The organism is Pseudomonadota bacterium (genome assembly GCA_036141575.1).
In the GTDB taxonomy this organism is placed as follows: domain Bacteria; phylum Pseudomonadota; class Alphaproteobacteria; order UBA2136; family JAPKEQ01; genus JAPKEQ01.
In genome coordinates this window covers 105,142-161,290 of sequence record JAYZXF010000017.1, presented here as the reverse complement: position 1 = coordinate 161,290, position 56,149 = coordinate 105,142, and the positions used below count along the sequence as shown (strand labels likewise).

Annotated in this window: 64 protein-coding genes; 32 read left to right on the top strand and 32 right to left on the bottom strand. The window is 45.5% G+C overall.

Translation table 11 applies throughout. The features are described 5' to 3' along the window. Nucleotides 1–195 precede the first annotated feature (195 nt). The 4 genes from VX730_08335 (at nt 196) to VX730_08320 (ending at nt 3,482) form a co-directional block, all read left to right on the top strand. Nucleotides 196–708: a hypothetical protein gene (locus tag VX730_08335; GenBank protein MEC9292394.1), complete on the top strand. Its 513-nt coding sequence runs from the start codon at nt 196–198 to the stop codon at nt 706–708. Nucleotides 709–805: 97 nt separating this feature from the next. Next, on the top strand, nt 806–1,033 hold the full coding sequence (locus tag VX730_08330) for a hypothetical protein (GenBank protein ID MEC9292393.1): 228 nt from the start codon (nt 806–808) through the stop codon (nt 1,031–1,033). 117 nt (nt 1,034–1,150) lie between these two features. Further along, on the top strand, nt 1,151–1,594 hold the full coding sequence (locus VX730_08325; GenBank protein ID MEC9292392.1) for a hypothetical protein: 444 nt from the start codon (nt 1,151–1,153) through the stop codon (nt 1,592–1,594). A gap of 127 nt (nt 1,595–1,721) precedes the next feature. After that, nucleotides 1,722–3,482 (top strand): hypothetical protein, encoded by a 1,761-nt coding sequence (locus VX730_08320; GenBank protein MEC9292391.1) that lies wholly within the window; start codon nt 1,722–1,724, stop codon nt 3,480–3,482. 125 nt (nt 3,483–3,607) lie between these two features. Here VX730_08320 and VX730_08315 read toward each other — a convergent pair whose 3' ends face one another. Together VX730_08315 and VX730_08310 are read right to left on the bottom strand one after the other, a co-directional pair. After that, nucleotides 3,608–4,741: a glutamine synthetase beta-grasp domain-containing protein gene (locus tag VX730_08315; GenBank protein ID MEC9292390.1), complete on the bottom strand. Its 1,134-nt coding sequence runs from the start codon at nt 4,739–4,741 to the stop codon at nt 3,608–3,610. Nucleotides 4,742–4,924: 183 nt separating this feature from the next. Further along, on the bottom strand, nt 4,925–5,770 hold the full coding sequence (locus tag VX730_08310) for a hypothetical protein (protein ID MEC9292389.1): 846 nt from the start codon (nt 5,768–5,770) through the stop codon (nt 4,925–4,927). A gap of 259 nt (nt 5,771–6,029) precedes the next feature. Between VX730_08310 and VX730_08305 the strand changes: the two genes are divergently transcribed. From VX730_08305 to VX730_08280, 6 genes are all read left to right on the top strand, one after another. Then, entirely contained in the window at nt 6,030–6,485 is a 456-nt protein-coding gene (locus tag VX730_08305) for a hypothetical protein (protein ID MEC9292388.1), read from the top strand. Nucleotides 6,486–6,610: 125 nt separating this feature from the next. Beyond that, a complete protein-coding gene (locus VX730_08300; GenBank protein ID MEC9292387.1) occupies nt 6,611–7,189 on the top strand; it encodes a hypothetical protein in 579 nt (192 codons plus the stop codon). Between the two features lie 109 nt (nt 7,190–7,298). Then, entirely contained in the window at nt 7,299–7,913 is a 615-nt protein-coding gene (locus VX730_08295; GenBank protein ID MEC9292386.1) for a hypothetical protein, read from the top strand. A gap of 119 nt (nt 7,914–8,032) precedes the next feature. Then, nucleotides 8,033–8,611, top strand: coding sequence for a hypothetical protein (locus VX730_08290; protein MEC9292385.1), 579 nt, complete (start codon nt 8,033–8,035; stop codon nt 8,609–8,611). 90 nt (nt 8,612–8,701) lie between these two features. Continuing rightward, nucleotides 8,702–9,115 (top strand): hypothetical protein, encoded by a 414-nt coding sequence (locus tag VX730_08285; protein MEC9292384.1) that lies wholly within the window; start codon nt 8,702–8,704, stop codon nt 9,113–9,115. After that, the gene (locus tag VX730_08280) at nt 9,115–9,471 is read left to right on the top strand and encodes a hypothetical protein (GenBank protein ID MEC9292383.1); all 357 of its coding nucleotides are present in this window, start codon (nt 9,115–9,117) and stop codon (nt 9,469–9,471) included. Before VX730_08285 ends, VX730_08280 begins: the two co-directional genes overlap by 1 nt. On the opposite strand, the gene VX730_08275 is transcribed toward VX730_08280, so the two are convergent. From VX730_08275 to VX730_08240, 8 genes are all read right to left on the bottom strand, one after another. Further along, the gene (locus VX730_08275; GenBank protein ID MEC9292382.1) at nt 9,468–9,848 is read right to left on the bottom strand and encodes a hypothetical protein; all 381 of its coding nucleotides are present in this window, start codon (nt 9,846–9,848) and stop codon (nt 9,468–9,470) included. The genes VX730_08280 and VX730_08275 overlap by 4 nt on opposite strands. 313 nt (nt 9,849–10,161) lie before the next feature. Further along, on the bottom strand, nt 10,162–11,055 hold the full coding sequence (locus VX730_08270) for a hypothetical protein (protein MEC9292381.1): 894 nt from the start codon (nt 11,053–11,055) through the stop codon (nt 10,162–10,164). Between the two features lie 211 nt (nt 11,056–11,266). Further along, a complete protein-coding gene (locus VX730_08265) occupies nt 11,267–11,728 on the bottom strand; it encodes a CBS domain-containing protein (protein ID MEC9292380.1) in 462 nt (153 codons plus the stop codon). Between the two features lie 34 nt (nt 11,729–11,762). Next, nucleotides 11,763–12,077: a hypothetical protein gene (locus VX730_08260; GenBank protein MEC9292379.1), complete on the bottom strand. Its 315-nt coding sequence runs from the start codon at nt 12,075–12,077 to the stop codon at nt 11,763–11,765. Nucleotides 12,078–12,186: 109 nt separating this feature from the next. Further along, complete coding sequence (locus tag VX730_08255) at nt 12,187–12,831, bottom strand: ATP-binding protein (protein ID MEC9292378.1); 645 nt, start codon at nt 12,829–12,831, stop codon at nt 12,187–12,189. Nucleotides 12,832–12,838: 7 nt separating this feature from the next. Beyond that, nucleotides 12,839–13,615: a peroxide stress protein YaaA gene (gene yaaA, locus VX730_08250; protein ID MEC9292377.1), complete on the bottom strand. Its 777-nt coding sequence runs from the start codon at nt 13,613–13,615 to the stop codon at nt 12,839–12,841. A 17-nt stretch (nt 13,616–13,632) separates the two neighbouring features. Next, nucleotides 13,633–14,157 carry a hypothetical protein gene (locus tag VX730_08245; protein MEC9292376.1) on the bottom strand — a complete coding sequence of 175 codons (525 nt, stop codon included), beginning with the start codon at nt 14,155–14,157 and terminating at the stop codon, nt 13,633–13,635. After that, the gene (locus VX730_08240; GenBank protein MEC9292375.1) at nt 14,147–14,566 is read right to left on the bottom strand and encodes a hypothetical protein; all 420 of its coding nucleotides are present in this window, start codon (nt 14,564–14,566) and stop codon (nt 14,147–14,149) included. Before VX730_08240 ends, VX730_08245 begins: the two co-directional genes overlap by 11 nt. Before the next feature lie 569 nt (nt 14,567–15,135). Between VX730_08240 and VX730_08235 the strand changes: the two genes are divergently transcribed. After that, nucleotides 15,136–15,537, top strand: a complete 402-nt coding sequence (locus VX730_08235; GenBank protein ID MEC9292374.1) for a hypothetical protein — start codon at nt 15,136–15,138, stop codon at nt 15,535–15,537. A gap of 946 nt (nt 15,538–16,483) precedes the next feature. Here the strand turns inward: VX730_08235 and VX730_08230 are convergent. From VX730_08230 to VX730_08220, 3 genes are all read right to left on the bottom strand, one after another. Then, a complete protein-coding gene (locus VX730_08230; GenBank protein MEC9292373.1) occupies nt 16,484–16,825 on the bottom strand; it encodes a hypothetical protein in 342 nt (113 codons plus the stop codon). A 121-nt stretch (nt 16,826–16,946) separates the two neighbouring features. After that, the gene (locus VX730_08225; GenBank protein MEC9292372.1) at nt 16,947–17,255 is read right to left on the bottom strand and encodes a hypothetical protein; all 309 of its coding nucleotides are present in this window, start codon (nt 17,253–17,255) and stop codon (nt 16,947–16,949) included. A gap of 73 nt (nt 17,256–17,328) precedes the next feature. After that, nucleotides 17,329–20,193, bottom strand: coding sequence for a hypothetical protein (locus tag VX730_08220; protein MEC9292371.1), 2,865 nt, complete (start codon nt 20,191–20,193; stop codon nt 17,329–17,331). Nucleotides 20,194–20,355: 162 nt separating this feature from the next. Here VX730_08220 and VX730_08215 point away from each other — a divergent pair, with 162 nt between their 5' ends. From VX730_08215 to VX730_08190, 6 genes are all read left to right on the top strand, one after another. Continuing rightward, entirely contained in the window at nt 20,356–21,063 is a 708-nt protein-coding gene (locus VX730_08215; GenBank protein ID MEC9292370.1) for a hypothetical protein, read from the top strand. A 180-nt stretch (nt 21,064–21,243) separates the two neighbouring features. Further along, nucleotides 21,244–21,549, top strand: coding sequence for a hypothetical protein (locus tag VX730_08210; GenBank protein ID MEC9292369.1), 306 nt, complete (start codon nt 21,244–21,246; stop codon nt 21,547–21,549). 8 nt (nt 21,550–21,557) lie between these two features. Next, nucleotides 21,558–21,953 (top strand): CBS domain-containing protein, encoded by a 396-nt coding sequence (locus tag VX730_08205; protein MEC9292368.1) that lies wholly within the window; start codon nt 21,558–21,560, stop codon nt 21,951–21,953. Between the two features lie 185 nt (nt 21,954–22,138). Next, nucleotides 22,139–22,345, top strand: coding sequence for a cold-shock protein (locus VX730_08200; protein MEC9292367.1), 207 nt, complete (start codon nt 22,139–22,141; stop codon nt 22,343–22,345). Between the two features lie 193 nt (nt 22,346–22,538). Then, on the top strand, nt 22,539–24,569 hold the full coding sequence (locus VX730_08195) for a DEAD/DEAH box helicase (protein ID MEC9292366.1): 2,031 nt from the start codon (nt 22,539–22,541) through the stop codon (nt 24,567–24,569). A 583-nt stretch (nt 24,570–25,152) separates the two neighbouring features. Beyond that, nucleotides 25,153–25,872 (top strand): hypothetical protein, encoded by a 720-nt coding sequence (locus tag VX730_08190; protein MEC9292365.1) that lies wholly within the window; start codon nt 25,153–25,155, stop codon nt 25,870–25,872. Between the two features lie 51 nt (nt 25,873–25,923). Here the strand turns inward: VX730_08190 and VX730_08185 are convergent, their stop codons facing one another. Both VX730_08185 and VX730_08180 read right to left on the bottom strand, forming a co-directional pair. After that, the gene (locus tag VX730_08185) at nt 25,924–30,198 is read right to left on the bottom strand and encodes a filamentous hemagglutinin N-terminal domain-containing protein (protein ID MEC9292364.1); all 4,275 of its coding nucleotides are present in this window, start codon (nt 30,196–30,198) and stop codon (nt 25,924–25,926) included. Between the two features lie 65 nt (nt 30,199–30,263). Further along, entirely contained in the window at nt 30,264–32,363 is a 2,100-nt protein-coding gene (locus tag VX730_08180) for a ShlB/FhaC/HecB family hemolysin secretion/activation protein (GenBank protein MEC9292363.1), read from the bottom strand. 99 nt (nt 32,364–32,462) lie between these two features. On the opposite strand from VX730_08180, the gene VX730_08175 reads away from it, so the two are divergent. Further along, complete coding sequence (locus VX730_08175; protein ID MEC9292362.1) at nt 32,463–33,029, top strand: hypothetical protein; 567 nt, start codon at nt 32,463–32,465, stop codon at nt 33,027–33,029. 10 nt (nt 33,030–33,039) lie between these two features. Here VX730_08175 and VX730_08170 read toward each other — a convergent pair whose 3' ends face one another. The 4 genes from VX730_08170 to tpiA form a co-directional block, all read right to left on the bottom strand. Beyond that, nucleotides 33,040–33,594, bottom strand: coding sequence for a hypothetical protein (locus tag VX730_08170; protein MEC9292361.1), 555 nt, complete (start codon nt 33,592–33,594; stop codon nt 33,040–33,042). Beyond that, complete coding sequence (locus VX730_08165; GenBank protein ID MEC9292360.1) at nt 33,569–34,369, bottom strand: class I SAM-dependent methyltransferase; 801 nt, start codon at nt 34,367–34,369, stop codon at nt 33,569–33,571. Before VX730_08165 ends, VX730_08170 begins: the two co-directional genes overlap by 26 nt. 27 nt (nt 34,370–34,396) lie before the next feature. Next, on the bottom strand, nt 34,397–34,801 hold the full coding sequence (secG, locus tag VX730_08160) for a preprotein translocase subunit SecG (protein MEC9292359.1): 405 nt from the start codon (nt 34,799–34,801) through the stop codon (nt 34,397–34,399). A 76-nt stretch (nt 34,802–34,877) separates the two neighbouring features. Next, complete coding sequence (gene tpiA, locus VX730_08155; protein ID MEC9292358.1) at nt 34,878–35,648, bottom strand: triose-phosphate isomerase; 771 nt, start codon at nt 35,646–35,648, stop codon at nt 34,878–34,880. Nucleotides 35,649–35,762: 114 nt separating this feature from the next. Here tpiA and VX730_08150 point away from each other — a divergent pair, with 114 nt between their 5' ends. The 4 genes from VX730_08150 (at nt 35,763) to VX730_08135 (ending at nt 39,780) form a co-directional block, all read left to right on the top strand. Then, entirely contained in the window at nt 35,763–37,649 is a 1,887-nt protein-coding gene (locus VX730_08150; protein MEC9292357.1) for a peptidyl-prolyl cis-trans isomerase, read from the top strand. A gap of 38 nt (nt 37,650–37,687) precedes the next feature. Continuing rightward, on the top strand, nt 37,688–38,017 hold the full coding sequence (locus tag VX730_08145) for a hypothetical protein (GenBank protein MEC9292356.1): 330 nt from the start codon (nt 37,688–37,690) through the stop codon (nt 38,015–38,017). Between the two features lie 103 nt (nt 38,018–38,120). Further along, complete coding sequence (locus tag VX730_08140; GenBank protein ID MEC9292355.1) at nt 38,121–39,110, top strand: Hint domain-containing protein; 990 nt, start codon at nt 38,121–38,123, stop codon at nt 39,108–39,110. Between the two features lie 112 nt (nt 39,111–39,222). Next, nucleotides 39,223–39,780, top strand: coding sequence for a hypothetical protein (locus VX730_08135; GenBank protein MEC9292354.1), 558 nt, complete (start codon nt 39,223–39,225; stop codon nt 39,778–39,780). A gap of 60 nt (nt 39,781–39,840) precedes the next feature. Here VX730_08135 and VX730_08130 read toward each other — a convergent pair whose 3' ends face one another. The 4 genes from VX730_08130 to VX730_08115 form a co-directional block, all read right to left on the bottom strand. Further along, complete coding sequence (locus tag VX730_08130; protein MEC9292353.1) at nt 39,841–40,821, bottom strand: hypothetical protein; 981 nt, start codon at nt 40,819–40,821, stop codon at nt 39,841–39,843. A 285-nt stretch (nt 40,822–41,106) separates the two neighbouring features. After that, nucleotides 41,107–41,946 carry a hypothetical protein gene (locus tag VX730_08125; protein ID MEC9292352.1) on the bottom strand — a complete coding sequence of 280 codons (840 nt, stop codon included), beginning with the start codon at nt 41,944–41,946 and terminating at the stop codon, nt 41,107–41,109. A gap of 125 nt (nt 41,947–42,071) precedes the next feature. Next, complete coding sequence (locus VX730_08120) at nt 42,072–42,590, bottom strand: hypothetical protein (GenBank protein ID MEC9292351.1); 519 nt, start codon at nt 42,588–42,590, stop codon at nt 42,072–42,074. Nucleotides 42,591–42,687: 97 nt separating this feature from the next. Next, nucleotides 42,688–43,026 (bottom strand): hypothetical protein, encoded by a 339-nt coding sequence (locus VX730_08115; protein MEC9292350.1) that lies wholly within the window; start codon nt 43,024–43,026, stop codon nt 42,688–42,690. A gap of 24 nt (nt 43,027–43,050) precedes the next feature. Here VX730_08115 and VX730_08110 point away from each other — a divergent pair, with 24 nt between their 5' ends. Further along, a complete protein-coding gene (locus tag VX730_08110; protein MEC9292349.1) occupies nt 43,051–44,319 on the top strand; it encodes an Hsp70 family protein in 1,269 nt (422 codons plus the stop codon). 239 nt (nt 44,320–44,558) lie between these two features. Here the strand turns inward: VX730_08110 and VX730_08105 are convergent, their stop codons facing one another. Beyond that, nucleotides 44,559–45,026, bottom strand: coding sequence for a hypothetical protein (locus tag VX730_08105; GenBank protein ID MEC9292348.1), 468 nt, complete (start codon nt 45,024–45,026; stop codon nt 44,559–44,561). 147 nt (nt 45,027–45,173) lie between these two features. Between VX730_08105 and VX730_08100 the strand changes: the two genes are divergently transcribed. Further along, a complete protein-coding gene (locus VX730_08100) occupies nt 45,174–46,685 on the top strand; it encodes a hypothetical protein (protein MEC9292347.1) in 1,512 nt (503 codons plus the stop codon). Between the two features lie 64 nt (nt 46,686–46,749). On the opposite strand, the gene VX730_08095 is transcribed toward VX730_08100, so the two are convergent. Next, the gene (locus VX730_08095) at nt 46,750–47,313 is read right to left on the bottom strand and encodes a NifU family protein (GenBank protein ID MEC9292346.1); all 564 of its coding nucleotides are present in this window, start codon (nt 47,311–47,313) and stop codon (nt 46,750–46,752) included. Nucleotides 47,314–47,538: 225 nt separating this feature from the next. Here VX730_08095 and VX730_08090 point away from each other — a divergent pair, with 225 nt between their 5' ends. Further along, complete coding sequence (locus VX730_08090) at nt 47,539–48,129, top strand: cyclic nucleotide-binding domain-containing protein (GenBank protein ID MEC9292345.1); 591 nt, start codon at nt 47,539–47,541, stop codon at nt 48,127–48,129. Between the two features lie 26 nt (nt 48,130–48,155). Here VX730_08090 and VX730_08085 read toward each other — a convergent pair whose 3' ends face one another. Then, nucleotides 48,156–48,641, bottom strand: coding sequence for a potassium channel family protein (locus VX730_08085; protein ID MEC9292344.1), 486 nt, complete (start codon nt 48,639–48,641; stop codon nt 48,156–48,158). After that, on the bottom strand, nt 48,614–48,928 hold the full coding sequence (cutA, locus tag VX730_08080; protein ID MEC9292343.1) for a divalent-cation tolerance protein CutA: 315 nt from the start codon (nt 48,926–48,928) through the stop codon (nt 48,614–48,616). The genes VX730_08085 and cutA overlap by 28 nt, the downstream gene beginning before the upstream one ends. 128 nt (nt 48,929–49,056) lie before the next feature. Here cutA and VX730_08075 point away from each other — a divergent pair, with 128 nt between their 5' ends. The 5 genes from VX730_08075 to VX730_08055 all read left to right on the top strand — a co-directional run bounded on the left by VX730_08075 (nt 49,057) and on the right by VX730_08055 (nt 50,934). After that, a complete protein-coding gene (locus VX730_08075) occupies nt 49,057–49,341 on the top strand; it encodes a hypothetical protein (GenBank protein MEC9292342.1) in 285 nt (94 codons plus the stop codon). A 122-nt stretch (nt 49,342–49,463) separates the two neighbouring features. Then, nucleotides 49,464–49,772 (top strand): hypothetical protein, encoded by a 309-nt coding sequence (locus VX730_08070; GenBank protein MEC9292341.1) that lies wholly within the window; start codon nt 49,464–49,466, stop codon nt 49,770–49,772. Nucleotides 49,773–49,784: 12 nt separating this feature from the next. After that, a complete protein-coding gene (locus VX730_08065; protein ID MEC9292340.1) occupies nt 49,785–50,063 on the top strand; it encodes a hypothetical protein in 279 nt (92 codons plus the stop codon). Nucleotides 50,064–50,192: 129 nt separating this feature from the next. After that, complete coding sequence (locus VX730_08060) at nt 50,193–50,471, top strand: hypothetical protein (protein MEC9292339.1); 279 nt, start codon at nt 50,193–50,195, stop codon at nt 50,469–50,471. A 130-nt stretch (nt 50,472–50,601) separates the two neighbouring features. After that, nucleotides 50,602–50,934, top strand: coding sequence for a hypothetical protein (locus tag VX730_08055; GenBank protein MEC9292338.1), 333 nt, complete (start codon nt 50,602–50,604; stop codon nt 50,932–50,934). Nucleotides 50,935–50,974: 40 nt separating this feature from the next. On the opposite strand, the gene VX730_08050 is transcribed toward VX730_08055, so the two are convergent. The 4 genes from VX730_08050 to VX730_08035 all read right to left on the bottom strand — a co-directional run bounded on the left by VX730_08050 (nt 50,975) and on the right by VX730_08035 (nt 54,413). Continuing rightward, nucleotides 50,975–52,390: an NAD(P)(+) transhydrogenase (Re/Si-specific) subunit beta gene (locus VX730_08050; protein MEC9292337.1), complete on the bottom strand. Its 1,416-nt coding sequence runs from the start codon at nt 52,388–52,390 to the stop codon at nt 50,975–50,977. Between the two features lie 147 nt (nt 52,391–52,537). Beyond that, nucleotides 52,538–52,858 carry a proton-translocating transhydrogenase family protein gene (locus tag VX730_08045; protein MEC9292336.1) on the bottom strand — a complete coding sequence of 107 codons (321 nt, stop codon included), beginning with the start codon at nt 52,856–52,858 and terminating at the stop codon, nt 52,538–52,540. Nucleotides 52,859–52,863: 5 nt separating this feature from the next. Then, nucleotides 52,864–53,301, bottom strand: coding sequence for a hypothetical protein (locus VX730_08040; protein ID MEC9292335.1), 438 nt, complete (start codon nt 53,299–53,301; stop codon nt 52,864–52,866). Continuing rightward, nucleotides 53,298–54,413, bottom strand: coding sequence for a Re/Si-specific NAD(P)(+) transhydrogenase subunit alpha (locus tag VX730_08035; GenBank protein ID MEC9292334.1), 1,116 nt, complete (start codon nt 54,411–54,413; stop codon nt 53,298–53,300). The genes VX730_08040 and VX730_08035 overlap by 4 nt, the downstream gene beginning before the upstream one ends. 222 nt (nt 54,414–54,635) lie before the next feature. Between VX730_08035 and VX730_08030 the strand changes: the two genes are divergently transcribed. Both VX730_08030 and VX730_08025 read left to right on the top strand, forming a co-directional pair. After that, nucleotides 54,636–55,298, top strand: coding sequence for a hypothetical protein (locus VX730_08030; GenBank protein ID MEC9292333.1), 663 nt, complete (start codon nt 54,636–54,638; stop codon nt 55,296–55,298). 14 nt (nt 55,299–55,312) lie between these two features. Continuing rightward, nucleotides 55,313–55,606, top strand: coding sequence for a hypothetical protein (locus tag VX730_08025; protein MEC9292332.1), 294 nt, complete (start codon nt 55,313–55,315; stop codon nt 55,604–55,606). Nucleotides 55,607–55,670: 64 nt separating this feature from the next. Here VX730_08025 and VX730_08020 read toward each other — a convergent pair whose 3' ends face one another. Continuing rightward, entirely contained in the window at nt 55,671–55,919 is a 249-nt protein-coding gene (locus VX730_08020; GenBank protein MEC9292331.1) for a hypothetical protein, read from the bottom strand. Nucleotides 55,920–56,149: the final 230 nt, after the last annotated feature.

Here is a 56,149-nt window from a genome sequence, read left to right as displayed (position 1 = left end):
AATGAGCTAGGGCTTGCCAGCTCAAATGTGAAAGCATGTTAAATGAATTCGCCCCCCTTGCAAAGCAAAAGAAACTCCCCCATATATATCTTTATGCAAGATCATCTTGCGTTCCGTTCCCCCCCCCTTTTAAAGGAGGACTATATGTCCGTACAAGGCTCTTCCAACATTCTGAAGATCAATCCGGCAACTGGCTTGGCTGGCGAACTTGGCCGCACCAAAATGCGCTATGACGCCCATGCCACCACACGTCGCGATGAGGAGAGAGACCGTCGTCGTACAACCAAAACCAAAACTCTGCGCAGCCACCGCAACAACATTGAAGCTGCCCCAGAAACCCGCCGCGTGCTTGACCAACAAGCCAAGGCAGGCCGCCTTCCCGTCATTGACTTGATCTACAAGGATCATGACATGGACTGGGTGGCTGATATGGGAGAAACACCTTCCATGGACCAGATGGTCTTTGAGGAGGACATCCCCCGCTCGCGTCCGATCATCTGCCCTGAGGTAGAAGAAGCCGCTGCCGAGTGGAATGCCAAACATGGCGTTTGGGATGAAGCCTATGAAGCACGGCTCGCCCAAATGGAGGAGCAAGACCGCATTGATGCCATGGAAGCTTGGCATTGGGGCACAATGTATGACAACCCTGTACTCCATGACCCTGTGGGCGAGTGGCTGGCAGGCACTGACAAATCGTACTTCATCTAACCACAGAAGGACACTCCAATGACACACTTCGATCTCCGCGGCCGCATGACTTTCCGATTACGTGCAATGTTGCACGGTCATCAGAAGGAAACATGCAATGTCCGCACAAGGCTCTCAAAACCAGCGTAAGATTAACCCTCACACTGGTACCTTGAATGACTTTGGCAACGCTGAAGTGGAATACGGCGGCTGGATGGATGCACGCGCCTGGACCTGGAAGGTGAAAACCAACCACAAAGGCAAAACGCTCCGTACCCACCGTGACCACACCCGCTGCGCCAAGCGTGAACGCAAAGCACTTCGCATGATCGCATATCGACTCTGAAAAAGAACACTCTTGCTTGACGGCAAGAGTGTTTTTTCGTTTGACGGACAGTCATCCAGTGTATACAAATAGAGGTAATATTTCATCTTTTTCACTTTTCCCCCTAGGAGTCCCCTCATGGAAATATTTGAAGGATCTTATTCCCTTGGCCCCACCACCCCAAAGAAAAAGGCAGCCCCTGAAATGACTCAGAAACCTGAACTGCAAACGTACAGCGAACTGATGGACGGCATGATTATCTGCCAAAGCGATGAACAGTTTACCGCCCTCACCGAAGGCAAAAGCAAAGTGCCGCTTGGCAGCGAATCACACGACGGATATGGTGGCGGAAACTATTCTTCAACCAACTTGAAAAAGCTTGGATGCGACCCAGAAGCCTCCCAAAAGCAGGAAAACTTTCTCTACCCTTCCAAGTACCACGTGTCGATGCTCTACCTCGTCCTTGAAGGCAAGAAAAGAAAAGCAAACCTGATGCGCATTGTCACAGAACAATTCCGCGACCATGACAAGTTCCTCATCCGTGTGGAATACTGGCAAGTAGGCCCTAAAAAGGGCACCTAAACCATTCAACCGAAAAGCAAAAGCTCTCTCCATGTGGGAGGGCTTTTCTTTTTGTCAGATTTTTGAGTCTCAGCCTTGCCTTACCCTTCATAAAACAATATGGGTTTTAGGGAGGATTCATACACACATGAGTATTTTTAGCCGGTCATCAGCAAGCTCAGCCTTAAGAGGTACGCTTATGGCGCTACCTGTTATGGCAGGTTTAAGTGCAGGCCAAGCCATGGCTCATGCACCTGAAACGAGCCTCCGACCAGAGCCTCGTCCTTCTGACTTAATGGAAAAACATGATATAGCGCAAGAGCAAGCCACTCAGGATGCTTTAGCTGCAATACGTCCACAAATGCGCCCCCCTACCCTAGGTGCAAGTGAAGCATTTATGAGCATTTACGATGCTGAGGGCACAGCAACACTTCAAGCCAATATGGATGCGACACTCGGAGGTACAAACCATGCCCTTGTTGTAAATTTTGATAAATTTGACAATAAACTTTTGTCAACTGAAGAGCTTTATAGGCTTTCCTATGAACTTGATAATTATGCGTCTGCCAAAATGAATGGCAGAACATCCTTTACGGATTATCACCGTGACAGGAATGCCTTCATGCCTGAGGTGCACGACACGCCTGAAGGGCGATTAAAGGTGATTGAAGGTTTAAAAGAAAATTGGGAAAAGTCTTACTTGCACCCCAGGGCTAATGATTCAAACGAAAGAGTGGCTATTGCTGGTTATGGTAATCTCTCTACTGCTGATGAACTTGCAAACTTTTCAACACCTGTTACATACTTTACAGACGAGCAACTCCAAAAAGAAAATGCCATGTTCGATGACTATGTGAAACGTCATGAAATGTGCCATGGTTTTGACCCTTCTATCTATGAAGGATTACCCGATAAATATGCAAATGCAAACTTTGACCTTGTTGCCCCAACAGGCGAAGTCACATCTCTAAGAGACAGCTACAAAACCTATTTTAAAGAGCAATTTGCTGATGGTTGTGCCACGTTAGAGTACGCCCTTGAGGAGGATTATGAATCACTAGAGATGATGGCTGATATTTCTCAATTCAGAGACAGTGCCTCTTTAAACAATACCAGTATCGATTTCCAGATTGCCAAGACAGATGCCATAAAAGAGCAAGTGGCCTCAGATACAAAAGTCACATCAAGAATGGAAAAGTACTTCCTTGGACATGATACAGGCCCGACGATTCGCCAAATCAGTGTTCTATCTGAGCGTTTGCAACCAACAGATAAAGCAATTCTAGCAGCAGACCCACAAGCCTTTGAACAATTTGTGAAAGAGGTGATTGAGAATTCAGCTTATTCCCCAGAAGAATATATGCAAATTGCACATGATTCTCTTGCTATGTCTCAAAACGTTGATGCCCCTATTTCTGACGTTACACGAGAATTTTTAGGCAGAGGTTATGACGGACGTACACACACCATTGAATATAACCTTCAACTGCCAGAAGGCTCTATTAGAGCACTCCAAGACGCAGCGCCAACAGCAGTTCAAGATCAAGCAAGAGAAGCTGTTCTTCTGTATGCTGATAATATGGATAACCCTACAAAAATAAACATGCTCAACTTCCCAACTGAAGAGCTCAGCAATATGCCACTAGAAGATCGTCTTCTATTTGGAAGCAGCTACGACCTCATTAGTGGAACAGACACGTGGAAAGGTTTACACCAGCTTAGCCCTGAGCTTAAAGATATGGGTACACGTGAAGTAACGCCACACATGGCATCATTCCACTTTAGAAATGCTGGACTTGTCGCCCAAGAAGCTGGTGATAAACTTTATGAAATTGCTGACCCTGAGTTTGATAAAGATTTGTACGAAATGGAACAAGAGGCTTTAAAAGGCTTTGAAATTAAATTCTAAAAAAAACGCCCGCGATTGCGGGCGTTTTTAGTTACTTTTTTGGCTACACTTCGTTCTACACTCTACAAGGCCAACACATCGGTGCAACCTCATACTTCGCGAGCGTATAGCAAGCCTATGCTTAATTAAGCAACTTTCAGCTTAACTTTGCCTTCACCTGGCGCCTTAAGTGTGACTTTACCGTTCTTAATCCATGTTTCGATCGTCTCTTTGCCTTCAAAGCCCATCACTGTTGTTTCCAGCAGGCGGTTAGAGATCGTGTAAGGGTCAGCGTTTGCACCCGGACGACGGTCTTCCATGTAGCCGTAGCCTTTTGTTGCCACAGGGCGAGGAATACGGATAGACGTTGTACGGTTAGCCGTGCCCCAGTTGAACTTTGTCATAGAGCTTGTTTCAAGCGCACCAATTAGACGCTCAGCAAGGCCTTCACCGTAGTGGTCCGTATGCAGCTTGTGACGCTTCTTAAGAGCTTCACATGCTGTTTCAATTGTCTTCCAGCCCTTCTTAGGGTCGCGCATATCTTTTGTTGAGTAGTTTGTGTGCAGACCAGCACCGTTCCACTCACCTTTTTCTGGCTTGTTATCAAATGTCACAACAACACCTTCAAGTTCAGCAAGACGATACAGCATCCAGCGGCCTAGCCATAGGTGGTCACTCATTGTGAGTGGATCCGCGCTTTCGCTATCTACACCACGGTAACCAATTTGGAACTCCCACTGTCCCGGCATAACTTCGGCGTTAATACCGTAAAAGCAAAGGCCAGCTTCCATACAAGCCACCATGTGGTCTTCTGCAAGCTCACGGCCAAATACGTTATCGGAACCCACACCACAGTAGTACTGACCTTGTGGTGCTGGGTAGCCGTTTTCAGGCCAACCAAGTGGACGACCACCTTTATAAAGGGTGTACTCTTGCTCAAAACCAACCCAAGCGTCTTGCGCGTCACCGCCCATATCCATAAGGGCACGTAGGCGTGCACGCTGGTTTGTTGCGTGCGGTGTACCATCTGGGTTTAACACTTCACAAAGCGCAAGGTAGTTCCCTGGGCCACGGATTGGGTCTTCAACCATACATACAGGCTCAAGAAGACAGTCAGAATCTGTCCCTTCTGCTTGCAGTGTTGATGAGCCATCAAAGCTCCACTGATCTAAATCTTTAAGAGTCAGCTCTGTTTCTGTTGCAATGATTTTAGTTTTTGAGCGCGGCTCTTGTGTTTTGCCACCATCTAGCCAGATGTATTCTACTTTTGCGAAATGCATAAGACATGTTCCATTTTTATTGGTTATTGTTGCCGTGAGAGGCTGCTTTGAGCGCAGAGCCGCTAAAATAAAAAAGTCCGTTGACGGCTGCCTCTAAAAATAGGTCTCTCAACGGAATTTAATTCTACGCCTTCCCTCTGCTCTTTGCACGAAAAAAAATAAGAGCAAGTTTCCTTGCTCTTATCAATATCGCTTATGCCGGTTAATAATCCGGCGTGCTTCCGTGTACTCATAGCCTGATCCTAGCAGATAGATCAGCGCTTCTCTGTTACGGCGGTTCTGCAAGGCTCTCACCTTTTGGCTACCGCTATTGCGCACAATTTGACGTACAACTTGCTCATGGTCTTCTTCGACAAGATGTTCCCACAGTAGCGTGGAGTTACTCACAAACACAGGATTATTATAATCCAATGAAATAAGAGCCTGAAGCTGCTGGGCTGTAAACGTGAGCCCATCTGCTTCTGCACGCTTAAGAATACGGCGCTTTGCTTTGTAAACCTGCTGATCCAGAAGGTTAAACGCTTGGACACAGTTCAGTGTACAAATGTCATCTTCATGGTTCAATGGGCAATAATTCAAAGCTTTCTTGCTCCGTTTTGCATGCCAGCTTTCCAAAGGGCTTGTACTATACCTTTGAGAACAGATCAGCGCCTTACGGGCTGGCATTATTGTTTGCAAATCACGATAGGTACGAGGCTGCCGCCGAACGCCCATATCGTAACCAAAACCCTGTGTGCATCCACTTTTATACCCGGGGTAATGTGGATCTACGCGCGTTCCTACAAGATCAACCGAACATTGCTTCAACAGCTCACGGTGCTCAAAACCAGCAACAAAGTCACGTTCTTCATCCGTGACACCATAGCTTGGGAGCAAATGACGCCCAAAGCGCTCTAACTGGTAAGCAGAGTAGCCGGGCATATGTTGCTGGAGCCAAAGTTGGTCAAAATAGTAGTAAAGCGGTGTTGCTTTAGCAGGAATTGCAAAGAGGGAGAACATCAGGAAGAGTGCAGTAAAGGCAGCTTTCATTGCCTACTCCTGATAAAAAGAGAATCACAGATTTAATTGTGCAAAGATTGTATTCATACACCCCACTCTCAGCAAGTCATTTTTTTGTTCAGGAAAAACTTCCCCTCTTCTCTATAAGAAAGTATGAGCCTTCGGTAGTACTTAATAATGCCCGAAAGGCAAACCTACCGTACCGCTTTATCCTGTTCTATGAGGCAGGCTTCGTTGCACTGTTCTGGTGCATTTTTGAATTTCATCGAGCTTAAAGGAAAACCTAGAGATGAAAACTGTACGTATCTTCGCAATCGCCGCAATTGTTTCCGCCGCTGGCTGGGGACAAATTGGTAACTTTATCAGCAAGGGGGAACCTCTTGCCATTCAGGACTACCCAGCATACTACGCTGGCATTGTTCAAGACTTTGATGACGCAACCGGCGTAAGCGATCGTGTGTCCACATGGTGGAAGCATGAATGGAGGGGCTTGCGCATGACCGTGACCAACAACATCAACCACTATGTTGAGGTTGCATTCACTGCCCGCGCTGGCGACACTGCTGAAGACATTCAGCCAGCTGTTATCACCAATGCAAGCGGTGCTGTCACAAGGTCTCTGCGCCCTGTAATGCGCCCTGCTGTAAGCAGCGCGCCTGCAATCTCCAAACGTCCTATGGCTCGTCCTGAAGGACTTGCACAAAAATTTGCTATTCAGCAAGCTCTGCAAGAAGCTCAAGGCTGAGGAAAACGAAACATTTGAGTAGGCCCCTTCGGGCCTGCTCTTTTTTTATATTGCCATGAGGGAGCCTTACCGCTATAACAGCCCTTCGCTTTTACCCACCTTTCCGTTTTCTGGAGGAATACCCTTTGACAAACCTATCCACCAAACTGGCTGTAGAAGGCTTGCTCGCCAACCCTGCCGTCACCGTTTATGTTGATGCAAATGGTTTTGGCTACATGATGTACCGCGGTTTGGAGAAACCTGCGCTCATTGGCGCCCAAGAAAGCATGTATCTGCAAGACGCCCTTGCCATTGGCACTGCCGTTAAGGTGCTTGAGCCGATTTTTGAATCGGAACAGTTTCCGCTCGGTACTCTTGTGGCTGTGGTTTCAGCTCAGTATATGCCCACAGCAAACAAGCTGTATTGCAAAGACCTCAGCGCCAAAGGCTATAGCCTCAATGCGCAGGCTTTCCTGAAAGCTTTGGATTACCACAAGGAAGATTACACACCGCCAACCAAGGTGTTTGCCACTGAAAATAATGCCCAAACAGCAGACTTTTTGTGGGCAGCCTTTGGCATTGAAGGTGATGTAAGCCTCAGAGAACTTTCTGATGCAGAGTCTCAAGGCTTGAAAGAGCTCATTGGCAGCGGAAAGCTCTCTATCCAGTTTGAAAAACCAACGGGTATCGAAACACCGTGCTATCTCGCACAAATCGAAAGATAATCAAAAAAGGCAGAGTTCAACTCTGCCTTTTTTGTTGCCAGCACATAAGCCTCGCTCTATAAAAAAGAATCCTTTATTTTTCTTTCCTTTTTTACGTGAGGTTTGACTCATGAAAATGACAACCAAGCTGCTTGTGGATAGCTTACTATCTAACCCAAACATTCAGCTCTACATCAGTACCAATGGCGTTGGTATTTTTTATACGGGTCTTGCTGGAGAAGTGCCCCAGTTTTTGGGAGATGAAGAGTCCAAATATTTGCAAAAAGCCATTATGAGTGGCACTGCGATTAAGGTTCTCTCCCCGATTATGAATGTTGGTCACATCCCAGAAAACACCTGCATTGCTGTTGTTGCAAGCCATAGAAATCCGCCAGCAGAGCTCCGCTATTGCCATAAACTGGCAAAGGATGGTTTTACGCTTTGCGAGCAACTCATCATCCAAAAGCACCGCAATATTCCAAAATGGAATTTCGGCCCTCTTGGTATTGACCGCGTGGATTCCCTGCATAAAGGTAATCTGACCCAATATGTATGGGTCACAAACTCTGGCGCTGGGCATGTAGACTTGCATCCCATGACAGAAGACGAGCTGAAAGGCATGGACACTCTGGTGCAGAAAAAAGTCTTTATTCCAGCAGAGTACCCCTCTCCTTTTTATAGTCTGCTGCTCACAACAATGACCCCTGACAGAACCAAGCTGCCGAGTTATATTTACTCCAGCTAAAGCGATTTAAAAAGGCTGGTCATTCCAGCCTTTTTTGTTGCGTGAGAATTTTGACAGGCGTATATTTTTGCCCATCAAACACCTTCTATTCCTTTCCCCTTCTCTAACAGGAGAGACATATGTTCACTGAAGATGAACGCGCCTTCATGATTATGTACCAACGTCGTGTGACCCAACCTTCGCCCAGCTATGCTCGTGCGATTCCTCAGGATGAAAACCCGCATGGTTTTGCTGAATTTGTTTGGGAGTACTACGCCGGCATGGGCAATCAAGATTTTATGGATATGCCCAAAGCCCAGCGCCGCGGCCTAAAAAGCCTGATTGAAAAAGGCTACGCAAGTCTTGGCGAAGAGCATTACTACATGAACTTCCCCTACCTTGAAGTGAATGTGCATCTGGATAAGATCCTTGCCAACTGCCCGAAAGGTCGCCGTGATGTGCCTGCGCATGTCATGATTTTGAATGGCCTGCAAAGTGAGACCTTAAGTATCTACCAAAACAGCCGCCGTGCGACGTTTGTAGATACCTTCCTCGGCAAAAAGCTGGCTTACCGCCTGTCCCAAGGTGAGGAAAAGGCCCTCGCTTTTTTGCTGGCAACAGGCCTTCTCGTTGAAACCATTCATGAATCTCATGTGATGGGATCAAAAATGAAACAGGTGATTCTGTCGGCTAAGTCTATGCCCGCAGATCTGAAATAAATAAACTGGAAACGATTTAAAGCCCGCCCTTGAATGGGGCGGGCTTTTGTGTAACTCTATAAGAAAATGATAAAGATAAAAGGTCAATTTATGCGCATCCTTCTGGCTTCTTTCCTGCTCTTTATGAGCGCTTCTGCAACTGCTGAGGACTCTCTGATTCAAGAAGAAAGACTCGCCTTTCTATCGATGCCTAGCCTCAAAGGCTTTGACCCATGCTACCGTCTTTACCATCAAGCTGAAAAAAACTGGTCAGATGCAATAGAAAACAAAACAGAAATCCAAAACCACTGTAAAATGGCGAAGTACAACTGTACCCTTGCCAAACTCAGCTTTGATAATATTCTAGAGCCTTACAAAAAGATGTCTAAACGTTGCGCACGTGAGGATAACAATATCAAAATGCGTGAAGTGAAGAACCTACCAAAGTTTAAGCCGATTGGTAATGGTTACTACTGCTGCTTTGGCTTTGACCTGCCTAAAATTAAAGAAGAAACATCTAAATAATGAAATACCTGCTTTCAGCTCTACTTTTACTGCCAAGCCTTGCTACGGCTGAAAGCCCTCTTCCTATGCCGGTATGCTCTCAGCTCTCTCACCTGATGAAGTACCAATGGGATACAGCTGTACATATGGCTGAAACAGATAGTGTTCGAAGAACCCCTACGGACTGTGAAAAGCACACTGCCGAATTTAATGAAATTTTAGAGACCTATCACACACTGCTTCTTGAATGTGAAAGTGGCTTAGAAGTGTCGATGTCTGCAATGGATATTCCTGCTTTCTCACCTTCTGTGAAATACTTTGCCTGCAACAGCAAAGAATTGCCTGACCTTGTTAAGCCTTTTCTAGAAACAAACTAAAGCTTACCGCAGGCGTTACCGCGCCACGTTACAGATTCAATAATATCATTTGGTAGAACAATAAAGCGATATTCACAACGCTCATTTCTCATCCTTGCAGGTGTGTACCCTCGTCTCACAGGCACAATATGCCCGTCGACATTATCAAACGTACTATACGGGTGTATTGCCTCTGTTTTAATCGTACGGCTGTACTGGTACATGTAAATCTCTTTATCTTTTGCGTATGGCTGCACCATCACAGGCTGGCCCCATACACGTAAAAGCTCATCACGATGTTTGCCATGCCAGTTATGCAGGCGTTTTTCATAAAGCGTTTGCTGCCAGGCACAAGCAGAGAGGGAAAATAGAAGAATGAGGCTTAAAATATATTTCATGCAGATGATAATGCTGAATTTTGAAGTGTTTCACAAGGAGAAATACAACGGCAGCCGCCTACCCGAGCGCGAGGCGGGTAGCCGAGCCGCAGGCCTCAGGGCCTGCGAGCGGTTTAAAGCAGCTAAAAATAAGACGGAGTATTATTTTTGAATAAAATATGCTTTAAACCAAGACAAAAGCTTGCGATGGATTTTATTTTGCAAAATCTATGATTTTCAAAATGAAAGACAGGCAGCAAGCAAGAATAGAAAAAACAAAAAAAACACCCCCCAATTTCTTGGGGGGTGTCATGTTTCTTTATCGTTTTCACGCTCAATAACTGTCAGGATCACAAGGGTGAACCGTTGACGCTGCAGCAATGGCGATGTCGTCATGGAAAGGTTTTGAATCAAGCTCATCAAGAAGCTCACCCAAGTACGCTTCCACGCCTTCTTCAATAACCGTGGTCGCCAGTGAATCAACTTCCAGAGGATCAAAATGGGGCCAGTTGGCACCATCTGTGTAAGCAATAAAGCCGGCCACATTCTCCATGGAGTCACGCCCAGACCATTGAGGCCGCTGGATGATGTCGTCAAAGATTGCCTCCCCATTAAGAATGGGATAAACGGCATTGTGATATCTAACACGATCTTCATACAACTTTTTCAGCACTGGGTGATTCATATCAACAGAGCGGCCTTCGGCTTGCTCTATTTCTTTGCGCTTGGCGTGGCGTTCCGCTTCATGCGGCTCACCAGCATACTGCTTACGCAATTGCGTGTAGTTGCCATCATGGTCATAGACGACAATTTGGCAATCACCTGCAATGGCCCAGCTGTAGGTGCCATCATCATGAATCCGAACAAGGGCCGCTGCCGTTACCGGGCGGTGGTGCTTTGGCGGATCAATTAGGCCCTGCTTCATAAATTCGTCTGTAATTTGCGTAGCAAGCAGACGATTGGCTTCAGCAAGCAAATCTGCAGCTGTGCCTTCAGGGCTTGCCAGCAGGGAGATTTGCAAAGAAGCTTCGGTAACCTTGGCAGCATATTCCCCAGCAGACATACGTCCACCAAGAAAGCGAGGTGCATCATCAAGGCTCGAGGCCCCATCAAACACCATAACCAATTCATCGGTCGCATCAGCACGATCTTCACAGGTCGCTTTTGGACGCCCTGCGTTGGAGCCGCGAATAACGTGGGCCCCAGTATCAACAAGAAAATGTCTCATGTTGATATCCTTTTCCTAACTCGGGAAACTCCCAACTCCTTGAGTGGTTTGGGGAACTTCGTTGGCAGTTGTAAATGAAACCACGGTAGCAGACCCGTGGGCTAAAGGTTAACGGTTCAGAGATTGTTTAACCAACTTCATATGGGGTAAAACAAAGCCCCCGTCAAGGGGACTTTCAATCTTTTATAAAAGTTCTATCTGTTACAGAATGTTATGAAGCTTTTGTTGTATCTTTTTTAGCTTGCCAGCTATCAATAATTGTCTTCATTTGGCCGCGCACAACATCGTTGATGTTTACAAATCCTTCTAGGTTTCCACTCTCACTCACAACAGGCAGACAGCGAATTTTATGAAGGTTCATGGCACGTAGCGCCTCTTCCAAAGTATCGTCAGGGCGGCAGCACACAAGGTCAACAGCCATAACGTCACCAGCTTTCATGCTCATAATGTCTTCGCCATGCTTACGAATGGCGTGAATCACGTCATACTCTGTAATAATACCCATGGCTTTGTTAGAGTTCGCACGGACAAGAACCGCACTTGCATGTTTATTGAAGATCAGGTTTGCCACATCAAATACGCTATCAGCGGTATTTGCAACCTCAATAAGGTCTGTCCCCTTACCGAGAACAGATTTAATCAAATTTAAATTTTTTGCAGTTGGTGCTGGCATTGTTTCTTCTTATTCTTTCTGCCTTAAGTATAGCTTAAAATCTCGAAACTGTACGAATCAGTTGTGCATTCGCAAGTTTTTCGATGTCGCTATAGTTAATGCGGTTTACTTTTTTACGTAAACGGCGCTCTAAGTATTCTACTGTGTGGTAAAACACTTCACGTTTAAAGGCTTCAATAATGCGCGGGTTACCATGCATATTAATTTTCCATCCCACATTGTTTTCTTTCGTTTCACAAATTGTGACACGAATTTCACAACGCAGTGAGTGCGCAAAACGAATCTCCTCTTCACGGCTTTGAGGATCCGTATAATAAATTAGCTCATCACTAAAGGTTGCAGTTTGCATAGCACTCTTTTCAATTCTTTTATTTTGTCATACCTATTATCTTATGATGGATCGTATAAGGTTTTCGAGAAAAATCTGACAATTATATAGGGCTCTAAACCCTGTTTTATCAGACCTCTGTGGCAAAATGAGCCTTAATGTAGGCTTTTTCCTGCACAGTTGTAAGGGTTTGCGATGTGTTTGAAAATCGGACATAGAGCTTAGGTCTCTCGCTGCCCCACACCATAAATACTGGGTTTGGGCTCGGTCTGACTGCAACAATACAAACAGATTTACCTTCAACTTTTACAAATTTAATCTTTAATAAACGCGGATCAAACGTATCTAGGCAGTCTCCACAGAGCTTAAGAAGCTCCGCTTTAAATTCTGCTTCACCACCTTTAAGCAGGCCGTAATCATTCTCAAGGCCATAAATCTGCTTATCATCCTCAACACCAATCAGGAGAACACCACCATCTGCGTTCATAAGGGACGCAATGGCACGTGGTGGCGCCTTACGAATATGCTTGTTCGGCTTATTTTCATTCACCCCCCAAGCAAGTGAGCTTTTAAACTCTAGGACTTGAGACTCACGCTGTTTAAGTAGCTCTTTGATAGGGAGAGCCTGCCATTTGTCATCTACAACACGTGGCCAGCCAGGAATAATCGGAATAAAGCTCGGCATACGGACACTACGGATGCACTTGCGGCCATCCATGTAGTGAATTTTACGCTCAGTATAGTCAAACAGACGACGAGGAATTTTTAGCGCCATGTAAAGTTTATGCGTCCATATCTAGAATAAATGTAAGGTTTGTGTCATCAGAAAGGTCTGGCATGTAAACATAGCCCTGCTCTTTAAAGGATGTGAGCGCCCCTTCTCTCTTAATTTCGTTTTTGATTGCCCAGTCCGCAAAGGCACCGCGTGCACGTTTTGCCATAAGGCCGATTGTTTTCAAGTCACCGTTCTTCACTTGTTTGAAGTTCACGTTCACCAGTGGACGACGCAACTTTTTAGCATTTACAGCCTTAAAGTACTCACCTGAAGCCAAGTTCAGTACAAAGCCGCCATCTAATGCCATTGTTTCTTGGTTAATCTTCTCAGTCAGTGTGTTGCCCCAAAAGTCATACAGATTTTCACCATGTGGATTTTTAAGCTTCGTGCCCATTTCTAGGCGGTACGGCTGCATCAAATCCAGTGGACGTAGAAGTCCGTATAGACCACTTAAAATACGGAGGTGCTTTTGTGCAAAGTCTAGGTTTGCAGGTGTGTAATTCACCGAGTCCATGTTGTCATACACATCCCCTTTAAAGGCAAACAGTGCAGCACGGGCGTTATCGTTCGTAAAGATGCTCTCAAACCCTTGGTAGCGGGCATGATTAAGTTCAGCTAGCTTGTCAGAAAGTTTCATTAACTCTTTGATATCAGAAACACTCATTTTCTTCATCACATCCACAATTTCGAGCGTCTGATCTCTAAATTCAGGACGTGTTGCCGTGTGTGCCGGCAGTGCGCGATCGTAATCTAGTGTTTTAGATGGCGATAGAAGCATCAGCATGATGGGCGTCCCTTTTCTTAATATCCGGTGTTAATTTGTGTTTCGCGCGTATCTACATTAAAGGCGTTCTCAACTTGAGTAATCACCTTATATGTACGCTGAGTGAGTTCTTTTTTGTTTTCGGCAGTTCCGCTTACAAAGCCACCAATACCACGGCAGTAACCGCTACGGAAATCTGGGTGTAGAAGTGCGGCATAAACAAGAGAGCGCTCTTCCCCTTGCTTAAAGCGAGAACGATAGACCTTTACAAGAAAACCATTGTTAAAGTCTGCACGCTCAAGCTTTTCATCCACCTGGCGCAGCAGTTTATCAAAGTCGCGCAGCTCATGGCTTTTACAAAGGTTAAGCTTTTGGCGATATGTACCAAGGTCCATAGCAAGCTCTTCAAGCTGGTCTAAACGGCGAATATGCGTTGGTGTAATGGTAAATGTCTTACCGCGCATTGTGTCAGATACAGCAGGAAGGTGCACAGGCATATCAGCCGCCTGTACGTTTAGGCAGGCAAAAGTAAGTGCAGCTGTGGTAAAAAGCTTAGTGTGCATCGATCACCACCGAACCTGTATCTGCAAGCCAGCCTTTCATTGCGCCTTCGGCAATAATCGCTTCAATCTGTTCACGGCTGAGGCTGTATTTAGCAGCAACTTCTGCTTCACGGGCAAGAATACGGTTTTCCTCTTCAATCATCATCGCACGGAACTTATCTGCGTAAGCTTTGTGAGACTTCACACCAAAGTTTGAACCCACACCTGTGTAGGTCTCAATGCCCTCTTCCAGCTGAATGGCCATAAGTTCATCAAAAATCTTTCTTGTATCGAGAGGCCCTGCAGAGACATGTTCTGCATTCGGGTCGCTTGCGTAAGCATCATGGTATTTATCAGTTGGCTGCATATACCAAGCAATTGCTGGGATACCTGCAAGAATAAGGAGTGTAAAAACGTGCTGTAATTTCATGAATCTTATCATCTTGTTTTTCTTTTGCCACATGATACGACAGGGCAGGTTTTTCTTCAAGGGGAGTTTACGGTATTCATACTTAGATCATACCCCTGCTTATTTTTAGATGCTTTAAACCGCTCGCAGCCCCTAAGGTCTGCGACTCCGCTTCGCTGCGCACGTGTGTAGGCAAGCACCTCGATGCATCCCCATGCAGCGTGAAGCGATAGCGTCAGCGCCCCACCAAGATATGAATACAGTGTATATGGCTGAAACAGCGCCTATGAACAAGGCACACAAGCAACCCAAACAACTGGTAAAACCATTATATATCAATCACCTTTACAGCCTCACTTGATATTAACCTATACAATTTGGCACACCTTATGCATTGTATACAACACCTAAACAAAACGTACCTTTTAGAAGGGAAACAAACTGAAACTGAAAAAGCTTTAGGTTCGTCGAAAATGGGATTTTTGATGAAGAGGCGAGCGAAGTGAATATGAAATTCATGAGAAAGCCCCTGCAAGATAAAAATACATGTGCAGACCTACATAGAAGCTTTTTGAATGGGGAAGAAAACAATGAAACCATTAGAATATAACGAAAGCAGACCGAACATTTGGGCAAAAACAGTCACAATTTCTCGTCCTGCAACACACCAAACGATTTTCTTGAGCGAGAACTTCGACAAGATTAAGCTTGGCTTTGATCCTGATAGTGCCTCTCTCTACTTTGACGGCTACACACTGCACATCTGCTTTGATGATGGTGCCATCCTTACGCTTGAAGGCTTTCTAATGGCCGCTCACCTGATGGGCTACGATGGCATTGAACTCATTGATGGTCGTACAATTAGCGCAGGCCACCTGCTGAGCAGCGCCAAGCGCTCAGGCCTCCCACAAGACAGACAAACGAAACTGCGCGAACCAAAGCTCGAAGAGATTATGGTCAGCCCAGACGATTTTGTGACTCATCGCGACTAGCCCAACCTCTAGCTCCAGTCTCACACACAAACCTCACAGGAGTCACAAAGTTCAAACACCCGTCAAGTAGACGGGTGTTTGTTTTGAGTTATTCCTGCTCTCAACCTTGGCATATTATTGTATGTGCCCTGCATACTGATGCTGCGCCTGCCACATGCGTTGTCTTTATATTTAGCTTGGATGCCACACGCTCCCTCGTGCTCTTGCAGTAAACACTCCATCCAAGCATCGCAGCCCTGAGCTCTGCGGCTCGCTATTCACTCGCAGTGTAGAGGGAAACGCCCGAGATGCCTCCTTATGAGAACATGGAGCACGGACGTGCGACCAAAAGCCCTGAGGCTTTTGAGCGGTTTAAAGCATCTAAAAATAAGAGGGAGGATTATTTTTGAAGAGAGAAGCTTTAAACCAAGATGGTACTTTGCGGGCTATCGCCTTTTTTAAGCAGCGAAGCGGATGAAAAAGCGAGAGAGTAAAGCAAAGAGAAAAAAATATATTTTCTCAACACGAGACTAAGAGCAAACATAAAAACAATTCAAAACACAACTTGGCACACCCTTTGCAATTTTATTTTTGGAAGTTAGATGACAATTGAATATGACAAGTTTTACAGTTTCACGCATCCCCGCGTGAAGGGTCGCGCCCCCGAAACCTCACACCCCTGACATCCCCTAACCTCCCCTTGAGGTTTGCGTGACCCACCTTTTTACCCAAACCATGAGCCAGTCCGGCAAACAAAAAATCCCCGCTAGAAATAGCGGGGATTTTTTAGTTTCGATTCAGCGAGTCAGTCCACAAAAAGTGGAGCCAGCAAAAACAAGATGCCAACAACAATGGCAGCCCATATGCCAACAAATGTCAGGCCGAACAAAAGGGCCGCGCCAATAACAGTGAAAACAGCGCTGCCCAGTATTGTAACGGGCCAGTTTGCAGTTATAAGGGCTTTCCTTTAGCTATTTTGCTGCTTTACAAGCACAGAAGGTGCTGCAAGGAAGGCAACGCCCAGCAAAAACGCCAGAAAATTGCCAACAAAGCTGACAGCAAACAGAATGACGGCCGCAATAACAGAGATGATAATCATGACCCAAACGGCATCACCATCAATGTATTCACCCATGCTGTTCATAGCAACACCAATCATCGCAGCTTGCATAACGATGTAAATGACAAGCGATGCCAGCGGGGCTGTAAAAATTCCTACAAAGGCAATCACGCCAAGCAGAGCAAATACACCCCACCAAAAAAGTTCAGGTACTGATTTTACAGACCCTTGATTGTGTTGATCAGCCATAGAAACCTCCGTTAAAAGCTGAGAGAAAAAGAACAAATCAGATATAGATGACTTGGAGGTATACCATTTCGGTTTAACCATCACAAGCAAAAAGCCCTGCAAAAAAACAGGGCTTTTCGATTTAAGCTTTCTGCGTTTTGCCTTTTGGAGCAAGACAGATTTGAGCCAAAAGAATAGCAACCGCAAGACCCGCAGCAATGGGCAGCGACACATAGGCCGCCATATGCGCCACAGCAATGCACAGCACAAACGGCGGGATAAAGACAATCCACACCGCAGCAACCATGCCATGGGTCAAATTCTTCGGAAAGTTACTGAGCGCTTGGTTGATACGCCCCAGAAAGGCCGTACCTCTCATGCGGTACATCCAGTACACATGGGCCATTAGGGACAAGGCACCAAAGGTGAGTGTTAACAGGTCTACATACATAGATGTCTCCATAAAAAGGGAAAGGTAGATAAGAATCGCAAGTGTCTTACCACCCTCTCCCCTTTAAAGCAACTTAATAGCCTTTTGCCACGTAACTCAGCTCTCGGCTAATGGCGCTGTTTGTACTGTCATACACATTCACATCAAAGCCTGATGCTGTGAGGTTAGACAGGGCAAAGTAGTCTCCACTTACGCCATTTTGCAAAGTAATGTTAACCGCAGGTACCGTGTAGAAGCTCTGGTTAAACGTCACTGACACTCCACCCGTGCCGACAGAGATCTGTTCACTTTGAATCTTATCAGGCATATCGACTGAAATATTCAATTCAGAGATGCTCACGCTATGCGCACTATTTGAGCTACTCACAACCACACGGAACGCAAATGCACGTGCAGTGAGGTCTGCAAGGGTCAGCGGTTGCCAAGCGGACCAAGTTGCACTTCCACCCGCAGGGGCATCATTTGTACTACGGACCTGTACACTTACATCAATGGTTGCCAGATCATCACCATCAAAGCGTCCTGTGCGATCATCAAATACTCCATCTGTCACATCAAAGATATTTCGACCATCTGTGGTAGAAGCAATAAAGCTGCTGCGCACACGTGAAGTATAAACATCTCCAAGGTCAATCATATCCTCTACGTCATAGGTTGCTGAGGTGACAAACCCACCGTAACCATCAAATGATCCTTCTACATCATCAAAATCTTCTGCAGGATCTTCAAATAAACCTAGGCCTGCAAGGATAAGATTTTCTCCATCTGCGACAAGACCTGTCAGCGTTCCTGTAAACTCTGGTGCAGGTGTTAGGGTTTCAACAACATTCATATCTGCCACTTGAGGTGCAGTAGTCACAACTGTGGATGCAGTCACACTTTCATTCCCGCTACTATCTACCGCTTTCACCATATATGTCCCTTCTAGAAGAGGCACAACAGCGTGGGTTGTGATCCCTGCAAGAGCTGGCACAAGATCTGTGGCATTACTCCATGTTGCTCCAGAGGTAAGTGGTGTATGGCGGAGTCTTATACGTCCCCCTATACGCACATCTATATCTGTGGCTTGTGTCCAACTCATATGTGCCTGACCGGCTTGAGCGCTTAGGGTAAAGTTTTCTATATCTGCTGGAGGGGCAGTTAACCCTTCTACAGTCAGTGTTGCCTCTACAGGATCACTCTCTATACCAAGTGGACTGACTGAAACAATCGCAACGGTAATATCCCCTGGAGTCATATCTTCTAGAACCCACTGCGTATGAGATGTTTCCCCTAGGGTGGTATATTCACTCTCCCCTGCCTTTTTAAGCTTAATACGGTAACGTACAGCAAAGGCATCATTCGCATCAGCCCATGTGGCAAGTACGCGTGCCTTTACCCCACTCCCGTCTGTCGTCACATATAGATCTTCTGTAAGTTCTGGAACACCCGGAGGCGTTAGCTCTCTCCCTGTAGGTAGAGTCATCTCTTCTGTAAGGGTAAGCGTGGTTGCGGTTTGCGCGTCCCATATATAGGCATTCGCACTCTCTTCCTTCAGGTTAATATCTACACCCCCTTCTTCACTCAGTTGCCAATGGGTAATACGGAAAGGTTTATTCTCCCATCCAAGCTCCGGAAGGTTTAGGTTCACCACATCCCACGCTTTAAGAGACATCCCCTTCAGGTTAAGTGGCATTGTAAGGGAAATTGTCTGACTGGCTCTTGCCAGCATAAGGGCTGCAATACGCTGTGCGCTCTCTATATGATCTGTTAAAGGAAGTTCTATATGACTGGCAACTGTCTCTCCCCCCAGTGCGGTAATAAGATCTTCATCTTTCACCTCAGGGAAATCTACAATCTGATGGGATTGTTCAGGATCAGCAAAAACTCCCCTTACGGTATTAAAGCGCTCTTTAAGAGAGGGCGCAGCATGAATGTTGACTTCCCCTCTAAGCCAATCGGCATCAATGGTGGTGGTTGGCATATCATATACCCCAGCAAGCACACGGAAGGTTCCATCAATATATGGCAAGGCACCCGCACCTGCCCCTGTAAGAGTTTCAAGGAGCATAAGCGGTGTATTCCCTGTATCCAGAACACCATTCACTGTGTAGCGCTTAATCGTGCCTCCTTCTTTAAGGGGGATACTCTCATCTGAGATATTTGCACTGGCGATAATAGAGTCTTCATGAATTTCATCGATATGACACCCAAGGCCATATGTAGGGTTCGTTAGATAGTCTCTTACAGCAAGGGCCCAGTTATCTGAGTGAGCCGTACTGCCTGTGCGTGGGTCATAAAGCTTCTTGCCTTTAATCTTAGCGGTAATGTTTGGAATACCGTTTGGGTAGGCTTTATCATTATAGATAAGTCTAATACGGGCATAGGCGATACCTTGCAGACGGTGTGCGTCTGTCCACTCCTCTAAATCACGGATCATATCAGGATCTGCGGTTTGAGTACTCTCCCCTGTATAGAACTTCACATTCACAAGATGTTGATCTGTTGGGCCAATAAAGTCTGTATTGGTCACATTTCCTTCTGCATCTAATGTAAGGGGAATACCATCAAGGTAAATCGTCTCTAGACTCTCAACCTCATGGCCTGCAAAGGCCACAACCATATAAAGGATACCGTTGGTACGCTTATATAGGAAATCTTCTTCCTCCCCCTCTATATTCATAACAGGGTACACGGTTGAATCTGCCGTATTAATATGCACAATCACGCCACCGGTACGGGCTGTTCCATAAATCACCTTATGGCTCTCGGTGCTGCTTCTAAGTGTTGTTGAAAGGCCAGGATTTCCAGTTAATGCACTTCTGCTTGGCGCCATAGAGGCTGCAACCACAGTACTGGCAGCAGTAGCAGCAAAAGCAGCAGTGGCTGCACTGAGTCCAAGAGCGGCAGCTCCTTGAGCAGCTGCGTATCCAGCAGCCGCAACAACAACAGCAGGCATATGTATTCTCCCTATCTTCTTACATCTATATGGTTGAGGTAACCCTATGATGAAGATAGGCACACAATCTGCGAAGCCCTTGCAAAAAAGAGTATTCAGGCCTATAACACTCTTAAATACACCTATCTCTTCTTTCATTTTTCAGACAAAGGAGTGCATTTCATGCGCTTTTTGAGAACACTCACAGTGCTTGCAAGCCTGGCAACCGCATTCATTGCAACAAGTGCTGCCGCCAATATCGGCAACAACGGCATCTACAACTGGCGCCTTCATTCCAATCACCAATTGATTCGGCAAGAAGGGTATCGCACGTTCAGAAGCTCCACAGACGGCAAACGCTACGAAACAGCGCATATTGTTTGGGAGCGTCCCAATGGGTCTCGCTACAAGCGTTACACATGGTGCCAACTAGACCAACCCCGCCGCTGTTCGGCCAAAAATACCGTGGTAGAGCTTCGCGGCGCAACATCTGTACCTGAGCCCACGCCATACACTGGCAACGGCACCGTGGCCCGCAAGCCCATCAATACAGATGACCGCTATATCAGCCAACGCAATTATAGGATTCGCGGAAACCGTGAGTCTGCGTGGGTCAAGTTTGCCCGTCGCAATGGCAACCTCTATGAGGTGCGCACCAGCTGCCGGATCAATACCACCAACTGCAGCAATGGTGAAGTTCGTGAACTTGGCTATGACCGTCGCTACGATCGCAGACAGCGAGGTGGCAACTATGGGCGTTGGAATAATCTGACAGACAAGCAGAAAGAATGCGTTGCAGGCGCAGGTATCATTGGCGCTATTGATGACAGCGTTTTTGAAAGTGATGCTTTCAAGTTCATCTTGCTTCTCTGCCTGATTGGCAACAAATAAAGCCTGTCAGGAATCGAAAATGCATTAAGCTCCTCTAACGAGGGGCTTTTTGCATACATAACACACACCGTGAGTTTTTCATTACTCTCTACCCCCATAAATATATATGGAAAGATTGTCATGCCGTCAGGGGATGCTACACTTTCAGAGTATTCAATTAAATAAGGTCGAAAACGAAGCATGGAAGCTGTTTTCAGGAATCGTCTCAAACGTGTTGAAAGAACTGAAACTATTCAAGTTGAGTTCAAACATGGCTTTGATGCACCTGTTCGTACATGGTTTGAAGAATGTAATAAAAATCCATTCGGGTGGATTATGCAGTTTGAATGCAAAAGCGACGCCCTTTTAAAAGAATTTAAAGAAGATATTTTCCGCCGTGGTATTGGCTACATTGAAAAGCGTGCCGACGACAGCGTTAAACAAATTTCATTTTCTGATATAACAAGAATGGCTGATGCCCTCGAAGTAAAAAGCGCAGAAAGGTAAACGCGTCAATGAGTACAACTCTCGACCAGGTCCTCCAAAAACAAAATCTGGGCCTGATGACCATTAATGAGCATAAGAAGCTCAGCGATATTATCGACAAACTTCTGGACACGAAGCGTAAGGCTATTCTTGTAACTGAAAACAACGGCGACCTAGTTGGCATGGTCAGCGAAAGCGACATTGTAAAAGCCGTAGGTAAGTTTGGTAAAGAAGCTGCCGAAATCTCCATTCATGAAATTATGACAGAGAGTTTGATTGTTGCCCCGCCTTTAACGGACGCACAAGAAGCTCTTCTTCTGATGTCTAAAAATAAAATTCGTCACCTACCTGTTGTAACGGAACACGGCCATATGCTTGGCGTTGTTGGCGTTGTAGAACTCATTAGTTCTGTCATGGGCGAATAATTAATTTTCATTCCTCCCTTGTAATTGTATTCAACATAGCCTATACACAGAGTCAGTAGAGTTTTTTCAGGCTCCTATTTTAGGAAAATGATCTCAGGGTAAAGGTAATCCAAAAGATCAAGAATAGACTCATCAATTAAAGATCCGCAGGAAAATACCTCTCCTGCAAAGAAAGTACTAAGATAATGTCTACAACTGGCACAGTAAAATGGTTTAACACAACTAAAGGCTACGGCTTCATTCAACCTGAAGACGGCGGCAACGATGTGTTTGTGCACATTACAGCTCTAGAAAAAGCTGGCCTGAAAACTCTAGAAGATGGTCAAAAAGTATCATTTGAACTTGAAGAGAGTCGCGGCAAAACTTCTGCGACAAACCTACAGGTAAACTAATTCGTTTCCCTTTGTGAAAAGGCGGGAGCAAGTGCCCCCGCCTTCTTCAACAAAAAATAATTCCAGTCGGCAATAGATGCCACTGATGCCACCGCTTGCGTCTTAATAAAAATCGTTTTCGCTCTCGGTCGCATACCCCAAAACTGAGACATGCCGCAGGGAGACATCCTGCCGCACATGAAAGAAAATTGATATGACGCAAACATTCGCCCAACTTGGGCTTTCTGAAGATTTGACTCATGCCCTAACAAAACTGGGTTTTGAATCTCCAACTCCAATTCAAGAAAAAACAATTCCTTTCGCGATGCAAGGTCGCGATATCCTTGGTTCTGCCCAAACAGGTACGGGTAAAACAGGTGCTTTCGGTATTCCGATGGTGAACCACCTCCTTGAAAACGAAGAAGACACAGCTATTGTTGTGACACCAACACGTGAACTTGCCGCGCAGGTACAAGACAACATTAAAGGCTTCCTCCCTCACCGCTCTGGCATTAACACATGCCTACTTATTGGTGGTGACTCTATGCACAAACAGCTGAAAAGCCTTTCATTCCGTCCACGTATTATTGTTGGTACACCAGGCCGTATTAACGACCACCTGAACCGTCGCAGCCTCAAGCTTAACAACTGCCACTTCCTGGTTCTTGATGAAACAGACCGCATGCTCGACATGGGCTTCAGCATTCAGATTGAAGAAATTGTGAGCCACATGCCAGCCGAGCGCCAAACGCTTCTATTTAGTGCAACACTTCCAAAGAACATCATGTCTCTTGCGAAGAACTACCTCAACAACCCTGAGCGTATTGCCATTGGCGCAACAACAAAGCCTGCTGAAAACATTGATCACCAAACAAAACGCGTGACTGATGCTGAGAAGTACGACGACCTGCTTGGTGAACTCTCAGGCCGTGAAGGCTCAATCATCATGTTCGTAAAGACAAAGTACGGCACTGAGCGCATGGCTGATAAGCTGAAGAAAGAAGGCTTTAAAGCAGCTGCAATCCACGGTGACCTTCGTCACAACAAACGTGAGCGCGTAACAGATGCATTCAGAAAAGAGAAATACCAAATCCTTGTGGCAACAGACGTTGCGGCACGTGGTCTTGATATTCCTCACATTCAGCACGTGATTAACTATGACCTTCCACAATGCCCAGAAGATTACATCCACCGTATTGGCCGTACAGCACGTGCCGGTGCTACGGGTCACGCTCTGGCGTACATTACCAAGAAAGAAAACGGCAAGTGGAAAGCAATTGAACGCCTTGTATGGGGTGGTGAAACATCTAACGCACCAACATCTAAGCCTCGCAAAGAGCGTACATTCCAAGATCGTAAGGCAAAATCACACCGCAAAGGCGGCTACGGCGCTAAAGATGGTAACCGTGATTCATACGGCGATAAGAAGCGTAGCTTCGGCGATAGAGATGACAGACGTTCATTCAAAAAAGACGGCGAGCGTAAGAGCTTCCGTAAAGATGGTGAGCGTTCATTTGAAAAGCGCGACTTTGGCGACAAGCGTGAGTTTGGTAACAAGCGCGACTTCGGTGATAAGAAGCGTAGCTTTGGTGACCGCGATGGCAACCGCTCTTACGGTGACAAGAAGCGCAGCTTTGGTGACCGTGATGGCAACCGTTCATACGGTGACAAGAAGCGTAGCTTTGGCGAACGCGATGGCAACCGTTCATTCGGCGACAAGAAGCGCAGCTTTGGTGACCGTGATGGCAACCGTTCATTCGGCGACAAGAAGCGCAGCTTTGGCGACCGCGATGGTAACCGCTCTTTCGGCGATAAGAAGCGCAGCTTTGGCGACCGCGATGGTAACCGCTCTTACGGCGACAAGAAGCGCAGCTTCGGCGACCGCGATGGTAACCGTTCTTTCGGAGAAGATCGCAGTGAGTCTCGCGCACCAGCTAAAATGCACGACAAGCAGAAGAAGCGCATGACGCAAACAGACTCAACACGTAAAAAGAGCCCATTCAAAAAGGATGATGGCGCACGCACTTACGGTACACGCGGACGCGGTACACCAGCTGGTAAGCGCATGAGCGGTGGCTTCAATAAGCGTGATGGCGATGATCGTTCATCTGCTGGCAACAAGCCATTTAAGGGCAAAGGCGGTAGCTTTAAAGGTAGCAAAGGCGCTGGCTCAAACGCAGCTTTCAAAAAAGCACGTTTTAAAGGCGGCACAGGTGCCAAAGGCCCAACTGCTGTGTTTAACTAACGGTTCCTAAACCCCAGAAAAAGCCACGCCAATTGCGTGGCTTTTTTATATGTTGGAGATCAAGCCTGCACCTTGGCGCTTCCTAGACTCTCTTTTTCTCTCTTTGCTTTACGCTCTCGCTTTTTTCATTCGTTTCACTACTTCAAAAAGACGATAGCCCGCAAAGTACAGTCTTGGTTTAAAGCATTTATAGTAAAAATAATCCTCTGTCTTATTTTTAACTGCTTCAAACCGCTCAAAACCTCTTAAGGTTTTGGCTCGGCTATTCGCCTCACACTCTATCAGGCCAATATCTCTGTTATCTCCTAGTACTTCGCGAGCTGAAAAAGCGAGCCGTAGCGTTCAGACGCTACGGCGGTGCACAAGAGCTATTTTAGGGATGTAAGCAGACCTAAAATACTTAAAAACTTGCGCACCAAGACTTACTTCACGGGGTCCACCATTTTACAAATTTTAAATTTGAAAAATGGTGGAATGAAAGTGAAGAGTAAAAAAACAACACATCTTGAATAAACACCTCACCATCACCATAATTTATTCACTAGAACTATCTTTAACTTCACTTTAGACACAGGAGGCCGCTATGGCTCTCATGAAACTTTGGTCTGGCTACGGCCAAACTCAGCGCGCTCTGGATGAACTTCTGGAGGAAGCCAAACAGGCTGTTACGCAGTTGCCGGAGAACACCGCAACCTTCACCTACTACGGTGTTGAAGTGTTCTATAACGCCATGAGCGTTCCGGATAATACCAAACGCCAAATCATGGCCGCACTGCGCCGGCTGTCGATGCCCACTGTGGTGCCAACCCCGTCTCCCCTCTCCAATGCTATCTGCGCACAAATTGCAGATGACATGCAAGAGAATGAAGACACCCGTCGGGCGCGCTTGCTTGCTGAACAGAAACGCGTTGATGCCGCCATGGCCGCACACCTCGACAAGTACGAGAACCTGATCAGCCGCAACGACCACACCATTCCCTTCATGTTCGCCGACTGGGTTGCTGATGCCATGGTGCATCTGGCCAACCCCATGATGTCGTACATGATGCGTCAGCGCTTCAACTTCGTGATGACGGCTTACAGCCGTTACACACAACAGTTGAGCTCTGATGATGAGTGCATCTACAACGCCAAAGATCGCAAGCCTCACGTCCAAGCACGCCTGGAAGCTTGCCATCTGGTGCACGATGCCGTCCGTTCCAACTCAGAGAACCGCACGACCTATGGAGACCACGTCTTCGGGCCGCTGCTGGAATATCTGCGCAAAGAACACTTCGACAGCATGCACGCTCAGGCGGCGTAAGCGATATAAAAAGAAAGCCACCCTTCGGGGTGGCTTTCGCATGTTCTGTACTTAGTCTCTGTAAGAGAGCCAGTTCCACACGCTCTTTTCTAGGTATGGGTATGGGTTATAGAAGAGCTCTGTGCCAGGTTCAATATCCACACTTCTAAAGTCCATAAGGAAAGGGTTCACAACGAGGCTATTATCTGAACCTAGAGCAAGTTTAGCAAAGCTGGCATCTGTTGGCGCAATGCGGCTTACACGTGCACGCCCTGCACTCTTAAGAATCTCAAGATCTGGTAGATCTGAAATGGTTCTTACAAAGCCACCAGATAGCGAGCGACCCGCACGGTTAATTTGCGTTGTTTCATATCCAGTAGATGTGGCTTGAATAATGGTTTCATACGGTAGAATAAAGCCGTTAAACAAGTGTGGGCCTGCACCAAACTGCGTAAACTGAATCTCTTTTAGAGCATCCAAGCCGCCAATACTATTCACTTCACCGGTTTGGTCACTGTTTTCTGCTTGGAGTGCAAAGCTGTTTGCAAACAATTGACCTGTGACGCTCCCTGTTACATTAAACATCACATCCCCAGCGCTGAGAATATCACCATTAATATTCACACCAAGAATATCTACGTTACCAGTACTGTTAAAGTTAGAGCCAAGGCTTGTTGTTGCACGGCCAGCTTGCTGGTCAAGCGCTGCAAGGGTCACATCGGCACCAAATGTAAGGTTGCCTGTATCTGTAATTGTCAGCGTATTCAGGGCAGAACTATTCCCCACATTACCTGCAAAGCTAATGTCACCTGCTGAACTTTCTACAGTTAGATCTTGTGCCCCATTAACGGTATCGTTAAAGGTAATACCATTAGCTCCTACAACAGTACTTGCACCCGCAAGCGTTAGGGCGTTGTTAAATATGACCGTATCTAGAGAGTCCACACGTGCACCAAGGTTGGTATTCAGGCCAAAGCTGAGAGCATTCGCTGTGTAGATATCACCGGTAAGCTGTGTGTTTGCTCCATTTAAAGTAAGGCTTGTAAGGCGTGTACCGCCCCCAATTGTTGCGCCCTGATTTAAAAGCCCACCTGTTGTAACCGTTAGGTTTTGGGCACCATTAAGAGTGCCGCCAAGCGTTACAATACCGCCGCCCGTACTTTGGAAGACTGTATCAGCAGCAAGCGTACCTGTACCTGATAGATTTAATGCGCCGCCAGCGTTAAGGTCATCGTTATATGTTGTAATACCAGAAACTGTAATGCCGCCCGTTGTTGTCACTTCTTGTAGGTCGGCATTGGCTGTGCCCACATTCAAAGATGTCAGTGCTGCACCGCCACCAAAGTCACCTGTCGTAATCAAATCACCAGATGTCGAATTTAGCACAAGCGCTTGCCCACCATCAACCGTGCCGCCAAAGTCAATATCTCCAGTATTGGTTGTGATGTTGGTATCCGCACCCAACGTAACATTATTTACAAAGCGCACATTACCTGCACCCGTGGCAGCAAGGTCGCCATTGGTTGTGGTTGCACCCGTATAGTTTTGATGCCAAACCGTTGTCACATCATCCAGCTGAATAGTAGAACCTGTTGCTGTGAGGCTGGTTAGAGCTGTACCACCACCAGCTGCACCACTGAGGTCAATATTACCAGCGCCAGCGTTTAAAATAAGTCCTTCCGTACCATCAAAGGTTCCAGAATGCGTAATATCACCACCGCCAGTTTGAATCGTACTTACCCCTGCGCCGCTTAGCGTAAAGTTAATGGCACTGTTAAAGGCTTGGCCATTTGTATCAATTGTGGCGTTATCGAGGTCACCACTTGCAAAATTATTGAGACTTAAGCCCCCCGCTCCACTGCTAATGGTGCCAGAGAGGTTGAGAATATCATCATTATCCGACCCACCAGTTAGCGTAATGCCATCAGCAGTCAGATCAGACGTTGTAAGAGCCACAGCTGCGCTATCGTTATTGCTGTCAGCTGTCAGGGCAATGTTACCTGCACCGGCATTAATTACATCGGCTGTAAGGGCTGCTGTTGCGCTGAGTGTTACGTCACCGCCGTTACTTGTAATATTATTCACATCAATCACGGCACCCGTCATGGTGATATCACCACCTTGGGTCACAATGGCGTCTGAGGCGTCCATACTAATGGTACCCACACCGTCTGCATCATTATCAGCAATCAGTGTAAAGCTGCCTGTGCCGTCCATGGCAAGGTCTAGGCTATCATCAGCAATATCATCAATGGTGATGTTATCTTCAGCCTGAAGGGTAATGTTTGCGCCAGCAAGCTGTGCCTCTAGGTTCTCAAGTGAAATTGTGTAATCTGTGCCTGGTGAATCTAGCGTTGCACCCCACTGAAGCGCAAGATACTGAGACACTTCCTGCATTTCAGCATCTGTTGCGGCTGTGTTGTACTGAATTACTTCACCTATCTGACCAAGGAAGTTACAGCAAGCGCCAAGGCTCCCTGAAGCGTCACGGGTATCTCCGTTACGACCGAGGTCAATACCACCACTATGGGCATTTTGGCCATTGGTGTTGTTATATGTTTGGAACTTATCGCCGTTTACCCATGCACTCATGGTGTTGTTATCTAGGTTTAAACCTGCCACGTAAGTGGTATTTGGTGTAACTGCAGTTGTTGCGTAGTTGTTCCAGCTACCGCTACTGTTACGCCAACCCGCGACAACAAGTTGCCCTGCCTCAATATACATACCATAACCGTTAGAGCCACCACCCTGCTCATACAGGTACTGCTGGCTTGTTACGTCTGCGCCTGTTCTAAAGGCAATGAGGATAATACGGTCGGTACTTCCTGAGGTGTTGATAGATGCATTGTTGGCCATGTCATAACCATCTGCGCCATCAAAATCGAGCGCATCACGACCGTTAAGGCCTGCTGCTACAAGTTCAGCTTGAAGAGCTGCAGAGCCTTGCGTGGCGTTATTAGAACCACCCACGCCTGGAATCAGGTCATTAATCTGAGTCACATTGCTACCCGTTGTGTTCACACCACCAACGGCGCTTGGGTCAAACCAATACACACCACCTGCCAGATCAGTTGGTGTAAATGGATCAGATGAAATTGTAATATTTTCAGGGTCAAGAAGCAGTGAACCAATATCACCATTTTCAGCAGTTACATCCACTGCACCACGGTAGGCAAGTTGCCCCTTACCACTGGTTTCAACAAAACCACCATCACCGCCATCAGAACCACCAGTCGCGACAATATCGCCTGCAAAGTGTGTGGTGCCATCAGCCCAAAGAATCACTTTACCACCATCACCCATACGGATAGCACTGGCATCAATCTCTGCGCCTGCAGTCATATATGTAGTTGTAGCTGTTTTAAGCGTACCTTTACCTTGGTAGTCTCCACCCACATGGACTTGACCACCGCCAAGTTCACCAGAAACATCAATATCAGTATTTTCAAGTAGAGAAACTAGGTCACCCAGTACATCTACGCGACCACCAATTTGCTCAGCTTCACGCTGCGCTATGACTGAACCATTCAGGCGTACAATAGAGTTTTCGCCCCCTTCAATCACCACATGGTCTGCACTTACAAAACCGTTTACACGCACAACACCTTTAAGGAGGGCGTCTACATCTGCTGCGGTTAGCTCTACATAACCACCGCGAATGACGCCGTTATTCACAAGATTTGCAACATCGCTTGATGGTTCAAACTGAATCAACCCATCACCATAAAGATCAATGGTTCCTTTAGAACCTGCACCAATACCCACTTTACCAAAGCGCGCAATAATGGTTCCGTTGTTCACCACTTGTGGGGCAACAAGCAAGGCAAAGCCGCCATCTTTAATCGAGATATCACCATTGTTCACAATGGCAGAACCTTCAGAAGCCTCTTGTAAATTCAAAAAGTTATTTAGGAAATCTTCATCTGAAACATTAGAAGTTGTAACCAGGAGGCCTGCCGCATCTACGCGAGAGCCAGCCCCAAAGATCACCCCGTTCGGGTTTACAAGATAAAGCTGTCCATTACTGCTGAGTGCGCCTTGGATATCAGAAACATTATGACCGATTACACGGTTTAATGTTTTTGCCTGAGCTGAAGGCACTTGGAACTGAACACTCTCACCTGCACCAATGGAAAAGTCTTGCCAGTTAATGATCCCTTTATGGGTACCTTGCTGGATAAGTGTACTTGCTGCATCTGGCTGAGAAATAATGATATTGCCACTTTGAACTGCCGCGCCAGTTGGGCCAGCATAAGAAAGTACCGGTGAAAATGTCAGCACAGCAGAAAGCAGACCACGGATATAACGGGCCGTTAGACTCTTACTTTCCCTCAACATTTTCAGCATGTTAATGTTTTACTTTCCTTAAGTTCTTATAAGCGGTTTTATTAATGTTTCCGCCTGTCAGTTGTTTATAATTGTCCTTTTAGGCGCATTAACACCACAGGTGCTTTTGCATCTTCGCTATCATTGCCACGCGAACCAACCAAAGGCTTGGCAAACTCAATCTTACCGCTAAGCTTATCTGTAAAGTTCATACTTGCACCAAGACCCGCACTTGAAGCAAAGCTTCTATCATCACCAGTACCGCCATTTTCTTCCCAGACCATACCCGCATCATAGAAACCGTACATACTAATATCTTTCAGGCACTTACGGCACATTGGCAAGTCATACGAAAGCTGTAGTGTACCGCCAATACCATGGTCACCCGTAAGCTCTGCTGGGTCAAATCCACGCCCCTGAGACGCGCCACCAAAGCTAAACTCTTCACTCGCTAGAAGTGGGTTAAAGGCATACTGACCGCGTACAGTGGCGAGAAGGTTGGTAAACTTACCAAGTCGTTGCAGACGCGAAAGCTGAGCAGCAACCTTTGTGTAGTCCTGCTGGCCATCTGCACGTGACGTTGTTGATCTATCGTCACCACCAAGAATATCTAGGCCTTTACTCAATTCCACATCAATAAGGTTGATTCCTTTGTACTCATCAGCAAAGTCATATGTTGCACCAAGGCGCACACTACGCGTGGTATCTTTACTAAAGCGGTCACCAAGTGTTTTCACCTCACTGCTACGCGCATCAGCTGTGGCACGAACCTTTAGGTTTTTACTACGGCTACGGATTACAGGATGTTCTACCGTTACGCCAATTACATCAGATGCACTTTCAAACTCAAGGTCAGCAAGCGTGCTGCCCGGCTCAGAGCGTGCAATACTGTATGTCCCTTCTACAGTGGTTCCTTTATCGCCAATTTGGCGTTTGTGCTTAATTTCACCAAACTTCATCTCTTTCATATCAGCAGATGTACTAAAGCCTAGAGAGGTTTCACTACGGGCCTCATCGTCATGGGCAATACTCAGCGCACCCGTCACTTGAATTGGGCCCACAAACTTGGTTCCGAAGTTATCAATGGCTAGGCTTGCTGTTTTCTCTTTGCTCTCAATGTAAATATTGAGGTCAGATAGAGACACGAGTGCTTCTGTCACTTGCTGTGTATTGCTTTGCAAGCGGTTACGGTCTGAAGCTTCAACAGCTTTCTTTACAAGAATCTTACGTTGGTTATCAGGAATACCCATACCTTGCAGGATGAGAGATAGGTCTGTCGCTTGAACTTGCTTCACATTAGCAGCCTGTACAGCGCCAACAATATCCACATAGTTACCAATTTGGTTTTCAGTAAGCCCCATCGCTTTGAGCGTTTGACGAAGCTTATAGCTTTGCTGCGTTGTATCTACACCCGTTTCAAAACGCTGTGTCACATCTTTTGCAGGGCTAAGTACCGCCTTTGCGCTCAGACCCGGTAGGTCATTCATAAGAAGCGTTGAGCGCTCAAGTTGCTTAATGTTAAGAGGCACTGACTTTTTAATTTCTTCTGCATACTTCTGGATCAAGCGTCCCTCTTCTGGGAGATCACCCACAAAGTGAATATCTTGAATGCTGCCTTCCACCGCTTGTAGAACAACGTGGCCAGATGTAATTTCCTGCGCTGGCACCACCACACGCGACAAAATGTACCCTTCAGATTGGTACAAGCGTGTCAGTGTGTCGGCTAGGCCTTTAAGTTTAGACAAGGTTTGCCAGTCTCCTTCCATCGCAGCAAGGTATGGACGAAGTGCCCGCTCATCAAATACAGTACTTCCCTTCACCTCAATGGTTTTTACCTCAAACTCAGGCTCAGACGGCACAGCTTTTTGAATTTTGGCGATACCAAGACCGCTACTGATATCCTCTGTCTCTACGTCAGGAAGTTTTTCATCTTTTGTATCAGCCTTTTGTGGCTCGCTGTCAGACTTTTCCTGTGCCTTTGGTTGTGTGGCTATAGGCTCAGGTTTATCTGGAAGCGTGCTTCTCTCAAGGTCTGCATCAGGTGTTTTGACAGGCTCTAAGCTCTTTAGAATGCTTTCTGTACGAGCGCTATCTGGGAAATTTTGTGCGTAAAGGCTTTCAGAATGCAAGAAAACCGCCGTTAAAACAGCGCTTAGGACGATATTTCTTGTTCTTTTTATAGCCATCACGTGATTTTACATACAAGCACTGTGCCAAAATGACATATATAGAACCATTTTTGTTCACATACATAAGATTGTAGAATAAGAGGGAGAAAATGCTATATGCAGAGGTATTTAACAAGCCGTTTGGCTATGTGTTTGATTTTAGGCCTTTCTATTACGGGTTGTAGAGGAGTACTTCCTCAACAAAGCACACATACCGATAGCATTTGGGAAAGCTATGAAGCGGCAAAAGCCGCGTATGACCTTATTGAAGTGGATAAAACTTCAAAAGCTGATTTCTTAAATTTTGATATTGATTTAGATAATCTTCCCAATATAGAGATTCTCAATTATGTAGACGTGATTAACCGCATGAGCCCTCTATTCCAGAGCAAACTACCAAAAGGTGTTAAAAAATGCCTCGATGCAGAGCTGAAATGTGTTGGTTACGTTGTTGATGTGAGTGATATTCAACGTGATCGATACGGTAATATTGTTGTCGATTTCCTCGCATTTAGGCGTAATACAGAGATTTCAGGCTGGAAAGCCTCAAGTACACTGCTCTTTGTAGATGACATCGTTGTCTATAAAAGCTGGAGCGGAACGCCATCTATTAAGGCGTACGAGAAAAAAGTGAAACCGCTTGGCCCTATGCAAAATGTAGGTGGATTGATTCCAGGCACTTAAGCCCTAAAGATTAACGAATAAGCCCCCTGGCGTTCTGGAAAGGACCCAGTGGGTTTGTACGTTTACGGTACTCTTCAATTTCAGGCGTACCATCCCAACTCTTATGCACAACAATATCGCCAACCATCACAAACATCGCTTCCATTTTCCACCCTGTTGTACGGGTTTTACGTTGGAAATTCATAAGGTCAAACGCTGGGTTACCGTAACGTCTCTTATTGATATCGTTGACAGAAACCACATAAGCTTGGCAATGGTCTTGTGCTTTAAAACACTGTTGAACCCCGTACGGCAGGTTACCACGTAGTAACGGACTTAAACGGTTTGCCACTTGCAAATAGTTCAACACATGGACGTTTGCTGCACGCCCAGGCGCAAAACCAAACATTTCAAGATCATCACGACTGGTATAACCAAGAACTACACGATCAAATGTATCGCGTGCATGGTTATAGTTACCAAAGTTGTTACGGGTTTGAATAGTTTCTTGTGGCAGGAGAAAACAGCCAGAAAGGAGAGCAGATGCTCCCAGTAATAGACTAAGCTGTTTCAGACTCTTCCCCATTGGCTTTATTGTAAGCGACAAGGGCAAGTTCTGCAAACATCTCAGGCCATAGACGTGCCATAAATGACTCAAATCCTTTAGGTCCCATACGGGTCCCCTCAAAGTATGGCGCCTTCACTGTGTGAGAAAAGCCACAATATTGGGTGAGCAGCTTATCAAGAGAGCGATATGTGAAATAATGGATGTGTCCTTCATCATGCAAGCTTACAGGCTTGCCGTCATATGTTGTGAGGCCTTCATCACGGCTTGCCGTTGCTGGGAAATATCCTCCCATCAGGCGAATACGCTTCACCCAGCGGGCCACGTTAGGCGTAAGAACGTACATAAAGCCGTCCTCACTCAGGTGATTACGCAGGCGGCTCATCGCACTGATTGGGTCAATCAGATGCTCAATAAGGGCTACAACAAGGATGCAGTCAAACTTTTCATCTTCTTTAAATGGCCAATTATCCCCTTCTACGTCCAGTACAGCCGTTGTAAAGCGCTCATCACCAATGGCTTGCTTCGCGGCTTCAATACGTGGAGAAGAGAGATCTGAAAGCGTGTAACTCTCAAACTCTAAACCTGTTTTAAGAAGGCTTGAGGCAACGATACCGCTACCTGCACCCACTTCTAGAATTTTACCGCCTTTAAAGTGCTTGTGGATAGCATCCACTGTAGCTTCAAAACGGTTATGTGGGTTTTTAACCAAATCAAAGGTCGGGATTGTGTAATCCCGACCTGCTTCATTTTCATATTTCTTTTCGTAAAAATCGACGAGTTTTGGAGTTGCCATTGTGTATCCCTCGTCTTTTAAAGAAAATTACTGATCAACTGGGTTCAGTGGAGCTGCTTCAGCGCCTTCTAGTAGGCCACCGATTGCGTCCTTCGCATCAGTGGCAGCGTCTGTTACTGCTGCTGGAATAGTTGGCGTCATTGACTTCTCTTCCATAGCAGCTTCTTCAGCGACCATTGCGTCAACAACACTGCTTTCAGCGCCTTTACCGCTGCTTTGTGTTGCAAGAACAAGGCAAATACCCATAAACGCTACACCAAGCCATGTTGTTACGCGTGTCAGAGTGTCACCAACAGCTTTACCGCTCATAAGCGCGCCGCCACCTTCACCACCAAGGGCACCCATACCACCGTCGCTACGTTGTAGGAGAATTACAATCACAAGAAAAGCTGCAATAATAACTTGAGCTAGCATAAGAATATCGTAAAGCATGATGTTCTCTAAATCCTTTTATTCTGCCGTTTTAGGCTAATTTTTTATCTCTTATCTATATAAGTCGGTTTGTTTTTTAACGCATTTTCTCAGCAATGCCAAGAAAACTTTCTGATTTCAATGCTGCGCCACCCACAAGGAAGCCGTTTAGATTTGGCACCGCCATCAGCTCTTCAGTGTTTTCAGGCTTAACTGAACCACCATATAGAATACGTACGCCAGAGCCCATTTCACCATATTTGCTAATAAGGTAATTGCGGATAGACAGCATAACTGGCGCAATATCATGCGGTGTTGCTGCGTGCCCGCTGCCAATGGCCCATACAGGTTCATAAGCGACAACCAAATCATCTGCACTGCGAATAAACACACCACGCAAGCTTTCTGCAAGTTCATGCAGAATGTAATCTTCTGTTTTACCGCCTTCTTTGATAGAGAGCGGCTCACCAATACACACAACAGGTTTGACACCAGCCATAAGAGACGCACGAGCTTTGGTTGCCACATCAATGCTGCTCTCTCCAAACATTTCACGGCGCTCACTATGGCCAACAATGGCGTAAGAGACTTTAAAGTCGCGTAGCATCGGTAGAGAGGTTTCCCCCGTGTAAGCCCCCTCTTTCTCGGCATGAATGTTTTGCACACCAAGAGCAAGGCTTGTGCCCATGTTCATTGAAATTTCATCTGAGACTGTGCCAAGACCAACAAACGGTGGAGCCACCATCATATCTAAGGTATCAAAATCAAGCGTTGTTTCTGCAATATCTCTTGTCAGCTGGCGCCAAAAGCCAACGTTTCCGTTCATCTTCCAGTTTCCAGCGAGCAGAGGTCTCACAAAATCTTGCACGTTTTTGCACCTTTTTTATTGTTTGGCGTTGTATTTTTTTATAAACGTTGGCATCATGCCACGGCTTTTCATAAGAAGCTACTGAAACAAGATAAAAAATTAGGGTACATACTCATGCTAGAAGCTCTACGCAATAGTTCAAATTCAAATTTCTTTAAAGCCTTCCTTATTATTCTGGCTCTTAGCTTTGTGGCTTGGGGTGCAAGTGACTTTTTCACAGGCGCAAACAACACAACAGCTGTTGAAGTGAATGGTGAAGGCATTTCTGTTTACGACGTAAACCGCCAGTTTAGAGATCGCGTACAGGCGCTTGAAAAACAATACCGTCGTAAGCTTGAGCCACAGCTTATTAGCGCTGCTGGCATTGATAGACAAGTTCTAGAGAGCCTGATTACAGATACCCTCATTACAGGTGCTGCGAGCGACCTTGACCTGCGTGTTTCAAACCAACAGCTGCACAACAGCATTGTAAACACAGGCGCATTTAACGGCGAAAACGGTGAGTTTGACGCAACTGTGTATAAAAACCTGGTTCGTGCGCAAGGCTACACAACTGAAAGCTTTGAAGCGCAAATCCGTAAAGACCTCACCAAGTCTCTTATGAGTGGTGCGTTTCTAAACCTACCTGTTTCAGAGCAGACAGCTGCACAGCTGGCTAAAACAGGCCTAGAAAGCCTAGACCTCAGCGTATTTTACATCAACACAGCTGATATTAAAGACGTAGACGTGCCAACTGAAGATGCTCAACGTGAGTACTACAACAAGTACACAGCTTCATTTGTTGTACCTGAAATGCGTAGCGCTGATGTGATCACTCTTTCTTACGACATGCTTGCTGAAGGTATAGACATCCCTGAAGAAGAGCTTGTGGCTTACTACGAAGCCAACAAAACAGACTTTACAACTGAAGAAGAGCGTAAAGCACGTCATATTCTTGTATCTGACTACGTTGAAGCTGAAAAGCTATACCAACAACTTAAAGATGGCTCTGACTTTGCTGAACTTGCAACTGAATTCAGTAATGACCCAATTAGTAAAGCTAAAGGCGGTGACCTAGGTTTCTTCAAACGTGATGACATGGTTGCTGAATTTGCTGATGCAGCCTTCTCTCTAGAAACAGGCATGGTATCTGAGCCAGTTGAAACACCATTTGGTTTCCACCTTATTGAAGTGACAGAAGTGAAAGCGCCGGCTATCCCTGCCCTTGCAGACGTACGTGAAGAGATCATTGCGATGATGTCTGAAGATAAAGCTGCAAACGCGTTTGACAATGCACTGAACGAAATTGATGCCATGGTTCTTGAAGGCCAAAGTGTTGCCGCTATTGCAGAAGCCCTTAACCTTGAAGTGACTAAAGTTGATAGCATTACTCAAGCAGAGCGTGAACTTGCTGCTGTGGTACGTGATGAAATCTTCAACCTCAATAATGGCGATGTATCTGACCCTATTACAGATGAGAGCGTTCTACATGTTGTGCATGTAACAGCTGTAACGCCAAGCCGTACAAAATCTTTTGAAGAGTCTCAAATTGATATTATTGATACCCTTCAGGATGAAGCACGTACAGAAAAGCTACTGCGTACAACAAACAAAGCATTGAGCGACCTTAAAGCAGGTAAGACATTTGCTCAGGTTGAGCGTGAACTAAACCTGACAAAGCCTCTTGATACTGTGATGGGTGTAACGCGCAGCCGTACAAATGCACCTCAGTGGGTGAACGCGGCAGCTCTACTTAAGCTGTTTAGCCTCGATGCAAATGAGTTTTACGCAACCCCTGTTGCAACGCCTACAGGCTACGCTCTGCTTAAGCTAAACGCTAAAAATACGCCAAACCCAACGGCCTCTCAAGTTGAAGCCATGCAACAGCAGCTATCTGCAAGCTTGCGTCAAGACCTTGAATTCCAGTATATTGTTAAAAAGCGCGCTGAAGCGAGTGTGAAGCCAAACGGCAACCTACTCCGCCAGGTGTTTGGTCCAGACTTCCGTCTGAACGCGCTATAACACTGGATTTAAAGAATAAAAACAAGGAGCCACCGCATATGAAACGTACATTCACTTTACTGACTGTTCTGGTGCTGGCTCCTTTTGTTTCTTTTGCTGAGTCTTACACGCTTCAATATCAAAAGAGCAACCACTGGGTGGCACAGGATGATGCAAAGTCTCTGCGTGCATTCCTAAAGGCTGCAAAAGAGCAAAAAGCAGATTACTTTATGGTTGCCCTTCCTGATGATACTGATCGTAATACATCTATTGAGCGCCTGATCGTGCTACGCGACATCCTTGAGGGCAAACTCAAGACAAACATCGTCCTTGAAGAAGAGCTTAAAGATGCACCGACAAACAGTCTTGTTGTCAGTATCAAGAAGTAACGCTTCTCTCTTTCTTTTTCTACTCTATATAAAAAATATTGACCCTTTGTGCAGGTATGCATAAGCTATTGTTAATAATTAACAACTACATATGGTGGCCACTATGTTTTTCAAGGGTAAAATACTTAAATCCATTGCAATCTTTCTCTCTCTTTGCACAATCATTTTAGCTGCCAATGTATGGGCACAAACAAGTGCGGGTGAAGCACTTTCAAGGCAAGTTCTCTCCCTTAAAAACATGATGGAAAGCATGTCTACTGGCATGAGCTCTAGAATTAGCACTCTAGAAACACAGCTCTCAACAGCACAAACGGATATTTCAGACCTCCAGACAGTTATTAATAGGCAAACGTTCTGCCATAACAGATCAACAACAAGCCTGTATTGGCCAAACCATCCAGATGCTGATAGCAATAACTGTGTAACACATACAGATATTGAAGGCCCAACAGGTGGTGGCACCTACACGCCTCCTACATGCCCAAGCGACCAAGTTTGGGTGGGGTGGAGATGTGCCTGCCGCTGTAATACAAACCTAACGCCTAATAGTATGGAAAATTGTGCAGCAGTTTGCCGCGGCTCATGCTTTACGGCTGAAACAAAAGTACTTATGGCGGATGGTAGTGACCTTGAAATTCATAAAGTTAAAATTGGTGATAAGCTGATGGGCCGTGACGGTGCAATTAACACCGTGCTAGACCTTGACCGCCCTCTTCTGCGCAAAGGTAAAAACCAGCACCTTATTGAGATTAACGGTGAAACTGCCTTTACAACAGATAACCACCCTCTTATGACAACAGACGGCTGGAAGGCCCTTAACCCAGATATGGCTGAGAAAGAAGCTTACGACCAACTTTCTGGTAACATTGGTCAGCTTGAAATTGGCCAAACACTCATTATGGCACAAGGCAAGCGTCAGCTTATTGAATCCATCATGATTGTCCCACAGGAAGAAGAAGACCGCCGCCTCTACAACCTTATGCTAGATGGTGACCACACTTACTATGCAAACGGTATTCTTGTCCACGGCTCTATTCCAGACAAAAAAGGAAAATACCCACTCTCTAAAGAGCATAATGGTGAACCTCAATAAAACAACTTAAACGTGATAAGGCCTAGATTTTTCTAGGTCTTTTTCATTTTTTAATTTGACCACCCCCATACACAGGCGTAGCATCAACCGGTAAAAGTAAAGGATAAAGATTATGAATTTGAAAAAATCTTGCCTCATTTTTACGGCAATTCTCACAACAGCATCCCTCATCGTTATTTCTAACTCTGATGCACAGACACGTACAAGTGAAGGTATCAGCAGACAGCTTACATCTCTTAAAAATATGATGGAAGCATTTGCAAATGATATGAGACCCCGCATGACAAACGTTGAAAACAGTGTAACAAATCTTGAAACACGAGAGAACCAACGAACAGCATGTATCAATACATCTGGTGATCCAAGCATTCACTGGCCAACACACCCAGATGCAGATGGACGAGGCTGCGTTTCCCACGATGATATGACAGGCAGCTCTGGAACAGTGTCTGGCTGTACAAGCAGACCTGTGCAATGGACTGGTGCCTATGGTAATCCAACATGTACAAGTACTGCATGGGGTGCCAATGAAGGTGATACTGCAACAGTTACCCACCCACGCCCACGTTGTGGTAACCATATTTCAGGCTCTGCTACAGTAACTTGTCGTAATGGTGACTTTGTTATTTCTAATCCAGTTTGTTCTTACTCATCAGATCCATGTAAATAAAGCGAGCCGTTCGAGTTACAAAAAAGCGGCGCTCTTGCGCCGCTTTCTTTTATAGAGTCCTTATCGACAGTCACCTGTTCGACGACTCCGTACCTGCCTGCAAGAGCCAGAGACCTTCTTGAACGATCCATTTGTACACCTGAAGCTTGCGCTACCTGTTGTATCTATAATGTTCTCACACTCTCGTGTTCGGTTAGGGTCTGTTACACTTGAAGTTAAACCATGTGGCGTATTCGAAACAGTTCCTCGACATGTAACACCATTACTAGTCCAACTCACAGACTTGCCTGCACAAGGCTTAGGAGGCTCAGGGTTAACAGTTTCTTTACAGTTCTTAGATGTACGTTTGAACACACCGTTGTCACAAATAAAGTTTGCTGCACCAGTAATACGTTTTCCACCAGGTTTTGTATTGTTGTTATCAAATGTTACACGACGTGTTGAATCATGATCAGCTGCAACAATTCTACCACGACATGTGACTGTACCAGCATTGTTCTTCCAGCTCACATCTTTTGCTGCACATCTCTTCTTCGGTGTTGGTGTTGTGCCACCACTACACTGAGTTGCGTTATAAACGTTTCTCAGCTCACAAGAGGCGTTCTTTGTAGAAATTTGACCATTGTTACAAGCCACACGAACTTGACCAACATACTGCTGTCTATTTGTACATACATCACCAGCAACTTGATCTCTCAGAACGACAGCACCCCCATCAGGTAGAGATTGTACATAAGCACTACATCCCCCTCCCCATGACATGTTTCTACCGTTACACGCACTTGGTGTTGGTGCTGTACTACCTCCACCACCTGTTGGCTCGCGCTCTTCGAGTGCTCGAATACGGCGACCATGGCCAGATAGAGATGAATCATGCGAGCTCAACCGTGTTTCATGTGTTGCAACGGTTGCAAGTACGCTTGCAACATCAGCTTCCACTGTATCCATACGTGTTTCTACCGCATCCATTTCATTTTCAACGGTCTGCACACGTGTGCGGATGTTATCAGCAAAATTTTCAATCATACTTTTAACAGACATTAACTGCCTTGCAATACCTTCACCAGAGCGCGTGCTCTGCGCACCAGCTACGCCTGTTAGTAAAACTAAACAGGATAAAATCATTACTATCGGAAAAGCTCTCATTTTAAACCCCTTTTATAAATCACATTTTATTTATATATATAACCACAACTTTAAATAAACATATCCCTGACAAATAGGTGAGTAAAAATTGCAATACATTGATACTTCAAGAAAAATAAATATATCCCCTGTTGCAAAAAGGAGGGCATGTGCCCTCCTTTTCTGCTTTCATTTATTCAATTATCGACAGTCGCTACCCCAGCTGCCCCAGGTTCTACATGTTGCAGTACCTTGTCTTCTGAGAGTACCATTATCACATAGCCAAGTCGATGATCCACCTGTGAAGTCTCGACGGTCACAACCAGTTCTAGGGTCTGTTGCTGTAGCGGTTGTACCATGTGGCACAGAACCAATTGATCCAGAACAGGTTGAAGTTAGACCATTATACGTTTCTGACCATGTCCTTGTTGTACCTTGACAGTTTGCATAGCTATCGCCACCACTGCCAGATTCACATAGATTTTCATTGTAGAAATCTGTTCGCTGACAAGCTTGCCCGTTACGCGTTACCACACCATCATTACAACTATACACAGCATAGCCAACATATTGATATCTATTTGTACAAATATCACCTTGAACGGTGTCTCTAACCGTTATACTTGTGCCATGAGGAATGGGCCCCTGCGTACCTCGGCAATTTCCACTGCCCCATGTCACATTACGTTGTGCACAGTTTCTGTAAACTTGCACACCTGTTTCCCCATTTTCTAGGGCTGTAATACGGTTATCGTGTGAATTAATACTCGAGTTTAGGCCACCAATCTGAGTGTCTATACCATCCATACGACCGTCCATGGTATCCATTCTAGTATTTGCAGCATCTACTCTGCTATCCACTGTATTAATTTCACTATCCACACGAGCGATTTCACCATCTATATGGCTACGGAAACTCTCAAGCATTGATTTTACAGATTGAAGTTGGCGTGAAAGTCCTTCACCTGCACGTGTTTGAGAAACGGCTGCCACACTGACAAACAGTGCGCAACACATACATACAATTGCAAATAACCTCATAAAAAATTACCTCATAAACGTTTACATCTATTTATGTAGTATACTATAAATATAAAACTTACAGGTATCTCACTCTAAAATAAATGTTTTCAAATTGAATAGAGGTGCAAAAACATCTCATGCTTTTATTCATTTACCTTTTGCTTAAAGAGCACCTCATCTCTCAACGCATGTCTGACCATATAAATCACATTTAAAGAAACCATCAAAGCGCTCATCAACATAATAGAAGTTACTCCCTCTATGTAAAAAGATGTAAACCATAGTATATTTCCTAAAGAAGACAAGGTTCTAAATAGGTAAAAATGGTCTCTACCTAGGCGAGATAGAGCATCTATACACATAGCACTTACAACAATATACTCACTTACACTAGACGCAAAATACACCCCAACACATACAGTAAAAGTTGCATAACCTTTTACATAAGCAGTCCAATTTTTCTTCTTAACATTTAAAATAAAGACAGTAAGAGCTGTTAGCCCAATAGGTCCCATAACTGCAACATACATTTCTGAAACAATACATTGTGCAATAAAGAAGAGATTCGCGATAATAAAGCAAATAAAGCTATGGCGTGGCTTATGAAATAATAATGCGACTACATAAAGGATAAGTGATATATAGCCTAAAGTTTCTCCCATTACAGGAACCTCCCTTACAACCTTAAAGGTTTATGAGTCCCCCACAAAAATAAAGACACCCCGTTTCTGACGGGGTGCCTTTATTTTCGTTTTCAAATCAATTCTCAGGCGGCCAGTCTTCGACATCCATACCACGAGACTTATCCTGTACCGTGGGCGACAAGTGCCCCAGTGGAACAATGGCTGGTGTCGGCGCTTCGCCAGCTTTGAAGTATTCCTGATATTCCAGCGTGACTTGCGCCAAGTCTGTGCCTTCAGGCATATAGAACCGATCACAATCGTCATGAGCAATCAGAGGGGAACGCTCAAAGCCAAGGTGCTGCAAGCGATCTGCAAACATTTTGTTGGCAGGGTGCTTGGGCACTTCAAAGAAGAAGTCTTCACCGTTTTTAAGAACTTTCTCATGACAAACGCCTGAAACTTTGATAGTTTCCATGCTTTCCAAAGAAAGGCTTATCAAATGACGTCCCCAGTTTGCGGTATTGATTTCGGCACATCCAATTCAACAGCAGGCCTATTCACAGGCGGCACAGCAACACTTTGTAACTTGGAAGGCGATGAAAACACTATTCCGAGTGCCATTTTTATTGATGATGACAGCACAAGAAGCTTTGGTCGATCAGCTGTAAAAGCCTACACACGCGGGGATGATGGACGCTTTATGCGCGCTCTTAAAAGTATTCTAGGGACAGACCTTGCCCGTGAAAGCACACGTATTGGAAACCGCCAAGTTGCCTTTACAGATATTCTTGGGAGCTTTATTGCCGACATTAAAAAGCATGTAGACACCACCGCAGGTGAAGAGCTCACGCGTGCAACTATTGGTCGACCGGTCTTCTTTATTGATGGGGACGCTAAGGCTGACGCTGAGGCGCAAAACATGCTGGAAGAGATTGTAAAAAGCACAGGCTTTAAAGATGTAACCTTCCTGCCTGAGCCTCTGGCCGCTGCTTATACTTACGAAGATACGCTCAAGAAAGAAGAACTCGCTCTGATTATTGACCTTGGCGGTGGTACGTCTGACTTTACAGTGATTCGCCTGTCACCAGAGCATAAACACAAAGAGAACCGCTCAGAAGACATTCTTTCTAACCACGGTGTACATATTGGTGGTACAGACTTTGATAAAGCTCTCAGCCTGATGTGTGCAATGCCTGAGCTTGGTCATAAAGGCCTTATGCGTGCACCGTTTTCTGATAAAGATATTGAAATTGCGCCATGGCTGTTCTTTACGCTGGCGACATGGCCAAAAATTCACACGCTGTATAACCAAAAGACAGTACGCCTTGTTGAAGACACACTCAACCATGCATTAGACCCTGACAAGCTTGAACGCTATTTGAACGTTCTTGAGGATGAAAGCGGCCACACGCTGGCCATGAAGGTTGAAGAAACCAAGATTGCCCTGTCTGCATCTGATGAGAATATTCTTGATATGAACTTTGTTGAAAAAGGCCTAAGTGTTCCTGTAACAAACAACAATCACCTTCGCCCGAGCTTGTCTGATTCGTGTGACTCATTGCAGCGTACAGTACAGGAAACTCTTGATGATGCAGGCGTGACAGCCGAACAAATTTCAAGCGTATTCCTCACTGGTGGCTCAACAAAACTCCCAATGATTCGTGCAGCCCTGCTTGAGCCTTTTCCACATGCACATGTGGTAACAGGTGATGCGTTTGGGAGTGTCGGTGTTGGCCTCACACTGCATGCGGGTAGATATTTTAGATAGTTATTCTTCTTCACTCTCACCCTATCATTTTTCAAATGTAAAATTTGTAAAATGATAGCCCCCGTGAAGGTTATCTTGAAAATGCCCATGCTGTTGAATGCTTCACGCTTTCCAAGAGCTTGCATTGGACTTTATGTTTGAAAAATAAAAGATGGAAAGCAAGCAAAGAAAAATCTGAGCGCAGAGTTTATTATCACAACACGAGACAGATACCATAAAACTTCGCTTAAAGGCGCCGTTTAATTTTTTTTCGGGAATTTCTCTTTCATGAATTCTGCAATAAACGGGTTTGTGCTATCCGTTGTAATCGGCGTCATTGCGAGACTTTGAATAGGATCACGCTTTTCAACGTCACCTTTAAACTTACCGTAAAGAACACCAGCAATGTCGTTGTAGAGTTCAACGTGCGCTTTCAGCTCATCTGAAACCGTTTTGCTTGTCATGTGCTCTGTTACTTGAATTTCTGCCACTGAGCAGAACATTTCTAGGTCTGCATCAAAGCGATCTAACAGCTTGTGAGCTGCTTCAGGTGTATCAATAAACAGGTCTGCCATGTTAAGGTAATCATCACGACGACGCATTGTAAGAGGAGTAATACGAGACAGGACATTATGGAGCCAACCCATACGGTAAGCCTCAGTGAGCTTGTTCACTGTACTTTCATCTAGTCCGCGTCTGTCGATAGCGCCCTTATCCATATGAGCCAATTTCTCATCCCTCTTGAGTTATTTATTAACTTATATTATGGGAGTTATCCGCCATTTTTTCAAGTGCAGTTTTTATTGCTTTGCCCTTGAAATAGGCAGTTTTCCTTCTTATTTACTTATGGAACCGAGGAAAAGGACAAACGGGCCATGCAAAAACCCTTAGAAAACAGAGAGGTTACGGCTCTTGGTTTTGAGGTCGCGGATGAAATTGAACGCCGCGTAGATGAGGCATGCGCTCACTTTCCTGAGAAAAAAGACGCCCTCATGGATTACAGCCTCGCGTATGCGGATGCTTTTTTAGAAAGCAGAGGCAAGCTTCCTTCGGTTCAAGCCCTCACATCTATGGCAGAACTTGACACTGAGGCTATTCAGCAAGAAATAACAGACCTTCCAGAAAATATTGAATCTAAAACGCTGAATCATGTGCGCAATATGCCCATGTCACGCGCCCCTCACCTTGAGAAAATCTTTGGTGAAGGCAATGACCGCCTTTACTTTGAGTTTGAGGTGGAAGATTCACCTTTCATGACACGCACATCTCGTAAAGTAACAGACGCCCTTGCTGAGCACGGCTACGAAACAAACATGGAAGAGCGCACTGCCACAGATGACGGCGGTAAGAACAATACCAAAGTTGGCAAACTTCTCAGACGCCTTGGTGAAGATGACCTCCTAAAAGACTGGTCTAAAGCGACAGGCGGTCTACAAAAAGATGGTATGGTGGTTTTAAGCCGTAACCCGGGTGACATCGCCCGCGCCAGCACAGCACGCCGTTGGACAAGCTGCATTGATGAACGCTCAGAAGATGGTTACGCAGATAAACTGATTCCCCTCGCAGAAGAAGGCAGCATGATCGCTTACCTAACCACAAAGAGCGACCCTGACCTTCATAACCCCAGGTCTCGCATCCTGCTGAAACCTTTTATGAACCATGAAGGCCAAGTTGCTCTACTGGCTGATAAGGATTACGGCATTAGTGATATGTACTTCTGTAAAGCCATGGATGCTTTTTGTGCAGAACATAATGCAGGCCTAACAGGCAGCTTTAAAAAGATCAATAACATACAAACAGATGGAATCAGCGAGTTTAAGCTAAATGATGAAGGAACGCTCACACCAGTCACAGGTGAAAAAGCAAAGCTCATCCCTTCTTATATTCGCCATGGTGCTTGTACAGCTGAAGAGTTTTTAGATTTCTTCCAGATGCCTTACACGGAGCATGAAGACGGTACAATTCATGTGCCAGATGTGATTGACCTCAAAGGCCAGCAGATTATGCAGCTACCAGATATGCGCGATGTCCGCAATAAAGGTTTGAACCTGTCAGAAACACAGCTTACAACCTTAAAAGGCTGCCCAGAAATTGTTGAGGGCTCTTTTGATTGCTCTTGTACCCCACTTGAGTCTCTAGAAGGAGGACCACAGGTAGTCAAGGGCGCTTACTATGCTGGCAAAACCAATATTCGTGATTTGAAAGGTGTTGCCCAAGATATTACTGGATGCCTTGACTTTGATACAAGCCAGCTTGAAAGCTTAGAAGGTGCACCGCCAGAAGAGACTGTTTACTTTTATCATACTCCAATGGCGGAAGCTTATCCTGATGGTTCTGTACGGGTTTCAGATTGGTTAGAAGACCAAGAACAAGCTATAGAAAGATAGCTTGTTTTATTTGCTTAGTTTAAAAATTAACTTTTCAAAAAAAAACGCCCGCAAGGGCGCTTTTTTAAATTGCTCGTACTTCCTTCACATCGTCAGGCAAGTGATGCTGAAGCATGGTTTCAATCCCCTGCTTAAGCGTTACGCTAGAGCTTGGGCAACCACTACATGCGCCATGCATTTCTAGGTAAACAATACCTTCATCATAACCACGGTAAACAATGTCACCACCGTCTTGTGCCACAGCAGGACGCACTTGCGTATCAATCAGCTCTTTAATTTTAGAAATCACAACAGGGTCCGCGTCGCCATCGCCAATATCTTCTAGCTTTGGTGCTTCCGCTGAACCTTGCAGTACAGGGTCCCCACTCTCAAAGAACTCTTCAAGGACTGGAGCAATCCCTTCATTAATGGCCGGCCATAGAAACTCTTCATCTTTTGTAATGGTGAAGAAATCACTCCCAATAAACACACCTGTTACGCCAGACACTGTAAACAAACGCTTTGCAAGAGGTGAGCGTTCTGCTGTTCCAGGTGTTGGAAAGTTCGCGCTACCGCCCGGCAAAATGAGTTTACCTAGCTTGTATTTCAGGCTGTTAGGGTTAGGTGTCCGCTCGGTGCGGATTGTCATTACATCTTCAGTCATAATAAAATAGAGTACTCATTTCGTATTATTTGTCAGAACAATATGCAGCGAAGTCTGATATTTGGCAAGCACTTAGACAACGAAAACCGCAAAAATCCGTTGCATATAGGGCACAACCACTCTTTAGGGTTAAAAATTTTTACTTGGATATTTGGAGAAAGAAACATAATATCATGGGCAGGTTAATTGAATACGGGATAGAAAAACAAGATGCTTGAAAAGCTCATACCAGGCCTTACTCCAGAAGAAGGACAAATTCTAAAGCCGTACTTTAAAGCGAAGACCGCCCCAGTGGGGTCTATTCTGATCGAATATGGTCAGACAGATCGTGACCTCTATTTTCTGATTAGTGGTAACTATGAAATTTACCGTAAAGTTCAATATTCTAACCGCCTTGCGGCCCTTAAAGTTGCCAGCCTTGAAGCCCCTCTTCTGCTTGGAGAAGGTAACCTTCTACTTCAACAAGAGCGTAACGCAACCATTCTGGTCAGCCGTCAAGCCAAGTACTTTATGCTTGAGTATGATGACTTCCTGAAGATTCGTAGCGAACACCCAATGATCGCTATTAAACTGCTTGAGTATGCGGGTCACGTGATGACAAAGCGCTTCAACGAGCTGCAGAACATGGTCTTCACAAAACTGATTTCTAACTCACCAACACTTGAAATTGCCAAGGATAAACTGAAGAAGTTTATCGCATCTGGTGATGTTGTGCCCTGCTCTCCTGAGCTTGCTAAAAAGCTGTTTAGTATTACAAATTATAATCCTGATCTTGATAAGGCTGAAAAAGAAGAGCAATAATTGCTCTTCTTTTTTAGCTTCTACGCTTAGTTGCGCCAGCGTTTTTCCATAGAGATGTATGTAAACGATGCTGACCAAGCAATCATCAAGAGACCAAGCAAGGCCTCAATTCCTGTAAGAAGGCGCACTGCCTGTGTTGGAATAATATCCCCAAAGCCAAGAGAGGTATAAGTCACGATAGAGTAATACAACGCATCAACAAAGCCTGCGTGATACATATCACCACTCTCTGTCACAAAATGGCCAATTTCAAAACCGTTGATCAGTATCATATAACCGCCAGCGAATAACCAAACCTGAATGCTATGCGCGAAAAAGAGTGCGAAGAGCAAAACAAGTGTTTGCTTAAGGTGATGCTTCTTCTCAATCTTTTTCAACACTTTATTAAGTGATGCAAACGTATAGAAATGCACAAATGTGCAAAGTATAATGAGAGTCGCTGCTACGATTGTCCCTCTAAAAAAGCCTTGCAGTACAAGCTGGTCTATGAACCCAATACCTGATGCATCCATGTGCCAAATTCCTCTCCTGCTGTCATATCTAAAATCATGAAGGCTGGGTTTTCATTACGGCTGAGTCGTTTGATCTCATTTTCCAGCGCCGCGATCTTATCAGCACGTGTTTTAATAATCAATGGGCGTTCTTGGGCATCAGCCACTTGGCCTTGCCACATGTAAACACTATCGACCGTTGGCAAAATATTTACGCAAGCCGCAAGGCCTTGGCCAATGAGGTCCTCTGCCCATGCATGAGGGTTATCTTGTGCGCTACATGTTGTGTAAACCAGCTTGAGAGACATATTTATTCTTTCTTTTTTAGTTGGCAAAGTTTAGCACAACTCAAAAAGATTCTGCTACCTCACATTGAAAAATCATAAACCATAACCATAATTTAATAAAATCACCCTGTTTACCGTTGAGGACAGTTATGACAATTACTGAAAGCTCCATCCAACAAGGAATTGAGTTGAAAATTATGCAGTTTATGTTCAGCTCTGCGCTGAGTGCCATGATGGTGGCTGGCAATTACTTCGGTCTGTTGAGCCTTACCGCAACACTGACCATCCTGCTATGCATCGCTGCGCAACTCGCTTTCTTCCACTGGAAACTCCGCAGCATCTTTTTTAAAGAAGCTTGCCAAGAGTATGGCCTTAAAGGGAATGAAAATCTTGCAATTTTGTTCCGTAAGTTTGGTCTTCCAAACTGGCTATAAAAGCGAGCAAGCCACCCCTTCGGGGGTGTTTTGCTTTTATAGGCTTGAAAACAAAGATTTTAAGAACCATATATTGCATACGACCTATTCTGTTCACCGTTTTCATCCTGAAAGGATAACTCATGCAACTCTCTGAAGTTCTCTCGCAAGATGAGTTCAAGGCTTTCAAGCAAGGGTTATTTGCTTTTGCCGCTTCTATCCATGCAATGTGCATTGTGACAGTAATCTCAATGCTGTACATGTGCTTCATTGCAGATTTAAGCATTTGGGAAGCCCTGAAGATTAACACTATCACGCTTGCCATCGCCTTGAGCACTGTCACTGCATGCGTTTTCACCATGACAGACTTCTTTTCTGTATGCAAAACGTATGGTTGGAACCCTGTGCTCACAATCTGGCAAGGTGTAAAAGCCTTTCGCATCAAGCTTTAAAGGATCATCCCTATGGCTAAGCTCACGAAGTCTGAGCGCAAAGTGCTCAATAAAGGTGTTCGCACCCTGTTGATGTACTACGCGCTGGTCGGCTTTACCCTGTTCTACCTGCTCAGCAACTGGATGTTCGGCATTTACTACCAGTACCTGCCCTATTTCATCATTGGCGTCGCGCTTTGCATCAAAATGGATGCGCACCGCAATGACCGGAAATACGTCCAACTCTGCAAAGAGCGCGGCATCAAGCCCCACTGGAACGTTTTTGCTGTCATCAAAAGCACATCCAAATAAGCGAACTTCTACAACACCCCGCATTTATGTGGGGTGTTGCTATCTATGAAAGTCTTGAATTCTCAAAGAACTATCACCATATGATAGGTACTTTCTCACTCAGTGCACCGTTTTCAAAAGGAGGACAACATGTCCAACGCACACCCCATCCCCATGGAAGATCGTCGCGCCATCGCCAAAGGCGTTCTGTTTCAAACTGTCGCCTACATTCTGGTGGTTATTGCGACCATCAGTGTGGCTCTGAGCTTCATGGGCTTCAACAACTCTATTGCTGTGATTGCCGGTTTGGCCGCACTCGCCATGAACCTCAAGTTCATGCACGTTAGGAATCGTGCAGATGCCCTGTGCAAACAGTATGATATTCCGCATTACTACAATGTATTTGCCATCGCCCGGGCCATCGCCTGACACTCGACAACCAGAACATCCCGCCTAAAAGCGGGGTGTTTTGCTTTTCCCCTTTTCATTCCAGCCTATCTCCCCTACACTCGAGTCATTCAAATATGTTTTCCTTTTCCAAGTCTCAGGAGCAATCCTTATGTGGGATAAAATCCCTGAATATAAAAAGACCATTCGAAAAGGCCTCGAAGTTCGCAAATATAAAACCTATGGTGAAGGTGTTTTGCTGGTGATGCTTATTTTTTCTAGCCTCCTTGTTGGGTATAGTGAAGCACTCCTTATGGTTTTTATTGTCCCCTCTTTCTTTTTGTTTGTTGGGCATCTTCTTATTCTTAGATTTATGGGCTATTTTGACGCCTGCCATTTCTTTGGAATAAGTGGGCACGCGCCAGATCACATCATTGAAAGACGCCTCCTTGGCCAACCGATTCCAGAAATTGCTAAATTTTTCTGGATCATTGAAGATCGATAAAAGCCCCCGCTATTGCAGGGGCTTTTTCTTTTGTATCTCTCTAGTTCATCTTAAGAGCGGCGGCAAGGCGTTCTGCAACTTCCTTGGCGTCTCCAAAGATCATAGAGGTGTTATCCATTGTAAAGAGTGCGTTATCTACGCCTGCGTAACCTGCGTTCATGCTACGCTTTACAACGTAAACTGTCTTCGCTTTGTACGCTTCAAGAATCGGCATACCGTATAGTGGGCTGCTCTTCACATTTTTGGCGTCAGGGTTCACAACATCGTTTGCACCCACTACCAACACAACATCTGTTGTTGAGAAGTCTGCGTTGATATTATCCATTTCAGCCACATTCTCATATGGTACATCTGCTTCAGCGAGAAGAACGTTCATATGCCCTGGCATACGACCCGCAACAGGGTGAATGGCAAAGCGTGTTTTAATGTTCTTCTCATCCAGAATATCCATCACCTCACGTAGAGCATGCTGTGCTTGCGCCACCGCCATACCGTAACCCGGTACAACAACCACGCTGTTTGCGTTTTCCATCATGAAGGCTGCATCGTCTGCGCTGGCTTGCTTAACTGTACCACCTGTCGCCATAGCTGCTGCGCCTGCATCATCGTCAGCACCAAAACCGCCAAGCAGAACGTTAAAGAAGCTACGGTTCATCGCTTTACACATTACGTACGTCAGGATGGCACCAGAAGACCCGACAACAGAACCAGTGATGATAAGAAGCGTGTTTTCAAGCGTGAAGCCTGTTGCCACAGCTGCCCAACCACTATAACTGTTGAGAAGGCTCACAACCACTGGCATATCTGCGCCACCGATTGGAATAATAATGAGAATACCAAGTACAAAAGCGATGGCTGCAAATGCGTACAGCATGTTGACATCACCGTGCTGAATGTAGAGCACACCCGTTGCAATCATCGCAAAACCAACAAGTAGGTTAAACACGTGCTGCATTGGGAAGGTAATCGCTGCGCTCTTCATGTAGCCACTCAGCTTAGAGAAAGCGATGATAGAACCACTGAATGTAAGTAGACCAATCCATGCACCCATAAAGATCTCTGTGCGGTCCCCTGCTGTGTCACCAGCCAGCGCAAAGTGCATACCGATACCAATAAGGGCTGCAGCAAGACCACCAAAGCTGTTGAGGATTGCCACAAGCTGCGGCATAGAGGTCATTTTAATTTTAAGGGCAATCGGCACACCCACAATGGCACCAGCAACAATACCCGCAACGATCCATGTGTAGTCAGTGACACTTGGATGCATCAGCGTTGTGAGAATCGCAAGGCCCATACCGAGCATCGCAAGCAAGTTACCACGGCGAGCACTGCGTGGGTGTGAGAGACCTTTCAGGCCAAGAATAAAGAGAACACCACAAGCTAGATACAGCAGCGCAAAGGCATCTGCATTTAGATTTAAAGTGTTTTTAATTGTTTCAAAATAACTATTTAGCATATCAAATTAACTTTTCAGTTTAATATTAATTTCATTTCAAAATATGGTAGGCATGAGCGAAAATGAGGGCTTGCGAGAGCCGTAGCGCAGTGTATTTGAGATACATGAGCAACGGAAGTGGAGCAAGCGATCATTTGCAGCCATGTCCTAGCGTGGTTTTGACTTAGATTTAAACATCGCAAGCATGCGGCGCGTGACTGTAAAGCCGCCAAAAATATTAATGCTTGCAAAGAAGACCGCTAGGAAACCGATAATTTTGTAAAGCTCGATACCCATCACTTGAGCATCTGTGTAAACCACTGTACCTGCCACCAGAATGGCACCCACAATAACGATACCACTAATGGCATTACTTACAGCCATAAGCGGCGTGTGAAGCGCTGGCGTTACATTCCAAATAACAAAGTAACCAATAAAGCAGGCCAGAACAAAAACCATAATCAGTACGGTTAGCATTGAAAGTTCCATCATCTCTATCCTTTCATGAAGCAAATAAGGGCGATGACACCAAGGAATAAACCAAGGCCTTTCATCATCGACAGTTGCTCTTTAAATACAAATACACCAATAAGAGTGGCGGTTACGAGGCTGGCCATAATAATGGCATTGGCACCGATACTAATTTCAACACCACGGCCATACATTTCGGCATAACCAAGGTTAATCATGTTTACACCCACACCAGCAAGAATCACATACATCCAGCTTTTTGCATCTGTTGGCACGTTAAACGGTGCCTCACCTGTAAAGTGTCTAAACGCAAAGTAGCTAATAGACACAAGTAGCACCACACCACTGTAGAGCATGTTAAACAGCGCTGGCGTAAGGCCTGTAATGCTTTTTGCTGCAATGTTAAAGATGGCAATACCAACAACAGCCCAGCTTGCAAAGAAATACCAAGGCATCATCATGATTCCACCTTCCCTTCAAACACGCTCAGAGCCGCATCAACAATATCGTCTTCACGGTCGTAAACCAGACGGCCATCCTTCACAAGGAGCGCCATAAGGTTCAGTACGTTACCTGCGTAGAAGTGGCTGGCATCCGTTGCCGCCATGCTTGGGTAGTTAGTGTGACCCACAAGGCTAACACCATGGCGAATCACAATTTTGTTTGCTTCAGTCAGCTTACAGTTACCGCCTGCAGCAGCAGCCATATCTACAATAATGCTACCGTCCTTCATACCTTTTACAGTGTCTTCTGTAATCAGCTCAGGGGCTTCACGGCCTGGAATCAGCGCTGTTGTCACAACAACGTCAGCCTTCTTCAGAACCTCTTGTAGAGCCGCTTGCTGTTTTGCTTTGGCATCAGCGCTCAGCTCTTTGGCGTAACCGCCCTCACCTGAACCATCTTCACCAAGGTCAATATCAATAAACTTAGCGCCAAGGCTTTCTACCTGCTCTTTCACTTCAGGGCGTACGTCAAACGCTTGTACAGCAGCACCAAGGCGGCGCGCTGTTGCAATGGCTTGAAGGCCCGCAACACCCACACCTAGCACAATCACGTTTGCTGGGCGAGAGCTCCCCGCTGAGGTCATCATCAGTGGGAAGTAGCCTTTGTAGAGGCTAGAGGCTTCAATAACCGCACGGTAGCCTGCAAGTGAGGCCTGAGACGATAGCGTGTCCATTGCCTGTGCACGGCTTGTGCGTGGAATGCGCTCCATAGACAGCGCGTTCACTTTATTTTTAGCAAGAGCTGCAAAAAGCTTCGTGCTGTTAAATGGGTCTAGGTTACCAAGTAGAAGTGCACCTTTTTTCATTTGTGCAGCCACACCCATTGCTGGTGGCGTTACGCGCACCACAATGTCAGATGTCGCGTAGATATCGTCTGCGCTGGCAACAAGAATCGCGCCTGCCTTCTTGTAAGCGTCATCAGAAAAATCTGCGCCCTCACCGGCACCTTTTTGAATCACAGCCTTTGCGTCTGGGTAGCTTTTAAGAAGCTTACCAATGCCTTCAGGCGTCATCGCCACACGGCACTCGCCTTTTGCTGTTTCTTTTACAAATCCAAATGTTAAGCTCATATGGTTATTTCTTTTTTATATATCTTTAGAAACCAAAATTTAGTGTGCTCACAATAGAGCGTTTTTATGCGTACTTCAACATATACATGAGAGAATTTTGTATAGCAAGCTTTAAAATAGCACAACACATGTACTATTTATAAAATTTCACACTGTCAGCAAAGTGATACCTATAGTTGTTGTGGCACCTATAAGACCTTAAGGAACTATTAGGGGTTAGATATGTCAAAAAACAGAAAAGCATTACTTAGAAAAGCATTACTTGCTATTACACCAACACTACTACTTACAACGCTAGAATCTCAAGCACAGCTCACGCCTGTTGAGGGTGTTTCTAGGCAAGTTGGCTCACTTAGAAATACCATTGACGGCTTTCGTCAAAATGTAAACAGTGAGCTTACAGCACTCAGCAATAGTATTTCGGGATTGAGAACAGAGGCAGATAGATTGCTTCAGCAACAAAGTAATGCATATGACTGTGCCAACAGCCATATGCTTTATAATGGTTCGCACTGCATAGGGCTACCAACAGCCAGCGCAGCGCCTGCCCCATCAGCTTCAGCACCAACTGTTGCCTCAGCACCAACTCCAACACAAAACACATGCACAGCATCACCTGAGCTTTGCGCAATTTATAGCGATGAGCTCGGCCGCGCACCAGACCAAGCTGGAGCACATTTTTGGCAAGGTGAGATGGACAGACTTCAAGGTTCAGGCATGACAGCAGCGCAAGCCGCTGCAGAAGTGCGCCAACATATTGCAGGCTCTAATGAAGCCACAACAGGTGCTATGTCTGTGGAAGAAACAGTCAATTATCTAAACTACGCCAATACAAATAATATCTCAAACCCAACTGCAAGCTGCACAAGCGGCACGCAATGCTAAAAAGAGTGCATGATATGAAACTCAAGAAAGCCTTTATTCTACTTACAGCACCGGCACTGCTGGCATTCCCTGCAGACGCCCTTGCACAAAAAGCAGAAACAGAAAACCTTTCAAGACAAGTGAATACGCTCAGTATTGCTCTAAAAAGCTGGAAGACCGTGCTGGCAGGTCAGCTTGATGTCTTAGATACAGAACTCTCAAGTTTGAGAGCTGATGCTGATCGCATCTCGAGTAATCAGAGCCATTCTCACTCATGTGCCAATAATGGCATGCTTTTTAATGGATCCTCATGCATACCACTACAATAGAGGGATATGTCGCATTTAAAAAGGCGCCAATGTGGCGCCTTTTTAAGTCAAGATCAATTCAACCTTAGCGAATCACTGCTTGGTAAAGATCTTCGAACTGTTCGTTCTGATGGCGGATCTCAGGCATGTTGCCCTTCTCCATAGCTTTAATCACTTTACGTGCAATTGATGGCTTGATTTCATGCTGTTCGTTAAGAACGTCTAGAATATCTTTCAGTTCAGCTTTTGCTTCTTCAACACTGCGGTTTACGTTCAGCGCTTGCTTGAAATATTCTTTTACTTTTTGTCTATCGTGATCAGACTCGATATGCATGACTTATCCCTTATTTTTGAAACTTTTGAATGTGGAATAAACTAACGTGTATCTGCCTAAGTGACAAGAGCTGTTTTGGTTATTTTTTCCTTTCTTGACTCTCGGCCTGTCAGGTTGAGGCGGTGCCCTGCGCACAGACACACTGCCTGCCATTTAACACCTTATTTATATCTTGCAAAGGCACGGCTGCTCTGCAGCTTACCCTACTTTGTACCTTTGCGCTCGGCGCC

Bases quoted from the DNA above. Each gene is read 5' to 3' on its own strand.
- VX730_08230 (MEC9292373.1), bottom strand. From the start codon at position 16,825: ATGGCTGATCAACACAATCAAGGGTCTGTAAAATCAGTACCTGAACTT.
- VX730_08175 (MEC9292362.1), top strand. From the start codon at position 32,463: ATGCAGAGGTATTTAACAAGCCGTTTGGCTATGTGTTTGATTTTAGGC.
- VX730_08150 (MEC9292357.1), top strand. From the start codon at position 35,763: ATGCTAGAAGCTCTACGCAATAGTTCAAATTCAAATTTCTTTAAAGCC.
- VX730_08165 (MEC9292360.1), bottom strand. From the start codon at position 34,369: ATGGCAACTCCAAAACTCGTCGATTTTTACGAAAAGAAATATGAAAAT.
- VX730_08260 (MEC9292379.1), bottom strand. From the start codon at position 12,077: ATGCAAACTGCAACCTTTAGTGATGAGCTAATTTATTATACGGATCCT.
- VX730_08285 (MEC9292384.1), top strand. From the start codon at position 8,702: ATGCGCATCCTTCTGGCTTCTTTCCTGCTCTTTATGAGCGCTTCTGCA.
- VX730_08255 (MEC9292378.1), bottom strand. From the start codon at position 12,831: ATGGCGCTAAAAATTCCTCGTCGTCTGTTTGACTATACTGAGCGTAAA.
- VX730_08125 (MEC9292352.1), bottom strand. From the start codon at position 41,946: ATGAGGTTATTTGCAATTGTATGTATGTGTTGCGCACTGTTTGTCAGT.
- VX730_08170 (MEC9292361.1), bottom strand. From the start codon at position 33,594: ATGGGGAAGAGTCTGAAACAGCTTAGTCTATTACTGGGAGCATCTGCT.
- VX730_08075 (MEC9292342.1), top strand. From the start codon at position 49,057: ATGACAATTACTGAAAGCTCCATCCAACAAGGAATTGAGTTGAAAATT.
- VX730_08235 (MEC9292374.1), top strand. From the start codon at position 15,136: ATGAAACCATTAGAATATAACGAAAGCAGACCGAACATTTGGGCAAAA.
- VX730_08130 (MEC9292353.1), bottom strand. From the start codon at position 40,821: ATGTCTGTTAAAAGTATGATTGAAAATTTTGCTGATAACATCCGCACA.
- VX730_08280 (MEC9292383.1), top strand. From the start codon at position 9,115: ATGAAATACCTGCTTTCAGCTCTACTTTTACTGCCAAGCCTTGCTACG.
- VX730_08070 (MEC9292341.1), top strand. From the start codon at position 49,464: ATGCAACTCTCTGAAGTTCTCTCGCAAGATGAGTTCAAGGCTTTCAAG.
- VX730_08275 (MEC9292382.1), bottom strand. From the start codon at position 9,848: ATGAAATATATTTTAAGCCTCATTCTTCTATTTTCCCTCTCTGCTTGT.
- VX730_08020 (MEC9292331.1), bottom strand. From the start codon at position 55,919: ATGCATATCGAGTCTGATCACGATAGACAAAAAGTAAAAGAATATTTC.
- VX730_08310 (MEC9292389.1), bottom strand. From the start codon at position 5,770: ATGAAAGCTGCCTTTACTGCACTCTTCCTGATGTTCTCCCTCTTTGCA.
- VX730_08180 (MEC9292363.1), bottom strand. From the start codon at position 32,363: ATGGCTATAAAAAGAACAAGAAATATCGTCCTAAGCGCTGTTTTAACG.
- VX730_08145 (MEC9292356.1), top strand. From the start codon at position 37,688: ATGAAACGTACATTCACTTTACTGACTGTTCTGGTGCTGGCTCCTTTT.
- VX730_08045 (MEC9292336.1), bottom strand. From the start codon at position 52,858: ATGGAACTTTCAATGCTAACCGTACTGATTATGGTTTTTGTTCTGGCC.
- VX730_08025 (MEC9292332.1), top strand. From the start codon at position 55,313: ATGAAACTCAAGAAAGCCTTTATTCTACTTACAGCACCGGCACTGCTG.
- VX730_08055 (MEC9292338.1), top strand. From the start codon at position 50,602: ATGTGGGATAAAATCCCTGAATATAAAAAGACCATTCGAAAAGGCCTC.
- VX730_08325 (MEC9292392.1), top strand. From the start codon at position 1,151: ATGGAAATATTTGAAGGATCTTATTCCCTTGGCCCCACCACCCCAAAG.
- VX730_08205 (MEC9292368.1), top strand. From the start codon at position 21,558: ATGAGTACAACTCTCGACCAGGTCCTCCAAAAACAAAATCTGGGCCTG.
- secG (MEC9292359.1), bottom strand. From the start codon at position 34,801: ATGCTTTACGATATTCTTATGCTAGCTCAAGTTATTATTGCAGCTTTT.
- VX730_08315 (MEC9292390.1), bottom strand. From the start codon at position 4,741: ATGCATTTCGCAAAAGTAGAATACATCTGGCTAGATGGTGGCAAAACA.
- VX730_08135 (MEC9292354.1), top strand. From the start codon at position 39,223: ATGAATTTGAAAAAATCTTGCCTCATTTTTACGGCAATTCTCACAACA.
- VX730_08050 (MEC9292337.1), bottom strand. From the start codon at position 52,390: ATGCTAAATAGTTATTTTGAAACAATTAAAAACACTTTAAATCTAAAT.
- VX730_08210 (MEC9292369.1), top strand. From the start codon at position 21,244: ATGGAAGCTGTTTTCAGGAATCGTCTCAAACGTGTTGAAAGAACTGAA.
- VX730_08030 (MEC9292333.1), top strand. From the start codon at position 54,636: ATGTCAAAAAACAGAAAAGCATTACTTAGAAAAGCATTACTTGCTATT.
- VX730_08115 (MEC9292350.1), bottom strand. From the start codon at position 43,026: ATGGAAACTATCAAAGTTTCAGGCGTTTGTCATGAGAAAGTTCTTAAA.
- VX730_08270 (MEC9292381.1), bottom strand. From the start codon at position 11,055: ATGAGACATTTTCTTGTTGATACTGGGGCCCACGTTATTCGCGGCTCC.
- VX730_08035 (MEC9292334.1), bottom strand. From the start codon at position 54,413: ATGAGCTTAACATTTGGATTTGTAAAAGAAACAGCAAAAGGCGAGTGC.
- VX730_08185 (MEC9292364.1), bottom strand. From the start codon at position 30,198: ATGCTGAAAATGTTGAGGGAAAGTAAGAGTCTAACGGCCCGTTATATC.
- VX730_08120 (MEC9292351.1), bottom strand. From the start codon at position 42,590: ATGGGAGAAACTTTAGGCTATATATCACTTATCCTTTATGTAGTCGCA.
- VX730_08295 (MEC9292386.1), top strand. From the start codon at position 7,299: ATGAAAATGACAACCAAGCTGCTTGTGGATAGCTTACTATCTAACCCA.
- VX730_08240 (MEC9292375.1), bottom strand. From the start codon at position 14,566: ATGAAATTACAGCACGTTTTTACACTCCTTATTCTTGCAGGTATCCCA.
- VX730_08215 (MEC9292370.1), top strand. From the start codon at position 20,356: ATGCGCTTTTTGAGAACACTCACAGTGCTTGCAAGCCTGGCAACCGCA.
- VX730_08290 (MEC9292385.1), top strand. From the start codon at position 8,033: ATGTTCACTGAAGATGAACGCGCCTTCATGATTATGTACCAACGTCGT.
- VX730_08305 (MEC9292388.1), top strand. From the start codon at position 6,030: ATGAAAACTGTACGTATCTTCGCAATCGCCGCAATTGTTTCCGCCGCT.
- VX730_08220 (MEC9292371.1), bottom strand. From the start codon at position 20,193: ATGCCTGCTGTTGTTGTTGCGGCTGCTGGATACGCAGCTGCTCAAGGA.
- yaaA (MEC9292377.1), bottom strand. From the start codon at position 13,615: ATGCTGATGCTTCTATCGCCATCTAAAACACTAGATTACGATCGCGCA.
- VX730_08320 (MEC9292391.1), top strand. From the start codon at position 1,722: ATGAGTATTTTTAGCCGGTCATCAGCAAGCTCAGCCTTAAGAGGTACG.
- VX730_08060 (MEC9292339.1), top strand. From the start codon at position 50,193: ATGTCCAACGCACACCCCATCCCCATGGAAGATCGTCGCGCCATCGCC.
- VX730_08090 (MEC9292345.1), top strand. From the start codon at position 47,539: ATGCTTGAAAAGCTCATACCAGGCCTTACTCCAGAAGAAGGACAAATT.
- VX730_08085 (MEC9292344.1), bottom strand. From the start codon at position 48,641: ATGGATGCATCAGGTATTGGGTTCATAGACCAGCTTGTACTGCAAGGC.
- VX730_08065 (MEC9292340.1), top strand. From the start codon at position 49,785: ATGGCTAAGCTCACGAAGTCTGAGCGCAAAGTGCTCAATAAAGGTGTT.
- VX730_08245 (MEC9292376.1), bottom strand. From the start codon at position 14,157: ATGCACACTAAGCTTTTTACCACAGCTGCACTTACTTTTGCCTGCCTA.
- VX730_08195 (MEC9292366.1), top strand. From the start codon at position 22,539: ATGACGCAAACATTCGCCCAACTTGGGCTTTCTGAAGATTTGACTCAT.
- VX730_08040 (MEC9292335.1), bottom strand. From the start codon at position 53,301: ATGATGATGCCTTGGTATTTCTTTGCAAGCTGGGCTGTTGTTGGTATT.
- cutA (MEC9292343.1), bottom strand. From the start codon at position 48,928: ATGTCTCTCAAGCTGGTTTACACAACATGTAGCGCACAAGATAACCCT.
- VX730_08100 (MEC9292347.1), top strand. From the start codon at position 45,174: ATGCAAAAACCCTTAGAAAACAGAGAGGTTACGGCTCTTGGTTTTGAG.
- VX730_08095 (MEC9292346.1), bottom strand. From the start codon at position 47,313: ATGACAATCCGCACCGAGCGGACACCTAACCCTAACAGCCTGAAATAC.
- VX730_08190 (MEC9292365.1), top strand. From the start codon at position 25,153: ATGGCTCTCATGAAACTTTGGTCTGGCTACGGCCAAACTCAGCGCGCT.
- VX730_08265 (MEC9292380.1), bottom strand. From the start codon at position 11,728: ATGCCAGCACCAACTGCAAAAAATTTAAATTTGATTAAATCTGTTCTC.
- VX730_08330 (MEC9292393.1), top strand. From the start codon at position 806: ATGTCCGCACAAGGCTCTCAAAACCAGCGTAAGATTAACCCTCACACT.
- VX730_08200 (MEC9292367.1), top strand. From the start codon at position 22,139: ATGTCTACAACTGGCACAGTAAAATGGTTTAACACAACTAAAGGCTAC.
- VX730_08225 (MEC9292372.1), bottom strand. From the start codon at position 17,255: ATGTATGTAGACCTGTTAACACTCACCTTTGGTGCCTTGTCCCTAATG.
- VX730_08140 (MEC9292355.1), top strand. From the start codon at position 38,121: ATGTTTTTCAAGGGTAAAATACTTAAATCCATTGCAATCTTTCTCTCT.
- VX730_08110 (MEC9292349.1), top strand. From the start codon at position 43,051: ATGACGTCCCCAGTTTGCGGTATTGATTTCGGCACATCCAATTCAACA.